Origin of the sequence: Leucobacter chromiireducens, assembly GCF_051993095.1 — a bacterium.
In the GTDB taxonomy this organism is placed as follows: Bacteria; Actinomycetota; Actinomycetes; order Actinomycetales; family Microbacteriaceae; genus Leucobacter; species Leucobacter chromiireducens.
This window is the reverse complement of record NZ_CP197024.1, coordinates 225,071-282,741: the sequence shown is the minus strand read 5'-3', so window position 1 is coordinate 282,741 and position 57,671 is coordinate 225,071. Positions and strand designations below refer to the sequence as shown.

Annotated in this window: 45 protein-coding genes, 2 tRNA genes and 1 riboswitch (2 of these 48 running past the window's edge); of the genes, 16 read left to right on the top strand and 31 right to left on the bottom strand. The window is 67.7% G+C overall.

The window, feature by feature from the left end; translation table 11 throughout:
* Both ACR81A_RS01290 and ACR81A_RS01285 read right to left on the bottom strand, forming a co-directional pair.
* Positions 1-433 carry the 5' end (the start) of an ABC transporter ATP-binding protein gene (locus ACR81A_RS01290; protein ID WP_440312334.1) on the bottom strand. Its footprint begins 1,385 nt before the window's first position, so the window shows 433 of its 1,818 coding nt (coding positions 1-433); its start codon is at positions 431-433; its stop codon lies beyond the left edge, outside the window.
* Positions 430-2,283: an ABC transporter ATP-binding protein gene (locus ACR81A_RS01285; RefSeq protein ID WP_202382437.1), complete on the bottom strand. Its 1,854-nt coding sequence runs from the start codon at positions 2,281-2,283 to the stop codon at positions 430-432. Before ACR81A_RS01285 ends, ACR81A_RS01290 begins: the two co-directional genes overlap by 4 nt.
* Before the next feature lie 272 nt (positions 2,284-2,555).
* Between ACR81A_RS01285 and ACR81A_RS01280 the strand changes: the two genes are divergently transcribed.
* The 3 genes from ACR81A_RS01280 (at position 2,556) to ACR81A_RS01270 (ending at position 5,952) form a co-directional block, all read left to right on the top strand.
* Entirely contained in the window at positions 2,556-3,788 is a 1,233-nt protein-coding gene (locus tag ACR81A_RS01280; protein WP_440312333.1) for a sensor histidine kinase, read from the top strand.
* Positions 3,785-4,456 carry a response regulator gene (locus tag ACR81A_RS01275; RefSeq protein WP_202382439.1) on the top strand — a complete coding sequence of 224 codons (672 nt, stop codon included), beginning with the start codon at positions 3,785-3,787 and terminating at the stop codon, positions 4,454-4,456. The genes ACR81A_RS01280 and ACR81A_RS01275 overlap by 4 nt, the downstream gene beginning before the upstream one ends.
* A 104-nt stretch (positions 4,457-4,560) precedes the next feature.
* Positions 4,561-5,952 (top strand): acyltransferase family protein, encoded by a 1,392-nt coding sequence (locus ACR81A_RS01270; protein WP_202382440.1) that lies wholly within the window; start codon positions 4,561-4,563, stop codon positions 5,950-5,952.
* 70 nt (positions 5,953-6,022) lie between these two features.
* On the opposite strand, the gene ACR81A_RS01265 is transcribed toward ACR81A_RS01270, so the two are convergent.
* From ACR81A_RS01265 to ACR81A_RS01255, 3 genes are read right to left on the bottom strand one after another with little or no spacing between them, the layout of a single operon-like run.
* Positions 6,023-6,979: a 1,4-dihydroxy-2-naphthoate polyprenyltransferase gene (locus tag ACR81A_RS01265; protein WP_440312332.1), complete on the bottom strand. Its 957-nt coding sequence runs from the start codon at positions 6,977-6,979 to the stop codon at positions 6,023-6,025.
* On the bottom strand, positions 6,976-8,196 hold the full coding sequence (locus ACR81A_RS01260) for an AMP-binding protein (protein WP_337248973.1): 1,221 nt from the start codon (positions 8,194-8,196) through the stop codon (positions 6,976-6,978). Before ACR81A_RS01260 ends, ACR81A_RS01265 begins: the two co-directional genes overlap by 4 nt.
* Positions 8,197-8,252: 56 nt before the next feature.
* Positions 8,253-9,008 (bottom strand): IclR family transcriptional regulator, encoded by a 756-nt coding sequence (locus ACR81A_RS01255; protein WP_202382442.1) that lies wholly within the window; start codon positions 9,006-9,008, stop codon positions 8,253-8,255.
* Between the two features lie 100 nt (positions 9,009-9,108).
* Between ACR81A_RS01255 and ACR81A_RS01250 the strand changes: the two genes are divergently transcribed.
* The gene (locus tag ACR81A_RS01250) at positions 9,109-11,352 is read left to right on the top strand and encodes a malate synthase G (RefSeq protein ID WP_440312331.1); all 2,244 of its coding nucleotides are present in this window, start codon (positions 9,109-9,111) and stop codon (positions 11,350-11,352) included.
* A 45-nt stretch (positions 11,353-11,397) separates the two neighbouring features.
* Here the strand turns inward: ACR81A_RS01250 and ACR81A_RS01245 are convergent, their stop codons facing one another.
* Together ACR81A_RS01245 and ACR81A_RS01240 are read right to left on the bottom strand one after the other, a co-directional pair.
* The gene (locus ACR81A_RS01245; RefSeq protein WP_440312330.1) at positions 11,398-12,312 is read right to left on the bottom strand and encodes a 1,4-dihydroxy-2-naphthoyl-CoA synthase; all 915 of its coding nucleotides are present in this window, start codon (positions 12,310-12,312) and stop codon (positions 11,398-11,400) included.
* A 43-nt stretch (positions 12,313-12,355) separates the two neighbouring features.
* Positions 12,356-13,087: a VIT1/CCC1 transporter family protein gene (locus tag ACR81A_RS01240; RefSeq protein ID WP_202382445.1), complete on the bottom strand. Its 732-nt coding sequence runs from the start codon at positions 13,085-13,087 to the stop codon at positions 12,356-12,358.
* Between the two features lie 91 nt (positions 13,088-13,178).
* On the opposite strand from ACR81A_RS01240, the gene ACR81A_RS01235 reads away from it, so the two are divergent.
* A complete protein-coding gene (locus ACR81A_RS01235) occupies positions 13,179-14,201 on the top strand; it encodes an o-succinylbenzoate synthase (RefSeq protein WP_440312329.1) in 1,023 nt (340 codons plus the stop codon).
* Here the strand turns inward: ACR81A_RS01235 and ACR81A_RS01230 are convergent.
* From ACR81A_RS01230 to ACR81A_RS01215, 4 genes are all read right to left on the bottom strand, one after another.
* Complete coding sequence (locus ACR81A_RS01230) at positions 14,198-15,400, bottom strand: cobalamin-independent methionine synthase II family protein (RefSeq protein ID WP_440312328.1); 1,203 nt, start codon at positions 15,398-15,400, stop codon at positions 14,198-14,200. The two genes, ACR81A_RS01235 and ACR81A_RS01230, sit on opposite strands and share 4 nt — an antisense overlap.
* 114 nt (positions 15,401-15,514) lie before the next feature.
* A complete protein-coding gene (locus ACR81A_RS01225; protein ID WP_440312327.1) occupies positions 15,515-17,281 on the bottom strand; it encodes an AMP-binding protein in 1,767 nt (588 codons plus the stop codon).
* Positions 17,282-17,286: 5 nt separating this feature from the next.
* A complete protein-coding gene (locus ACR81A_RS01220; RefSeq protein WP_440312326.1) occupies positions 17,287-20,382 on the bottom strand; it encodes a DUF2207 domain-containing protein in 3,096 nt (1,031 codons plus the stop codon).
* 48 nt (positions 20,383-20,430) lie between these two features.
* A complete protein-coding gene (locus ACR81A_RS01215) occupies positions 20,431-20,982 on the bottom strand; it encodes an adenine phosphoribosyltransferase (protein WP_440313118.1) in 552 nt (183 codons plus the stop codon).
* 180 nt (positions 20,983-21,162) lie between these two features.
* Between ACR81A_RS01215 and ACR81A_RS01210 the strand changes: the two genes are divergently transcribed.
* Both ACR81A_RS01210 and murJ read left to right on the top strand, forming a co-directional pair.
* Positions 21,163-21,239 (top strand) — tRNA-Arg (locus tag ACR81A_RS01210).
* Positions 21,240-21,419: 180 nt separating this feature from the next.
* A complete protein-coding gene (murJ, locus tag ACR81A_RS01205) occupies positions 21,420-23,039 on the top strand; it encodes a murein biosynthesis integral membrane protein MurJ (RefSeq protein ID WP_440312325.1) in 1,620 nt (539 codons plus the stop codon).
* A gap of 86 nt (positions 23,040-23,125) precedes the next feature.
* On the opposite strand, the gene ACR81A_RS01200 is transcribed toward murJ, so the two are convergent.
* A complete protein-coding gene (locus ACR81A_RS01200; RefSeq protein ID WP_440312324.1) occupies positions 23,126-23,491 on the bottom strand; it encodes a hypothetical protein in 366 nt (121 codons plus the stop codon).
* A gap of 30 nt (positions 23,492-23,521) precedes the next feature.
* On the opposite strand from ACR81A_RS01200, the gene ACR81A_RS01195 reads away from it, so the two are divergent.
* Positions 23,522-23,860 (top strand): hypothetical protein, encoded by a 339-nt coding sequence (locus tag ACR81A_RS01195; RefSeq protein WP_440312323.1) that lies wholly within the window; start codon positions 23,522-23,524, stop codon positions 23,858-23,860.
* A 5-nt stretch (positions 23,861-23,865) separates the two neighbouring features.
* On the opposite strand, the gene ACR81A_RS01190 is transcribed toward ACR81A_RS01195, so the two are convergent.
* Positions 23,866-24,303: a DoxX family protein gene (locus ACR81A_RS01190; RefSeq protein WP_440312322.1), complete on the bottom strand. Its 438-nt coding sequence runs from the start codon at positions 24,301-24,303 to the stop codon at positions 23,866-23,868.
* A gap of 135 nt (positions 24,304-24,438) precedes the next feature.
* On the opposite strand from ACR81A_RS01190, the gene ACR81A_RS01185 reads away from it, so the two are divergent.
* Complete coding sequence (locus ACR81A_RS01185) at positions 24,439-24,759, top strand: hypothetical protein (protein ID WP_440312321.1); 321 nt, start codon at positions 24,439-24,441, stop codon at positions 24,757-24,759.
* On the opposite strand, the gene ACR81A_RS01180 is transcribed toward ACR81A_RS01185, so the two are convergent.
* The 5 genes from ACR81A_RS01180 to ACR81A_RS01160 form a co-directional block, all read right to left on the bottom strand.
* Positions 24,756-26,186 (bottom strand): diguanylate cyclase domain-containing protein, encoded by a 1,431-nt coding sequence (locus tag ACR81A_RS01180; protein WP_440312320.1) that lies wholly within the window; start codon positions 26,184-26,186, stop codon positions 24,756-24,758. The genes ACR81A_RS01185 and ACR81A_RS01180 overlap by 4 nt on opposite strands.
* Entirely contained in the window at positions 26,183-27,007 is an 825-nt protein-coding gene (locus ACR81A_RS01175; protein ID WP_440312319.1) for an alpha/beta fold hydrolase, read from the bottom strand. The genes ACR81A_RS01180 and ACR81A_RS01175 overlap by 4 nt, the downstream gene beginning before the upstream one ends.
* A gap of 43 nt (positions 27,008-27,050) precedes the next feature.
* Positions 27,051-27,917 carry a hypothetical protein gene (locus ACR81A_RS01170; RefSeq protein WP_440312318.1) on the bottom strand — a complete coding sequence of 289 codons (867 nt, stop codon included), beginning with the start codon at positions 27,915-27,917 and terminating at the stop codon, positions 27,051-27,053.
* 242 nt (positions 27,918-28,159) lie between these two features.
* Entirely contained in the window at positions 28,160-28,987 is an 828-nt protein-coding gene (locus ACR81A_RS01165) for a DUF5819 family protein (RefSeq protein WP_440312317.1), read from the bottom strand.
* 103 nt (positions 28,988-29,090) lie between these two features.
* Entirely contained in the window at positions 29,091-32,891 is a 3,801-nt protein-coding gene (locus ACR81A_RS01160) for a choice-of-anchor G family protein (protein ID WP_440313117.1), read from the bottom strand.
* A 402-nt stretch (positions 32,892-33,293) separates the two neighbouring features.
* On the opposite strand from ACR81A_RS01160, the gene ACR81A_RS01155 reads away from it, so the two are divergent.
* Complete coding sequence (locus ACR81A_RS01155) at positions 33,294-35,726, top strand: helix-turn-helix transcriptional regulator (RefSeq protein WP_202382478.1); 2,433 nt, start codon at positions 33,294-33,296, stop codon at positions 35,724-35,726.
* Here ACR81A_RS01155 and ACR81A_RS01150 read toward each other — a convergent pair.
* The 5 genes from ACR81A_RS01150 to fepB are packed head-to-tail and all read right to left on the bottom strand — an operon-like array spanning position 35,723 to position 40,565.
* Positions 35,723-36,556, bottom strand: coding sequence for a siderophore-interacting protein (locus ACR81A_RS01150; protein WP_440312316.1), 834 nt, complete (start codon positions 36,554-36,556; stop codon positions 35,723-35,725). The genes ACR81A_RS01155 and ACR81A_RS01150 overlap by 4 nt on opposite strands.
* Entirely contained in the window at positions 36,553-37,491 is a 939-nt protein-coding gene (locus ACR81A_RS01145) for an ABC transporter ATP-binding protein (protein ID WP_202382480.1), read from the bottom strand. The genes ACR81A_RS01150 and ACR81A_RS01145 overlap by 4 nt, the downstream gene beginning before the upstream one ends.
* Positions 37,492-37,502: 11 nt before the next feature.
* Positions 37,503-38,564 carry a FecCD family ABC transporter permease gene (locus ACR81A_RS01140; protein ID WP_337248975.1) on the bottom strand — a complete coding sequence of 354 codons (1,062 nt, stop codon included), beginning with the start codon at positions 38,562-38,564 and terminating at the stop codon, positions 37,503-37,505.
* Positions 38,561-39,565: a FecCD family ABC transporter permease gene (locus ACR81A_RS01135; RefSeq protein ID WP_440312315.1), complete on the bottom strand. Its 1,005-nt coding sequence runs from the start codon at positions 39,563-39,565 to the stop codon at positions 38,561-38,563. Before ACR81A_RS01135 ends, ACR81A_RS01140 begins: the two co-directional genes overlap by 4 nt.
* A gap of 4 nt (positions 39,566-39,569) precedes the next feature.
* Positions 39,570-40,565, bottom strand: coding sequence for a Fe2+-enterobactin ABC transporter substrate-binding protein (fepB, locus tag ACR81A_RS01130; RefSeq protein WP_440312314.1), 996 nt, complete (start codon positions 40,563-40,565; stop codon positions 39,570-39,572).
* Positions 40,566-40,671: 106 nt separating this feature from the next.
* Between fepB and ACR81A_RS01125 the strand changes: the two genes are divergently transcribed.
* Positions 40,672-42,135: a helix-turn-helix domain-containing protein gene (locus ACR81A_RS01125; RefSeq protein ID WP_440312313.1), complete on the top strand. Its 1,464-nt coding sequence runs from the start codon at positions 40,672-40,674 to the stop codon at positions 42,133-42,135.
* Between the two features lie 87 nt (positions 42,136-42,222).
* A complete protein-coding gene (locus ACR81A_RS01120; protein WP_440312312.1) occupies positions 42,223-44,289 on the top strand; it encodes an MMPL family transporter in 2,067 nt (688 codons plus the stop codon).
* A 22-nt stretch (positions 44,290-44,311) separates the two neighbouring features.
* On the opposite strand, the gene ACR81A_RS01115 is transcribed toward ACR81A_RS01120, so the two are convergent.
* Both ACR81A_RS01115 and ACR81A_RS01110 read right to left on the bottom strand, forming a co-directional pair.
* Positions 44,312-45,016 (bottom strand): MgtC/SapB family protein, encoded by a 705-nt coding sequence (locus ACR81A_RS01115; protein ID WP_440312311.1) that lies wholly within the window; start codon positions 45,014-45,016, stop codon positions 44,312-44,314.
* A 189-nt stretch (positions 45,017-45,205) separates the two neighbouring features.
* Positions 45,206-45,373, bottom strand: a riboswitch (M-box (ykoK) riboswitch).
* A 45-nt stretch (positions 45,374-45,418) separates the two neighbouring features.
* Positions 45,419-46,903: a phytoene desaturase family protein gene (locus tag ACR81A_RS01110; protein ID WP_440312310.1), complete on the bottom strand. Its 1,485-nt coding sequence runs from the start codon at positions 46,901-46,903 to the stop codon at positions 45,419-45,421.
* A gap of 109 nt (positions 46,904-47,012) precedes the next feature.
* Between ACR81A_RS01110 and ACR81A_RS01105 the strand changes: the two genes are divergently transcribed.
* Positions 47,013-47,621 carry a TetR/AcrR family transcriptional regulator gene (locus tag ACR81A_RS01105; RefSeq protein WP_440312309.1) on the top strand — a complete coding sequence of 203 codons (609 nt, stop codon included), beginning with the start codon at positions 47,013-47,015 and terminating at the stop codon, positions 47,619-47,621.
* Between the two features lie 248 nt (positions 47,622-47,869).
* Here the strand turns inward: ACR81A_RS01105 and ACR81A_RS01100 are convergent, their stop codons facing one another.
* The 4 genes from ACR81A_RS01100 to ACR81A_RS01085 all read right to left on the bottom strand — a co-directional run bounded on the left by ACR81A_RS01100 (position 47,870) and on the right by ACR81A_RS01085 (position 52,899).
* Complete coding sequence (locus tag ACR81A_RS01100) at positions 47,870-48,514, bottom strand: TetR/AcrR family transcriptional regulator (RefSeq protein ID WP_440312308.1); 645 nt, start codon at positions 48,512-48,514, stop codon at positions 47,870-47,872.
* A 118-nt stretch (positions 48,515-48,632) separates the two neighbouring features.
* Positions 48,633-48,724, bottom strand: a tRNA-Ser gene (locus tag ACR81A_RS01095).
* Between the two features lie 96 nt (positions 48,725-48,820).
* Complete coding sequence (locus ACR81A_RS01090) at positions 48,821-50,119, bottom strand: LCP family glycopolymer transferase (protein WP_440312307.1); 1,299 nt, start codon at positions 50,117-50,119, stop codon at positions 48,821-48,823.
* Positions 50,120-50,220: 101 nt separating this feature from the next.
* Entirely contained in the window at positions 50,221-52,899 is a 2,679-nt protein-coding gene (locus ACR81A_RS01085; protein WP_440312306.1) for a LuxR C-terminal-related transcriptional regulator, read from the bottom strand.
* A 119-nt stretch (positions 52,900-53,018) separates the two neighbouring features.
* Here ACR81A_RS01085 and ACR81A_RS01080 point away from each other — a divergent pair, with 119 nt between their 5' ends.
* From ACR81A_RS01080 to trpS, 3 genes are all read left to right on the top strand, one after another.
* Complete coding sequence (locus ACR81A_RS01080) at positions 53,019-53,897, top strand: exodeoxyribonuclease III (protein WP_440312305.1); 879 nt, start codon at positions 53,019-53,021, stop codon at positions 53,895-53,897.
* 50 nt (positions 53,898-53,947) lie between these two features.
* Complete coding sequence (locus tag ACR81A_RS01075; protein WP_440312304.1) at positions 53,948-54,814, top strand: exodeoxyribonuclease III; 867 nt, start codon at positions 53,948-53,950, stop codon at positions 54,812-54,814.
* A gap of 74 nt (positions 54,815-54,888) precedes the next feature.
* Positions 54,889-55,896 carry a tryptophan--tRNA ligase gene (trpS, locus tag ACR81A_RS01070; protein ID WP_440312303.1) on the top strand — a complete coding sequence of 336 codons (1,008 nt, stop codon included), beginning with the start codon at positions 54,889-54,891 and terminating at the stop codon, positions 55,894-55,896.
* A gap of 52 nt (positions 55,897-55,948) precedes the next feature.
* On the opposite strand, the gene ACR81A_RS01065 is transcribed toward trpS, so the two are convergent.
* Both ACR81A_RS01065 and ACR81A_RS01060 read right to left on the bottom strand, forming a co-directional pair.
* Positions 55,949-56,842, bottom strand: coding sequence for a MurR/RpiR family transcriptional regulator (locus ACR81A_RS01065; protein ID WP_440312302.1), 894 nt, complete (start codon positions 56,840-56,842; stop codon positions 55,949-55,951).
* Between the two features lie 59 nt (positions 56,843-56,901).
* On the bottom strand, positions 56,902-57,671 hold the 3' portion of the coding sequence (locus ACR81A_RS01060; protein ID WP_440312301.1) for a M20 family metallopeptidase. 433 nt of this gene lie beyond the right edge of the window; only the last 770 of its 1,203 coding nucleotides appear in the window; its start codon lies beyond the right edge, outside the window — the gene reads right to left on this strand; its stop codon occupies positions 56,902-56,904.

Below are 57,671 nucleotides of genomic sequence, written 5' to 3'. Positions count from 1 at the left end.
TGCGACCCGAGGTGTATCCCTCGTGGAATTCGAGGCTGAGGCGCTGCGTGTGCCGGAAGATCCGGATCCGCAGCTCCATCATCACGGCCTGCGTGAGCCGCGCGATGAGCACGATGTACCAACCGACCAACAGGGAGCCGAGCGTCCCCGTCACGAGGAAGGCGAGCCCGATGCCGACCGCCGGCATCCAGTCGCCATCGTTCACCGCGCGCGGGAGTGCCTCGTCGATGCCGAAGGCGATGAGGGTGGGTCCCACGGCGCGCGCCGCCGTCGAGATGACAATGACGATCGCGGTGAGAGCGATCAGGCCCTTGAGCGGGCGCAGGATCGAGCCGAGCAGGCGGAGCGAGCGGCGGCGGATCGCGCGGCTCTCCTCGCGGGTGTACTGGTCGCGGTCTTCGCCGCTCGTGCCGTGCACGCTTGCGGGGCTCATGCGCGGTCCTCCTCTCGGGGCTCCGGGGTTGTGGCAATCAAGTGTCTGTAGTGGGCGCTCTCGCGCAAGAGCTCGGTGTGCGTGCCGATCGCGATGATCTTGCCGTCACGCAACACGGCAACCCGGTCGGCCATCGATACGGTCGAGGGGCGGTGCGCGACGATAAGCGCGGTGGTGCCCTCGAGCACGCGACGAAGCGCGGCCTCAACGAGGGCCTCCGTGTCGACATCGAGCGCCGAGAGCGGGTCGTCGAGCACGAGCACATCGGGGGCGGCGGCCACCACGCGGGCGAGCGCGAGGCGCTGCCGCTGACCACCGGAGAGCGAAAGCCCTTCCTCGCCCACCTCGGTGTCGAGCCCCTCCGGGAGCTCGTAGGCAAAGCCGGCCTGCGCGACCTCGAGCGCTTCGGTGAGCACCGCGTCAGCCTCGGGGCTGGCGGGGTCGAGGTCGTCTCGGCCGAGCAGCACATTCTCGCGCACGGAGGCGGAGAACAGGATCGGTTCTTCGAACGCGACCCCGATGCGGCGGCGCAGTTCTTCAAGCCGCAGTTCGCGCACATCGACCCCGTCGAGGGTCACCGCGCCGCCCGTCACGTCGAACAGGCGCGTCGGGAGCGTGGTCATGGTCGTCTTGCCCGAGCCCGTCGCGCCGACGAGTGCGAGGGTCTCCCCCGGGCGCAGCGCGAGGTCCACGCCGTCGAGCAGCGCGGGTTCCGATGCGGCGGCGTCCGGGTAGCGGAAGGTCACGTCGTGGAACACGAGTTCGCCGCGCGGCTCGGAGATGGTGCGGGGCGTCTCGGGATCCTGCACCGTGATCGGCGCGTCGAACACCTCGAAGATGCGATCGGTCGCCGTGCGCGTGTCGACGAGGAACGAGTAGAGGTACCCGAGCGACGACATCGGCCACTGGAGCGCAGCGGCCATCGCGAAGAACGCGACGAGCTCACCGACCGTGAGCAGGCCGTGCGCGGCAAGCCACACTCCCGTAATGAAGCAGGCGCCGAGCGCGAGAATCGGCACAAGTTCGTGCCAGAACCAAAGCGCGCCCACCTCTTTCGCCTTACGCATCTCTGTCTCGCGCAGCGTCTCCGCGCGGCTGCGGAACTGGCCGAGCGCGTGGCCGCCGCGGCCGAACGCCTTCAGCACGCGGATGCCGTGCACGCTCTCTTCGACCGCGGTCGCGAGGTCGCCCGCCTGGTCCTGGCTGCGCCGAGACAGCACACCGTAGCGCTGCTCGAAGCTGAACCCCACGATCCAGACCGGGATCGAGCAGATCACAAACACGGTGCCGAGCGCCCAGTGCCAGCGGAATAGCAGCGCCGCGCCGATCACAATGGTGAGCAGGTTGATGAGCAGCAGGATCAGGCCGAAGGCGAGCCACCGGCGAATGGTGCCGATGTCCTGCATCATGCGGCTGAGCAGCTGCCCCGACTGCCACCGGTCGTGGAACGCGACCGGGAGACGCTGCAGGCGATCGTAGAACGACTGGCGAATGCGGTACTCGATGCCCGTCGAGGGGGCGAGCACGAAGCGGCGACGCAGGAAGACCATCAGGGCTTCCAGCACGCCGAGGGCGAGCACGGCGAGCGTCGCCCACACGATTTGGCGGCGATCGCCGGTGGTGATGGGGCCGTCAACAGCCCACTGCAGCACGAGCGGAATGAGCAGGCTGGCAACTGCAGCGCCGAGCCCCACGAGCGCGCCGCCAATGAGGCGGGGCAGTGCGGGGCGCGCAAAGGGAAGGAGGCGCGCGAGGGCGCGAGCCGTCGACAGGCGAGGCGCCTGAACGGCTGCGTCGTCAGTGCCGGGGGTGGCGTCGTCTGCGGGCGACGCGGAAGCGTGAGAAGTCATGATCCCTGATCGAAGAGTGCGCGCGAGTGCGGCGCGAAAGAAGCTGGAAGCGGGAGGGGCGGCAGCGCGCGAAGCGGCGGGCCGCGGGAAACCTAATGTCCGGTCAGCAGGGTGCCCGGACGAGCGAGATCTGCTGCGGTGATGATTGACGCCATGATCTGCTCCTTTCCGGGTCTTCGGGGATACCGAGAATTACCCTATCCGGGTGAGCGCGCGCCGCGCAAGCACCAATTCTGTGTGGTTCGGCGTGGTGTGCGCAGTAGCCTGGGCGCATGACCGCCCGCCGATCCCCCTGGCTGTGGGGCGCCGCGACCCTGCTCGCGGTCGCGCTGCTTGCCGTCTCCGCCGCGCTCGGCGTCACCGTCTACGGCATGCCGGTGGTGGAGAGTCTCATGATTGCGGCCACGCAGTCGGCCGGGTTGCTCATCGCGCTACGCTTCCCCCGCTGGGGCCTCGCGGTGCTGACGATTGCGGTGATCTCGGGGCTCACGCTCGCGCAGCCCACCGCCACGGCGCCCTGGCCTGTGCAGGTCACCTCCCTCCTCGCGCTCCTCGCGACGTACGTACTCGTCGCGCTCCACGGGCGGTGGCTGGCCGCGGTCGCGAGCGCCGCGCTCATCGGTATCACGGCGAGCGGTGTCGCCTCGGGCGCGGGGAACACCGTCCCGGGTGGCCCGATGGTGGCGAACCTCATCGTGCTGCTCGCGCTCTCCACGATCACGATCGGGATCACGACGCTGGTGCGCGCCGTCCGCGCGGCACGGGGTGAGCTCGCCGAGGCGCGCGAAGTCTCCGAACTCGAACTCGCGCGCCGCCAGATCGCCGAGGAGCGCACGCGCATCGCCCGCGAGATGCACGACGTGGTGGCGCACGGCATGTCGGTGATCCAGGTGCAGGCGGCGAGCGCGCGCTACCGCTTCCCGGAGATCGACGAGGCGGTAGCCGACGAATTCGACGAGCTCGCGGCAACCGCCCGCACCGCGCTCGGCGAGATGCGCGCCCTGCTCGGCGTGCTGCGGGCCGACGACGGCGCCGAGCACGCGCCGCAGCCGGGCCTCGGCGACCTCCCCGAGCTCGTCGCCCGGTCGCGGGCGACGCTCACCGACCAGCTTCCCGGCCCCCTCGCCGCACGCATGGACCCCGTGTGCCAGCTCGCGGTCTACCGGGTGGTGCAGGAGTCGCTCGGCAACGCAGCCCGGCACGCCGCCGGAGCATCCGCCACGGTGTCGCTTGCCCCCGAGCCGCCGGCACCCGCAGTGCCCGCGGGCGTGCGGGTCATCGTGCAGAACGGAGCGCCGCCGGCCGACCGCACGGTGCGGGCCGCCCCCGACCCGAGTGGCCACGGCATCCGCGGCATGCGCGAGCGGGTCACCGCGCTCGGCGGTGCACTCTCCGCGGATCCCTCCCCCGGCGGCGGGTTCCAGGTCACCGCCCTGCTGCCCATCGTTCCGGGCACGCAGCTCACACTCCGCCATCCCGTTTCTCCCGAGGAGCCCTCCGCATGACCATCTCCGTTCTCATCGTCGACGACCAGGCGATGGTGCGCGCGGGCTTCGCCGCGATCCTCGATGCGCAGCCCGACCTCACCGTGGTGGGCCAGGCCGCAGACGGCGCCGAGGGGGTGGCGCTGTCGCACCGCCTCCGACCCGACGTCGTGCTGATGGACGTGCGCATGCCGGAGATGAACGGCCTCGAGGCAACGCGGGCACTCATGTCGCCGCCGGCGCGCGTCGACCATGTGCCGCGCGTCGTGATCCTCACCACCTTCGACATTGACGAGTACGTGCACGAAGCCCTGGGTGCGGGAGCGAGCGGCTTCCTCCTCAAGGACGCACCCCCAGCCGACCTGGTGAACGCCGTGCGGGTGGTCGCCGCGGGCGATGCGCTGCTCGCCCCGAGCGTCACCCGTCGCCTCCTGGAGCGCTTCGCCGAGCAGCGCCCGCCGCGCGACACGCACGCGCTCCGACTCGCCGAGCTCACCGAACGCGAGCGCGAAATCCTGGTGCTCATTGGCGCGGGGCGTTCGAACACCGAGATCGCCGGCGAGCTGTTCATCGCCGAGCAGACGGTGAAGTCGCATGTCACGCGGATCTTCACGAAGTTGGGGCTGCGCGATCGTGTGCAGGCGGTGATCCTCGCTTACGACGCGGGCCTCGTCGAACCGGATCGCTAGGCCGCACCCATACCCCGGTAGGGGGTCGAAAGCGCACCTCGGGGTGATGCCTGCGCGAGTTTCCTCGCGGGACTGTTCTTCCAGCACGTTGGAAGGACCCTCGCATGACCCTCGTATCGCCCGCGCCTCGTCGCGCGTCAGCCCCGCCCGCAGCGCCCCACGCTCCGCAGCCGGGCACCGCTCCCCTGACCGCCTCGCGCAGCGCGGCGCCCGGCCGCGATCGCGCGGTCGACCTGGTGCGCGCGGCCTGTCTCATCGCGGTCGTCGTGATGCACAGCCTCATGGTGGGCATCGGTATCCGGGATGGTGAGGTGGTGCTCGAGAACGCGCTCGAATCATGGAGTGGCTTCACGGTGTTCTCGTGGTTCACGCAGATGATGCCACTGTTCTTCATCATGGGCGGTTTCGCCTCCGCGACACACTTCCGTCGGGTGCGGGGTCGGGGCGTCGGAACCGCGCCGTACCTCGCGACCCGCATGCGCCGCCTCCTCCCCGTGCCACTCGCCGCCGCCGTGGCCGTCACCGCCACGCTCGCCGCATTGAGCGCCGCCGGTCTGTCCCCCGAACTCGTCGCCACCGCCGGTTGGCGCATCAGCCAGCCGCTGTGGTTCCTCGGGGTCTACGTGCTCTGCACGGCGTTCGTGCCGCTCGGGCTCCGCCTGCACGAACGCGCCCCCGTCGCCACACTTATTTCGATCGGGATCGGGATCGCGGCCGTCGACGCCGTCCGATTCCTCAGCGGGGTGGACGCGATTGGCTTCGCGAACCTGCTCTTCGTGTGGCTGTTCGTGCAGCAACTGGGGTTCTGGCTCGCGGACGGCCGGGTGCCTTCACTCCGCGTTGCCGGCTGGGCAGTTGTTGGGCTCGCCGCGCTCATGCTCACGGGGCTCAGCCCGGCGAACCTGTACGAGGCGCTCAACCCACCCACCGCCGCCCTCGCGCTCCTCGGGGTGGTGCAGCTGGCACTCTTCGCGCGTTTCCGCCCGGCGCTCGCGGCGTGGGCTGAGTCGCCACGCGTGCAGCGCTGCTCTGATGCACTGAACGGCGCCTCGATGACCGTGTACGCCTGGCACATGCCCGTGGTGGTGCTGCTCGCCGGGGCCACGCTTGCAGCCGGCTCACTCGGAGGCGCTGCCGCGCTGATCCCCGATCCGCTCTCCGCAGCATGGTGGCTCGGCCGCCCGGCGTGGCTGCTCGCCGCAGCGCTCGCGGTCGCCGCGGTGATGCCGCTCGTGCACCGCTGGGAGCGCCGCCCGTCTGCCGCACCGGTCAGCGCACAGCCGATCCGAGTGGCGGCCGCGGTGCTGTGCGGCGCGGGTGGCGTGCTCGTGGTGCTCGCCACCGGCGGCGCACTCTGGGCCTGGGCTGCCGGCGCGATCCTGCTCGCCCTGGGCACCCGTGCGGTGACGGCCCGGGCGGCGACCAGGCCCCCGGCTTCTCCCCGTCCCCCTGCCCACCCCCACTCGATCGGGGTCACTTCGGCAGGGTGTCGCTGAGCGCATCCGCACGACACCCTGCCGAAGTGACCCCGATTCAGGAGGAACGGGGGGGGAGGGGCGGGTCAGGTTAGAAGGCGAACGCCAGGCCGAGCAGCACGCCGTAGACGAGGCCCGCGAGGCTCGTGAGCTGCAGCACGAGGATGAGCTCCTTCGGCGTCTTCGCGGTGAGCACGATCAGGATGCACGGGGCGACGATGAGCAGCACCAGCCACACGAGCACCATGCCCGGGTGCGCGAAGCCGAACACCGCGGGCACCACAAACGGCAGCAGGAGGCAGACGACGAAGAGAATCCGCGAGGCGCGATCCCCCATGCGCACCGCGAGCGTCTTCTTGCCGGCAAGCTTGTCCGTAGGGATGTCGCGAACGTTGTTCACGATGAGCACCGCCACCGCGAAGAAGCCCACGCCGGCGCCCGCAAACCACGCCTCCTGCGTCTGAACGTCCGTCTGCAACCACACCGTGCCGACCGTGGCGACGAGGCCGAAGAAGATGAACACGACCACCTCGCCGAGGCCCGCGTAACCATACGGACGCTTGCCGCCTGTGTAAAACCACGCGGCGACAATGGCGACCGCGCCGAGCGCGAGGAACCACCAGCGACCGCTCAGCGCGACCGCGACGAGGCCGGCCACCGCGGCGAGGCCGAAGAAGGTGAGTGCCGTGACGAGTACGTGCTTCGGGTTGACGAGCCCGGAGCCGGTCAGCCGGGCGGGGCCCACGCGGAACTCATCGGTGCCGCGCACGCCATCTGAGTAGTCGTTCGCGTAGTTCACGCCGATCTGCAGGAACACGGCCACCGCGAGCGCGAGGAGCGTGAGCGGCCAGGAGAAGCCTTGCACCATGTGCGCGATACCGGCACCGGCCGCAACGGGCGCGACGGCCAACGGGAGCGTGCGCAGGCGCGCACCGCCCACCCAGTTGCGCCACGTGATGCGCGGCTCAGCTCCCGCAGCAACACGCTGCTCCGCCGCCGCGCGCACCGCCGGGTTGCCCGACTTCCGTCGATCCTTCGCCTGGTTCACGCCTGATCCTCCCCTGCTGCGCGCCGCGTCTCACGGAAGCTGTCGCGCACACGCCCAATCCACTCGCCGAGTGCGGCGAGATCCGGTTTTCCCCCCGCGAGCCGCGGGATCGAGTCTGTTTCGGTGACCCACTCGGGTACCGCGGCGACGCCCAATTGGGCGCGCACGGCCTCACGCACCGCGGCGAACTCCAGCCGCTCGGTCTCCCCGGCAAGCTCTACCACGAGGGTGACGCGCTCCCCCCACTCGGGGTGCGGTGCGGCGAACGCGACGGCAGAGGCCCAACCGGTGAGCTCGCGCACCACGCGCTCCACCTCGTCGAGCGACACGTTGATGCCGCCGGAAATGAGTACACGATCGAGGCGTCCAGTGACGGTCAGCATGCCGCCCAAGAGTTCCCCGGCGTCGCCGGTGCGATACCACCGGGCGGGCACGCCATCGCGCCCGACCTCGGTAATGAATTTCTCTGCAGTGAGCTGCGGATCCCCCAGGTAGCCGAGCGCGAGCGCCGAGCCCGCGAGCTGCACCTCGCCCGCGCGAATGCGCACCCGGGTGTCGCCGATCTCGACGCCGTCGTAGACGCAGCCGCCCGCGGTCTCCGTCATGCCGTAGCTGCGCTTCAGCGCGACGCCGAGCTCGTGGCAGCGCTGCCGCAGCGCCACGGATACCGCTTGCCCTCCGACGAGCACGGCGTCAAAGCGGCGCAGCGTCTCGGCCGCGGCCGGGTCTGCCGCCGCAAGGTCGAGCAGCCGCGTGAGCTGCACCGGCACCAGCGACACGTAGCGTCGCTCAGCGCTCATCGTGTCCGCGGCTGCGAGCAGCGCCGCGGGATCGAACGGGCCGTCGAAGAACACCGGGTCGATGCCGCTGCGCGCGCTGCGCACGAGCATCTGGATGCCCGAGATCAGGTGGCTCGGCAGGGCGACGAGCCACTGCCCCGGGCCGCCGAATCGCTCGTGCGTGGCGTCGGCGCTCGCGATGAGGGACGCCGCGGAGAGGGCAACCGCCTTCGGGATCCCACTAGAGCCAGAGGTGCGCACCACAAGCGCCGTGCCCTCGAGGAGTGGGGTGTCGAGCAGTTCAGCCACCACTGCGTCATCCGTCCCCGGAGGCACGGGGAACACGGGGGCGCCGCCCGCGAGCGCGTCCTGCAGGGCGGCCAGCAGCCAGGCGCGATCATCGGTTGGGATGGCGCGAAGTCCGGAGTGCGAAGTCACCCCTCCAGGGTACTCGCTGCACCGCGGCGCTCGCGCGCTCGACGGACGGTGGCGCCCTACGCGAGCTCGTTCGCAGCGCGCGTGAGCTCGGTCACCGCACGCTCCACAATCGCGTCGGTCATGCGCGCGTTCGGTCCGGAGATGGAAAGCGCTGCCGGGGGCACCGCACCGGGCACCGCAACCGCGATGCACCGCACCCCCACCTCCTGCTCTCCGTCGTCGATCGCGAAACCGCGACGGCGAGTCTCGCGCAGGTCGGCAAGCAGCGCCTCCTCGCTCGTGATACTCGTCGGCGTGTAGGCCGGCATGCCGGTGCGGGCGAGGATCTCGCGGACGCGCCGCTCGGGCAGGGTGGCGAGCATCGCCTTTCCCACGCCGCTCGCGTGCGGCAGCACACGTCGCCCCACTTCAGTGAACATGCGCATGCGGTGCCGAGAGGGCACCTGCGCAACATAGGCCACCAGGTCACCATCGAGCACCGCAAGGTTCGCGGTCTCCTGCGCGGCCTCCTCGAGCTGGATCAGTGCCCCGCGCGCCGACTCCGCGAGCGGCGGTGTGGCACGCTCGCCGAGGCCGATGAGCCGCGGGCCGAGCGCGTAGTCGCGCGTTTCGAGCTGACGCGCCACCCCGAGATCGAGCAGGGTGCGCAGCAACCGGTGCGCGGTGGGCACTGCGAGGCCCGTGCGCGCGGCGATCTCGGCGAGCGGGAGCGGGGTGTCGGCCGTCGCAAGCGCTTCGAGCAGGCTGAACGCGCGCGCAACCGACTGCACCTGTCCGCCGCCAGAGGCGGGGACCGAGGGTTCGGATCTCATGATTCCATCATACGGAGTGAATACTCCAAAACAGCAATCGGCCTCCTATCGTGGGCTGTGGCGCGAAGCAGCGCCCACCGCCCCCAGCATTGGAGCTCGCATGACCGCATACGCGTCCCGCGCCGACCTTTCTGTCGCCGAACCGATCCTCGCTTTCGCCGAGGAGAGCCTGTCGCGGCACCAGATCGACCCCGACACGTTTTGGGCGGGGGTGAGCGCGATCGTCCACGAACTCGCGCCACGCAACGCCGAGCTGCTGCGCACCCGCGATGAGCTGCAGGCCCGCATCGATGCGTTTCACCAAGCCCAGCCCGGCATCCCCGAGCCCGCCGCCTACCGCGCGTTCCTCACGGAGATCGGCTACCTTGCACCCGAGCCCGGCGAGGTGCGCGCGACAACCGCCAACGTCGCACCCGAGATCGCCAGCATGGCGGGCCCGCAGCTTGTCGTGCCGATCCTCAACGCACGCTTTGCGCTCAACGCGGTGAATGCACGCTGGGGCTCGCTCTACGACGCGCTCTACGGCACCGACGCCATCTCGCAGGAGGGCGAGCTCGCCCCCGGCGCGAGCTACAACCCTGCGCGCGGCGCCGCGGTAATCGCGCACGGCCGAGAGCTGCTCGACACGATTGCGCCGCTTGTCGTGCACTCCGGCAGCTCGCTCGCCTCCGATCCCGAGCGAGGCGACGCCCCCTCGCACGCCGCGGCAACGGCGTACTCGGTTGTCGACGGCGAACTCCGCGTGGCGCTCGACGAATCCACCACTGCGGTTCTCGCCGATCCCGCAACGTTTGTTGGCTACACGGGCGAGCCCGCGGCCCCGACCTCGATCATGCTCGTGCACCACGGCCTCCACGCCGAGATCGTCATCGACCGGACCGGGCAGATCGGCGCGGGCGACGCGGCGGGCGTGCAGGACATCGTGCTTGAGGCCGCCCTCACCACCATCATGGATCTCGAGGACTCCGTTGCCGCCGTCGACGCCGAGGACAAGGCGCTCGGGTACCGCAACTGGCGCGGCCTCATGGATGGCTCGCTCACCGAGGAGGTCGCGAAGGGTGGCAAGACCTTCACCCGCCGCATGAACCCCGACCGGGTCATCACGTCACCCCAGGGCGAGGAACTCACGCTGGCCGGCCGCTCCGTGCTGTTCGTGCGCAACGTCGGCCACCTTATGCTCGGCGATTCGATCCTCGACCAGACGGGCGCGTGGACTCCCGAGGGGATCATTGACGCGATCATGACGGCGCTCGGCTCGCTCGATGACCTGCGCGGCGCGCAGGCGAACTCGCGCACGGCGTCCATGTACATCGTGAAGCCCAAGATGCACGGCCCCGCCGAGGCCGCGTTCACGGCCGAGCTGTTCGCTCGCGTCGAGCAGCTGCTTGGCCTGCCCGCCCTCACGCTGAAGGTCGGAATCATGGACGAGGAGCGTCGCACCTCCGCGAACCTCGCCGCGACGATCGCTGCGGCGGCCGACCGCGTCGCCTTCATCAACACGGGCTTCCTCGACCGCACGGGCGACGAGATCCACACCTCCATGCACGCCGGGCCATTCCTCCCGAAGGCCGCCATCCGCACGGAGCCGTGGCTGCCGGCCTACGAAGCGCGGAACGTGACGATCGGTGTCGCTTGCGGGCTCGACGAGCACGCGCAGATCGGCAAGGGGATGTGGGCGATGCCCGACCTCATGGCCGCCATGCTCGAGCAGAAGATCGGGCACGTGCGCGCGGGGGCCTCGACCGCCTGGGTGCCCTCCCCCACCGCGGCAACGCTGCACGCCACCCATTACCACCGGGTGGACGCATTCGCGGCGCGCGCTGAGCTGGTTGCCGCCGCCGCCGCGGACCCCACGAACGCGGAGCGCGCGCTCGCAGACCTGCTCACCGTGCCGCTCGCGGAGCCCGGGGACCTCGACGCAGAGACCGTCGCAGCGGAGCTCGAGAACAGTTCGCAGTCGATCCTCGGCTACGTGGTGCGCTGGATCGACCAGGGCGTTGGCTGCTCGAAGGTGCCCGACATTCACGACATCGGGCTCATGGAAGATCGGGCCACCCTGCGCATCTCCGCCCAGTTGCTCGCCAACTGGTTGCTGCACGGCGTGATCAGTGAGGCTGAGATCGATGCGGCACTGACCCGCTGCGCGGCCGTCGTGGACCGCCAGAACGCCGCCGATCCGGCGTACGAGCAGCTGCTCGGCGCCGACGGCGAGACGCCCGGCATCGCATTCACGGCCGCACGCCGCCTCATCATCGAGGGCGGGGCACAGCCGAGTGGCTACACGGAGCCCCTGCTGCACGAGCTGCGCCGCGCGAAGAAGGCCGAGCAGGCCGCACTCGTGTAGTGCGCGTGGGTGGGCGGCCGGGCCGCCCACCCACGCTCCCGCGCCCTAGAAGTGGTACGGGAACGGGCTCCAGTCGGGCTCGCGCTTCTCGAGGAACGAGTCGCGCCCTTCGACGGCCTCATCGGTGCCGTAGGCGAGGCGCGTAGTCTCGCCGGCGAAGAGCTGCTGGCCCACGATCCCGTCGTCCACCGCGTTCATCGCGTACTTCAGCATGCGGATCGCGGTGGGCGACTTTCCGAGAATGGTGCGCGCCCACGCAATGCCCGTGCGCTCCAATTCCGCGTGCGGCACGACCTCGTTCACCGCACCGATCTCGCGCGCCCGCTCGGCGTCGTAGGTCTCCGCGAGGAAGAAGATCTCGCGCGCGAACTTCTGCCCGACCTGACGGGCAAAGTAGGCGCTGCCGTAGCCGGCGTCGAACGACCCCACATCGGCGTCCGTCTGCTTGAACTTCGCGTGCTCGCGGCTCGCGATCGTCAGGTCGCACACCACGTTGAGTGAGTGTCCGCCGCCCGCCGCCCACCCGGGCACCAGCGCGATGACCACCTTCGGCATGAACCGGATGAGGCGCTGCACCTCGAGAATGTGCAGGCGGCCTGCGCGTGCTCGCTCTTCGGGCCCAACCGCCGTCTCCGAGTCGGCGTACTTGTAGCCGTCGCGCCCGCGGATGCGCTGGTCGCCGCCGGAGCAGAACGCCCAGCCGCCGTCGCGCTCCGACGGCCCGTTGCCGGTAAGCAGCACGACGCCCACGCGCGGGTTCACCCGCACCCGATCGAGCGCATCGTAGAGCTCGTCGACGGTGTGCGGGCGGAACGCGTTGCGCACCTCCGGGCGGTCGAACGCGATGCGCGCGATCCGACCGTCAAGGCTCAGGTGCGCGGTGATGTCGGTGTAGCCGTCCGCGCCGGGGGCGAGCTCCCACTCGGCGGGGTCGAAGAGTTCGGAAACCTGCTGCGTCATGCCCCCAGCCTATTCCGCGCGGCACCGCATGGGCGGCCCGCCGCTACGAGACGGCGACGCCGAACAGCAAGCCAATCGCGTACGTTGCGATCATCGTCGCACCGCCCATCACGATGTTGCGCAGGATCGCGGGGCCCCGCGGCGCCTTCCCCAGCACCGCGCTGATCCATCCGGTGAGCAGCAGCCCGATCAGCACGGCGACCGCGGCGACCCACACCCGGGACTCGCCAACGGGCAGCAGGATGACCGCGAGCGGGATCAGGGCCCCCACGCTGAACGCAACGAACGAGGACACCGCGGCCACCCATGGGCTCGTGTACTCGTCGGGGTCGATCCCCAGCTCGACTTCGGCGTGCGCGGCAAGCGCGTCGTGCGCGGTCAGCTCTTCGGCGACCTGCTGCGCGAGCTCGGGCGAGAGCCCCCGCTGCTCGTACAGCCCCGCGAGCTCACGCAGTTCCTCCTCGGGCATTTCGGCGAGCTCGCGCTTCTCCTTCGCGATCATCGCCCGCTCGGTATCCCGCTGGGTACTCACGGACACGTACTCGCCCCCGGCCATCGAGAACGCGCCGGCGACGAGCGCCGCAAGCCCGGCCGTTGCGATCGCCAGCACGTTTCCCGGCGTCGCCCCTGCCACACCGATGACCACGCCCGCGGTCGACACGATGCCATCGTTCGCGCCGAGTACCCCGGCACGCAACCAGTTGAGCCGCTGCCCCAGGTTCTCGTGCGGTTCGTGCGGGTGCTGGCCCGGTGCGGTGACTGCCTTCTCGCTCATGCTCTGATTGTTGCCCTGAACCGGGCGACGCACAAGCGCCCCCGGGCGTCGGCTGCTCAGTGCGGCGGCCGGCCGCGGCTACCCTGGGGGCATGAGCGCCAATCAGATTGGGATCCCGCCCCTCGACGAGGTACTGAGCGCCGTCCGCGTGGTCGCGATCCCCACGCGCACGCGGTTCCGCGGGATCACCGTGCGCGAAGCGGCGATCTTCGCGGCACCGGAGGGGGCGAGCGAGTTCTCCCCGTTCACCGAGTACGGCGACGCGGAGGCAAGCGCGTGGCTCGCGGCGGCGCTCGACTTTGGGTGGCAGCCGCAGCCCAAGGCGCATCGCGAACGCATTGAGGTGAACGCGACGGTGCCCGCGGTGACGCCCGCCGAGGTGCCTGGCATCCTCGCGCGCTTCCCCGGCTGCCGCACCGCGAAGGTGAAGGTGGCCGAGCGCGGGCAGAGCCTCGCGGACGACATTGCGCGCGTGCGGGCGGTGCGCGCGGCGATGGGCCCGACGGCGCGCGTGCGCGTGGATGCGAACACGGGCTGGTCGGTTGCCGAGGCGGTGACCGCGTTGGCCGCGCTCGCCGAGTTCGGGCTCGACTATGCGGAGCAGCCCTGCGTGTCCGTCGGCGAGCTCGCCGAGGTGCGCACCCGGCTCGCCGCCGCGGGCGTGCCCGTGCGCATCGCCGCAGACGAGAGCGTGCGCAAGGCCGCCGACCCCCTCGCGGTGGCGCGGGCGGGCGCGGCAGACCTCATCATTGTGAAGGCGCAGCCCCTCGGCGGTGTCGCCCGCGCGCTGGAGATCGTTGCCGAGGCGGGCCTGCCCGTGGTGGTATCGAGTGCGCTCGACACCTCGGTCGGCATCGCGATGGGCACCCAGCTCGCCGCGGCGCTGCCCGACGGCATGCTCGCGGGCGCGTGCGGGCTCGGCACGGTCGCGCTGCTCGACGGGGATGTCACCCGGGCGTCACTCGTGCCGGAGGAGGGCTCGATTCCGGTCGGCCGCCCACCCCTCGATCCCGATCTGCTGGATCGCTATGCGGCAGCGCCCGAGCGCATCGCCTGGTGGCGGGAGCGCGTGGCGCGGTGCCACGCACTCCTCACCAACCCGCGCGAGCGTTAGACGCGCACGCGGCGGGCGCCCTCACCGAGCGCCTCAAGCTTCGCCCACGCGATCTGCGGGTGCACGCGGCCGCCCAGGCCGCAGTCCGTCGCGGCAATGACGCGCTCGGGGCCGACGATCTTCGCGAAGCGCTCAATGCGCTGCGCAACGAGGTCCGGGTGCTCAACGAGGTTGGTCGAGTGGCCGACGACACCGGGAACCAGGATCAGGTCGTCCGGGATCAGGTCCTTCTGCTCTTCCCAGACCGCCCATTCGTGCTCGTGGCGCGCGTTCGCGGCCTCGAAGGAGATCTGGCCGACCTTCGCGCCGAGCACCGTCTTCAGGATGTGCTTCAGCTCGATATCGGTGGTGTGCGGCCCGTGCCACGAGCCCCAGCACAGGTGCAGTCGGATCTGTTCCTTCGGCAGCCCCTCGATGGCCTGGTTGATCGCGTCGATGCGGATCTGCGTGAACGCGAGGTAGTCAGCCACGCTCGGCTCGGGGTTGATCTGATCCCAGTTCTCGGCGAGCGAGGGATCATCGAGCTGCAGGATCAGGCCGGCGTCGGTCACCGCGCGGTACTCCTCGCGCAGCGCCGCGGCCCAGGCGTCGATGTGCTCCTGCTCGCTGCCGTAGAACTCGTTCTCGATGCGTGCTGCCGAACCCGGCGCGATCGCGGTGAGGAAGCCACGCTCGCCGGGCTGGAGGGCTGCCGCGAGGTTGCGGGTGTCCGCTGCGATCGCCTCCTGCCCGGTGTAGGTGATGGGGCCCGTCGTCGCGGGGAACGCCGTGGCGTTCTTGCCCACACTGATGCCGCTCTCCGGATCCTGGTACGCCTCCGCGAACGCGGTCCAGTCGCGACGGTCGGGGAACGTGGTGAGACGCACGTTGCCCGGCTCGGAGCGCACGGGCTCCTGGCTGAAGATGTCCTTGCCCGTGAGCTCGAGGCCCGAGGTGCGCTGGAACGAGTACGTCCACCAGGCGCCGTAATCGACCGCGTTCGACATCGCCTTGCCAAACTCGCCGTCGCCCGGCTGCGTGATGCCCGCGGCACGCTGGCGCTCCACCACGTCACGCGTCGCCTCAGCGACAAGCGCCTCGAACTCGGGCGTCGACTGCAGCGTGAAGCCGTCCTCTGCGAAGGTTCGGGCGGCGTTCGCCGCGATCAGGGCTTCCGTGCGGGGAAGGCTGCCGGCGGTGGTCGTCTCAATGCGGGTCATGCCTTGACCGTAGTGAGCGCGATGCCGCGGCTCCCAGTCGAGTGACGTTCGATGACGACATGTGACGCCGCGTGACAGCCAGGGTCGCGCGGGCGCCTCATCCCCACCGGAAAACTACCCCTTCAGGCCGGGGAAATCCTCTTCGCGCCACTCACCCGCTGGGCGCTCGCCAGCGGCGTACGCGGCTTCCTCCCGCTCGCGCAGCTCGACCCGTCGGATCTTCCCGGAGGTCGTCTTCGGAAGTTCGAAGAACTCCACGCGCCGCACGCGCATGTACGGGGGCAGCGCCACGCGGGCGTGTGCGAGGATCTCCCGTGCCGTCTCATCCGACTCGGCGACGCCCGCGGCGAGCGCAACGTACGCCTTCGTGACGTTCAGCTTCGTCTCGTCGGGCGCACCAACGACCGCCGCCTCGGCAACATGCGCGTGCTCGAGCAGCGCGCTCTCCACTTCGAACGGCGACACCTTGAAGTCGCTCGATTTGAACACGTCGTCCGTGCGCCCCACGAAGGTGAGCACGCCGTCCTCGCCGCGCTGCGCGACGTCGCCCGTGTGGAACAGCCCGTTCGCGGTGGCACGCGCGGTTGCCGCGTCGTTGCCGAGGTACTCCGTCATGAGGTTGAGCGGCGCACGGCGTGGGGCGGCCCCGTCGCGATCCGGATCTGCCGCCTCAATGCGCAAGCAGATCTCGCCCTCCGTCGCCTCCTCACCTGTCACCGGGTCGATGAGCACGGCGTCGACACCCGGCAGCGGCAGCCCCATCGCGCCCGGCACGATCGGGTCGCCCGGCATGTTCGCGATGAGCGCGGTGGTTTCCGTCTGGCCGTAGCCGTCGCGAATCTCAAGCCCCCACCACTCCTTGATGCGGGCGATCACCTCAGGGTTCAGCGGTTCGCCCGCAGAGACGACCTCGCGCAGCGCGTGCGGCTTGCGCTCCAGCTTGTGCTGAATGAGCATGCGCCACACAGTGGGCGGCGCGCAGAACGTGTTCACGCCGACGCGATCCAGCTCTGAGACCAAGAACTCTGCGTCGAAACGCGCGTAGTTCGCAACAAAGATGGTGGCGCCCACGTGCCAGGGGCCAAAGAAGCTCGACCAGGCGTGCTTGCCCCAGCCAGGCGCGCTAATGACGAGGTGGGTGTCCCCCGGGCGCACCCCCAGCCACGACATCGTGGTGAGGTGCCCGAGCGGGTAGCTCGTGTGCGAGTGCACCACGATCTTCGGCAGGCTCGTCGTGCCCGAGGTGAAGTAGATAAGCGCGGGATCGGTGCTGCGCGTCGTCTTCGCGATCGCGCCGGCGCCCGCAGCGCGAGACTCCTCGTAGTGCAGCCACTCCCAGAGCCCGGCGCGCTGCTCCTTGGTGCCGTGTGCCAGACCAACCCCAACGCCACGGTAGGAGCCAGGCACCTCCGCGAACTTTACCGCGTCCTCTGGCGCAGCGAAGACCCAGCGCACACGCGCGCGCTCGACGCGGTCGACGAGCTCGTGCGAGCCGAGCACCACCGACGTCGGCAGGATCACCACGCCGATCTTCATCGCGGCAAGCATGATCTCCCACAGCTCAACCCGGTTGCCGAGCATGAGCATCGCCACATCGCCCGTGCGCGCGCCGATCGAGCGGAGCCAGCCCGCAACCTGGTCTGAGCGCCGCTTCAGCTCCGCGAAGGTGAGCTTCTGCTCGCTGCCGTCCTCTTCCGAAATCCACAGCGCGGTCGTGTCGTTGCCCTCGGCAATCACGTCGAACACGTCGTGCGCCCAGTTGAAGGCGTCTCCCACGTCAGGCCAGCTGAACTCAGCGCGTGCGCGAGCGGGGTCGCCCGCGCAGGCGAGCAGCTGGTCGCGTGCGGCGAAGAATGCGGCGGTGGCGTCGGTCTCGGTCATGGTGTCTATTCTCCACCCGCAGCGCCGAGTCGCCGTGCCAGCACGACACATTGGGCCACGACGGCGGCCCAGGTCACCCCCGCGAGCACAAACGCCCCGGTTCCCCGAGTATCGCTGCCCGCCATCGGCCCGATGACCCACCAGAACAGTACGCATTGCGCAACGAGCAGCACGGGGACGCCGATGAAACCCACCAGCTTCAAGCCCAGGCTGGGTGCTCGGCGGCGAAGTGCCGCTGCGGCAGTGATCCCGATCGCGACTCCGAGGACAACGCCAGTCAGCCACATCAGTCCAACGTACGGGCGCTCATACGCCGCGAGAGCCCGCTCCGCGGCTCCCTCTTCCACTCCGGGGAAGGTGCCGGCGGGAAAGTCGATGCGTGCCCCCAATTCAGTGAAGGCGCCCACCTCGAGCTCGTATTTCCCCAACTGTGCGTTCACATCAGCTTCGATCTCGAACGAGCCGCCCTCGCCCAGTACATCAACTGCGCGCGACTCCACCGCGTCCGCATCGAAGGTCACTACCAAAGCGCCGTCGCTGCGAGTGCGCTCCGTGCCGATCCGAAGCTCCCTCCGTTGCCCCGTGTCGTCGTACCAGGAAGACTCGCTCTGCCAGGGGAGCACGGAGTTGCCTACTGCCCCCGGAACTCGCGGGCGGTCAAGATCCAAATCGATCCAACCGCCCCCACGGAGCTCTGCAGCGAGGTCCGCAGCCACCGTGAGCTCGAGGCGGAGGGGACGCACGGGCGCAGAGCCGTCATACGGGCTACTCGGATTCGTGTAGTACTCGTCATCCCAGGTTTCGAGCCATGCAATCCATGGCACCTGCTGCAGATTCCCCGCACTGTGAGGGGCTGCAACCGCCGCGCTCCGCAGCGTGTAGCGCAGCTCAATCTCATGCCTGCCGGAGAGCGCCTGCGAGAACTGAGTCACCATGACGCGGCTCCGAGGCTGCTCAATCTCGCGCACCGTCATGGGGGTACCGTCGATCGTCACTGGGCCGAGGTCGAAGCCGAGATCCTGGCCGAGATACTGCGTCGGCCATTCCCGGGCGTACTGTGGCACGCGCGCGGAGTCTTCGGCAAATACGGCCGTGAGCCGCTCGGTGACTTCGAGTCGGGCTGTTCCGTCGACGCCTCGCGCGAGCTCAGCTCGCACGTCGAAGCCGGCAGTTTCCGTGTACAACGTGCCCGGAAGGTTACTGGCCTCTTCACTGTAGTGATCCGTCTTCTCGTAGGGCGGCGCCTGCGTCGCGACAACAACAATGGTGCCAGCGAGAACAGCAACCGCTGCAGCGAGCGCGAGTAGTGCGGAGAGTGAGACGAAGCGAGTGCCACGCCACCCGCTCGCGATCGATCGGTCTCGAGCCTCGTCGACGGCAAGCCTCTCCACGTGCTTTCCCGCGCGCCGGGAAGAGACGAAGAGGAGCGCGTACGGCAGCACCGGCTCAGAGAGCGGGCCGCGCTCCAGGAGCCGCGTCGCGCGCGCGAAAACGTGCACGCCCTTCAACTGTTGCACTGAGAGAGCGCCCATACGGGTGAGCGGTCGCGGACGATGCACCAGCGCAAGGGTCGTCACCGCGAGCACTGTCGAGACCAGCACGAATGCGGCCGGCCACCACACCACAGAAAGAATGACCTGTTGCGAAAGCTGCCGAAGCAGACCCCATTGCAGGAGCGTGATCGCCACGGGGGCGAACACAAAGAAGTCACGCACGTAGCTGTCGGGCACCCACCGGAGCCCACGCTCAACTACTTCATCGGTGCGGCGCCAGCGCAACGCTGCTGCCCAAGCCGCGGGAAAGTTCCCCCATCGGCCGGCCCGTCGGCCAGCGCGCGCAAGCCGTGCGAACTGACGCTCGTCACTCCTGGCGGGGCCAGGGTTGGCAGCAAGCTCAGACAGCAGCTCAGCATGCCCAGATTTTCCGAGCAGCGCAGTGGCCAGATCCGGGGTGAGCCCCTGCGGCGGTTCGCTCCGAGCCAGATACCAAGGCTCTCCGGCGCTATCTGCCCAGACCACCCGCCTGGCGGCGCTCGCGAAAAGCGCGAGGAGCGCGAGGGCGCCGAGTGGCAGCACAGGCCCGTAGCTCTGCCACCAGAACAACGTGGTCGTCTCCGGCTGGGCGAATGTCCCCGGTTCGAAGCTGGTGCGGATCAGAATGTCCGGGAACGGCGGCAGCCCCTGATCATTGCTGAAGTGATAGCGCACTGTGTCGCCCGACTCTGGCTCGGTTCCCGCCGCGTCGACCGCTGGCTCTTCCGGGGTCAGCCACTGCGTGGCACTCGCGAGCAGCCAGCCGACGTGCGCCTGGGGCGGCCGAATCAACGCAGCATCGAGCTCGACGGGGAGTGTGAGCTCAACGTCGATCCCCTTCGTCGCTTGCGGCCAGAGCTCACCGAAGACGGGCCAATTCCAGCTGTCCACAGGAGCGCCGGTGGCATCATCGATCGCGGAGGTCACCAGGTTATGGAGTCGATAGGAAACGACGATCTCGTGCTCGCCCGAGAAATCTGACTGATCTGGTCGCGTGATCTGCACCGTCGTGGTGGTGGTTCGGCGAGCAATCTGCGCCGCCACCTGAACCCCGTCGACCGTCACTTCATCAAGCTCGAACTCAGCGTCGTGTCCAGCGAACTCGGTCACAAGGACCCGGTTCACGCTGTGCTCCGGACCGTTTCGGAAATCCGCGGTGTAGCGTTCCGAAACGGCAGCGCTGAAGCGCCCTGTGGCGTCGCGGGAAACGTCGTACTCGACAATCACGTCGCGCGCGACCCAGTCGACCTGATCGACTTTCGCTGCTGCGATCACGTCGTCAAACTCAAGGGGTTTGTTGATGATCGGGCCGAGCAGCAGGAGGACTCCGACCCCCGCGATCAACGCCCAGAAGACCCGAAAGATGTTGCGCCAGGCCGCATTGCCACGCGCACGGAGCCGCGCCTCAACGGCGGTGAGTACAGCGGCGAGCCAGCGAAAGAGCGGCGTGTGCTCTGGAGCAGGATCGGGGATCCGGCCCGAGTTCAGGAGTTCCGGGTCACTGCCGGCGACATCGAAGAAATCGGCGCCGGGCAAGCCGCGTCGTGCCGCCCTCGCGTCTTTGCTCATCGCTATTCCCCTCCGTCGGTTCCTGCGCGGGGAGCCGAGCCCAGCAGCCTAGCTGTGGAAGACCGTGTGCAGCTTCGGGTCGTTCAGCGCGTCTCGTCCGCCCAGATCATCGATCTCGAACAGCACCGAGGTGCCGGCAACCTCGTACCCGAGCTCGCGCATCAGCGAGTGGGCCGCCACCAGCGTTCCACCGGTCGCGAGCACATCGTCAATGAGCAGCACGCGAGAGCCGCGCGGGAAGTCGGCGTGGGCCTCAACTACCGCGACGCCATATTCAAGCGAGTAGTCGACCTTTGCGGCCGGGCGTGGCAGCTTTCCCGCTTTGCGGATCGGCATCAGGCCGGCCCCACTGGCGTAGGCAGCGGCGCTTGCGAACAGGAAGCCGCGGGCCTCAAGCCCAGCCACCACATCGAAGGTTCCCGCGAACGGAGCGATGAGCGCGTCAACGGTCGCACGGAAGGCGGGGCCGTCTGCAAGAAGCGGAGTGATGTCGCGGAACACGATCCCGGCAGCCGGGTGGTCCGGCACTTCGAGGATCAGGGACTCGGCGCGGGCGAGCTGCGCGGCGCCGTCGTTCATCGACCGGGTGGCAGCGGGCATTGTGGTGTTCTCAGGCACACAGACCAGGGTACCGTGCCGGGTCGCGTTCCTCCGCCGCAGGACTAGACACTCTCCGGCGCCTAGATCGGCGGAATCACGCGGCACACGCCCGGGATGCACGCCCGAGTTTTCATATCTTGAAAGCCTCGTGTAATGTTTTACGAGTTGGGTCACCAACGTGCGCCCCTAGCTCAGCTGGATAGAGCATCTGACTACGGATCAGAAGGTCGGGGGTTCGAATCCCTCGGGGCGCGCCAATCACCTGAAACCCCCGTCGCGAATGCGGCGGGGGTTTTCTCGTTTCTGAATCGTCTGCGGCCGCTCCCGCCGCCTCACTGAACCTTCACGCTTTACGCATAGGTTCAGATATCGTTGAGATGCATGGCCCTCCCGACTTCTGCTCGCACTACGATCAACGCGCGGGCGAGCGTGAGCCCATGCTGAAGCAGATGGCCCAGAACCCGAGCGCGGGAATTGCTGCCGGAACACTGGCCTCGCGCCTCCTTGGAGTGGCACGCAACATGCTCCTGGTGACAGCCATTGGGTCGACGGGCGTCTGGGCCAATAGCTTCGCCACCGCGAACCAGATCCCAAACTCGATCTACACCCTGATCGCGACCGGCGCGATTTCCTCAGTGCTGGTCCCACAAATTGCGAAGGCAATGGCATCGCGGGAACACGGGCAGCGATACGTGAACCGGCTCTTAACGCTCACCCTCGTGCTGGCGACCGTGGCCTGCGTTCTCACCCTGCTCCTCACGCCAGCGCTGATCGCCCTCCTCGGCAGCAGTTGGGACAGTCCCGGGCAGGTTCAGCTCGCGACGATCCTGGCCTACTGGCTTGTCCCGCAGGTCGTCTTCTTCACGATGTACTCCGCACTCGGAGAGGTCCTCAACTCTCAGTCGGTGTTCATGCCGTATGCCTGGGCACCAGTACTCAGCAATCTCATCGCGCTCGGCGGGATTGTTCTCTTTATCGTGGTCATCGGCACGGACCCAGACGGGCAACGAACCGCAGACCAGTGGGGCACGACGGAACAGCTCCTGATCGCGGGCTCCGCGACCGCAGGGGTCCTGGCCCAAGTGATCGTGCTCATGGCGTTCCTCCGGCGGGCGTCGATCCGATTCCGACTCGATTTCCGTTTTCGAGGGGTTGGCCTTGGGGTAACCGCGAAGCTCGCCGGGTGGACTCTCCTTTCCGTCGTTGTTGCACAGCTCGTGCTGATGCTCACAGTCGGAGCCATGAACCGCGCTGGCACGCACGACGCGGGAATCGCGGCCTGGAACGTGACGAGCTTGATCGTCGTGCTCCCACACTCAGTTCTCATCATGTCCGCCGTTACGAGCAAGTTCCCGCGCATGAGCATGCACGCTATCGAGGGCAAAAGCGCCGAACTCGCTGGCGAGATTGCGCGCCTCCTCCGCCGGTCGGGGACGGTAATCTTCTTCTTCACCGCGGTGATGATTCCGCTTGCGGCTCCGGCCATTCGTGTCGTGATGTTCGAGGCCAGCCAAGAAACCGTAGCAACGGTCTCCCCCGTTCTCGCGGCCGGGGCCCTCGGCTGCGTGGCGTTCAGTGGCCTCTACATTCTCAACCGCGGCTTTTACGCGCTCAGCAACACTCGAACGCCGGCGATCGTTCAGATATCTGAGGCTGCACTTGCGGCGGTCGGAATCGCCTTCTCCTTTTTCGTCGACCCGGCCCATGTGGCCTGGGCAATCACACTCTGGCTGTCGCTCCTACTCTGGGTCGAGGCCGCGGTGACCTATGCGCTCCTCAAGAAGCGACTCCCTGAGCTTGCGGGGCAGAGTATCGTCTCGGACGCGATCCGAACCTTTGCGAGCGCGGCGGTGGCTGGTGGAGTGGGCTGGATCACCTACCAGGGACTCGGGGGCGGATCCCCGGATGGCTTCATCCTGAGTAGCCCCCTCGCGGCGCTGGCTGGGTGCGTGGTCGTTGCGGCAGCCACCCTCGCCTTGTACGTGCCCTGCCTCGTCCTCCTCGGCCATTCTGACTTCCGTGCGTGGCGCCGGGGACCGCGACCCCCACGCCAGTAGCACTGTCTCAGAAACGCCTGCCGGAGCATCACGGCCTCCTGGACTGTCCGAATCGGTACCCGATCGGGAAGAATGCGTAGCTCAGCTCAGAAAACAGTACGGCGCTTGAGCGCGCCTCGAATCACTCGCGCAAGGGAGGCGCACAACTTGCGGCAATCAGTAGCGTGGCCTCGAACAACAGTCCAGCTCAACTGCTCACGCAGCAACATCAGCATGAAACCGCTCGCCGGGCCGAGCACACACGCATCATTCGGATTGGGGCAGTCGTGACACTCGTCGACACTGAAACCTACGAGTGGTTTGCCGACTGGATTCGAAGCGATGCCGGACTTCTGCCAGCGAAATACCCTCGCCGGCTCCTCGTTCCCCGCCCGGGCGCGATACCGCACGACGATCCCGAGATTCCTTTCGTTGACCCGCACCACGCTGATAATCCCCTCAGCGAAGCGCATATGGTCGCGCTTGACGACACACTCAGGGGCATGTGCGGGGCCGATCAGCCGTGCACGTTTGCCCGCTACGGCGGATTCTTGAGCGACGAGGGTGAAAAACTCGCGTGCGATCGAGGGCTCGCGCCCCTGTCCGCACGATTGAGGTACTTTGTTGGCGCAGCCGCTCTCGGCGAGTGCCTGTTCCTCGACTCGGTCGACGATGAGCTCGGCATCTTCGATCAGTCATTTCTCTGGGCGAACGACCGATCCTGGTTCGTGAGCTCAATGCCCGACCTCGCGTTCGCCGTGATCGGCTGCGGTGACGGCCTCGCCGATCGCCTCCTCAGCAGCGCAGCCTTGGGCGCGCACGAGGCCAGGCAGGAGAGCTGAGAAGCTCAGCCCTCGGACGAGGCGGCGCGCTTCGCGAAAAGCGCGTCGATTGAGAGGCGGCCCGGGCCTGTCAGTGCGAGAGCGATCGCAGCAGCGCCGAGTACGGCCACAAACTCGAACCCGCCGTTGTCCACCCAGAGCCCCGCCGACGCATGCACCATCACGAGGGCACCCACCATGTCGAGCGCGAGCAGCACGGCGACCACCCGCGTCAGAGCTCCGGCCGCCAATAGGACACCGCCGACGAGTTCGATCACCGCGATCGCGGGCGCGACAACCGCCGCGGCGGGGACGCCCATCCCGGAGAACGCCTCCGTTGTGCCCGCGAGCGTGAACTCGAACACTTTCTGGAAACCGTGAGCGGCAAACACCCCGCCAGCAACGATGCGAAGTACGAGGAGCCCCCAGGCCGACCGGGTGATGGACAGTGCAGCAGTAGTCATGTTCCCACTTTCGTTTAGTTGATGCGACAACCTTTGCACTCGAGCCTAGAGACTCCGCGAACGCGCTTCCGGAGACTTCGCGGATTCTCAGCCACCCCCAGGGTTTTCCGCAGTTCAGCGCGTATCGTGCGGGCCATGAGCTCCGCAACGACGCGTCATCGAGTCCTCATAATCGGCATGTGGACCTTCCTCAGCGCCGCGTTCATCGGCTGGGTAGTGTCGCTCGCGCTCGAAGCGCCGTGGGCCCCATGGTTCACCTTTGCGCTGTGGGGCACGATCGGGATCGGGCTTGTGGTGCGTACGGTGCGAGGCGCCACTCGCACGCAGGAACCGCTCGATGCCTTTCGCGAAGTGAACCAGGCCCTGCTTGGTCAGACCCACACTCCGCTGCTCGACGATCCCAATCCGAAGAGCGCGGAGATCGGCTCCCCGTTCCCGGAGTCGGACCGCAACTAGGAGAGTGGCCAGCGACGCAGCACAACCGCGTCCTTGCCGCCGCGCTTCGCCGCGTACATCGCCGCGTCGGCGGCCGCGAGCAACTCGGCCGCCGACGGCAGGGCAGCCGCCTCGCCGTCGCCCCGGAGCACCGGATTCCAGTGGATCACGCCAACGCTGGTCGACAGCGGCCAGCCCGCGGCCGCACCCTCGAGCGGCACGCGGATTGCTTCGCGCACGCGCCCGGCTAGCTCAGTCGCGTCCGACTCGGACAGCCCCGTCGCCACAACCACAAACTCGTCGCCACCCAGCCGACCGACGGTGTCCGTGCGACGTGAGTTCGCACGCAACCGCTCCGCGACCGCCTTCAGGACCTCATCGCCGGCGCCATGCCCCGCGCCGTCATTGATGGCTTTGAAGCCGTCGAGGTCGAGGAACAACACCGCGCAGCTCTCCCCTGAACGCACGGAGCCTGCGAGCGCGCGCTCAAGTCGCTCACTGAACAGCACCCGGTTCGGCAGACCGGTGAGCCCATCATGCAATGCGCGGTGACGAAGTTGGTCCTGGAGCTGGAGATGCTCAAGCACGCGCTCCGCCTGCGTGGCAATGGAGCGCAGCGTCTCAAGCTCGTAGGCATCAAGCGCTCGAGGCCGTCGAAACCAGCATCGGATCTCACCAAACACCGGTCGCTCGTCAGAGATCTCGCGCACGATGGGGGTGACGACGATCGCCTCGACCCCGTCGCCCGAAAGCCGTTCCGCTGCCTCCGGGTCGCACGCCGCGAGCTCATCCGGGTCATGACACACGAGCTGCTCGGCGCGCTCCGGGAGCGAGCGCCAATCCGCCTCGGCGGGCGGCGCCGAGCCCCAGCTCCGCAGGCCCGATCCCGATCCGCTGTCCTCGTAATCCAGCAGCGTCACCCTGGTCCAGGCCGCGTTCGTGGCGCGCGCGGCGGCCGCAACGAGCGCCGCGCCGAGGTCGTCAAGCCCGTCTGCGACAGCGAGCGCACTCGTAGCGCCGTGGAGAACGGAGAGTCGCTCGTGTGCGAGTTCAGCCTCGTGGCGAGCGGTGACGAGCTCACGCTCGAACGCGATCCGGGCGCTCGCGTCGAACGCGGCGATGTGCACCACGCGGGTACCCGATGGCGAGCTGCGCAGATCCGCGTTGCACAGGGTGGGTCGGGCGGTGCCGTCACTTGCGCGAAGCTCAAGCACGATCTCCCGCGCGCGGCCGGTCTCGAACAGTTGCGGGAGCACGCGCGTCTCATACAGCAGACGGGCCGCGGGTGTAAGCCACTCAACGAGGTTGCGGCCGACTAGGCGCTCGGGGCTCCCCGAGCCGTCGATCCACCGCTGCAGCGCGTGATTGTGGGCGAGCACTTCCCCGTTCGTGTCGACGGCGAGCAGCGCCACCGGGCTCTCCCACAGGAGATCCTGATCGAGCGTCACAGTGCCGCCCGAATGCGACCCATCACCAGCTCGGGCTCCGTCAGGTGCACGAAGTGACCCGCTGACTCGAGCTGCACGAGCTCGCTCTGCGGGATACGATCACGCAGGTACTCGCCGATGTGGGGCGGGCAAATGATGTCGCCGGCCGACTGCAAGATAACGCTCGGCGTTGGAATCTCGCGCAGCCGATTCCGCACATCGCTGAAGAACACCACACGGGCAAAGTGTTTAGCTACGCGCTGCGGCGTCGCAGTGAAGAGCTCACGCACCTGCGCAGTGACTTCGGGACGGTCCTCTCGCGCGGTGACCGCAGGTGCGAGCGCCGCAGCCCAACTCGGCTGGTTTGCATCGATCGCATCGATAAGCCCGAGCACGTCCTCGCGCGAAAAACCCCCCTCGTATCCGTCATCGTTCACGTAACGAGGCGACGGCGAGACCATGATGAGCCGCGCAAAGAGGTCGGGGCGTTCGATCGACGCCATGGCCCCGATCATCCCGCTCGCCGAGTGCGCGACGAGGATCGCGTCGCGTGCCCCCACCGCGTCAAGCACCTCAATGAGGTCGGCCGCGTAGCCGTCGTAAGAGTCGTAGCGTTGTTCGTCGTAGGCGTTGAGATCTGAGGCGCCGGATCCGACGTAGTCGAACAGCACGACCCGGTAGTCGGTGGTGAAGTGTGCGGCGATACCGGCCCAGGTGGATTGGTTCGTGCCGTACCCGTGGGCGAACACCATGACCGGCGCCCCCTCAGGCCCCTGCACCGTGACCGCATTCCGCCTGATCACTTCTTCGGCAGACGCGTCAACGCGCTCCGATACATCCATGGTCGCCTCCCCTTGCGTGCCCACTTCTCTTCTCGAGAGTATGTCACGACAGGGAAGGTACTCCCTCTTTCTCCTGAGAAATCTGGTGTTCGTTCTCCCTAATTTCCAGCTGGCGTGAAGCCCGCCGACCACGATTCGAACTCGGCCACCGGTCTTTCACCCAGCCCGCCACTGACTCCCAAGTGCGATCTCTAATGAAGATCATGTCCCCAAGGATCATCATGAGCGAGAACCAGGGAAGCGCGAGCAGGATCCCAATCGACGCATGCATGCCAGTCACGAGCACCAGCCCGAGGATGCGGGTCCACCGGTTCACGAGGAGTAGCGGGAAGAAGAGTTGGCCGTACACGCTGAGCCACGATGCAATGAACACGGCGGGGGTCACCTGCCACGCGAGGTGGTTCAGCCAGGGGAAGAGCGTCAGCTCTTCAAGTTGCAAGGGGTAGTAGGCGGCCACGCCGGATACCCACGTGGTCCCCTGCAATTTCCAAAGCGCACTGGTCACGTAGATGATGCACAGTTGGTACGCAATCAGAATGAGCGCCAGATTGTTCGCCAGCACCGGCACCCAGCGTGGAAGCCGCCACCGCCCCCATCCCAGTTGCGGGTCTGGGGCGCCCCGACGTACACGGCGCCGCGCGTCAAGCGACCATCGGTACGACGTATCAGCGAGGAGCAGGAATAGGAGAAAGATACGGAAGGTTTGGTAGTGCCCGGTATTGAGAATGACAGGATTCGTCGAGGCAAAACCGAGCCAGAGCACCACGAAGAGCGGCGACACGACACGCATGCGCCAGCCGAGCGCGTAGGCTACGGCGACTGCGCCGAGAATCAGGATCTTGATAAGCAGCACGGCGTCGGAATCGTCGCGCGCAAACAGCTGCGGAATCGGCCAGATGTAGTCGTTCACTGACGAGTTCCTGAAAAGAGCCTCGCCCCATCGCGAGCCCGCCCCGAACGAATATGAGAAGTTCGGCAGATACATCGCGAGGATCACTACCGTCATCGAACCAAACCCGATTCGCATAAGCGCGAGGCCGTAGGTAGCGTGACGAGCTTCCGTGAGCCACTGGAGCAGCCTGCCCCACGTTCGCGTCAGGAGGTTCTCACGCGGGCTGATATTCCGTACAGCCTTGCGGCTCAGCTCAGCGCTCATCGTGTGGCCTCCATCTGAGGTTCTGCTTGCTCAGCCCAAGCCCGGAAGGTGCGCGCGAACGCGTCTCGATCCTGAGCGGGCCATTCCATCGGGGGTACCCACCCAAGATCGGTGTAGCGAGATGGTGGACGCTCGGCGTTCGGGTCTTTTCGGTCGGCCCAGCGCACCACGGGATCATAGACGGCGCGAACCTGCACCCCCCGGATTGTGCCGGAATCCCCCCACATCGCATACGCAACTTGCGTCGCGTATGAGGTCACGTAGTTGTCAGCACGGATGAACTCGTCAACCGCGGCTTGATTCGAGCCATCAGCCGCAACCATGGCATCGCGGAGTCCATAAAGCGCATCGCCATCAAGATGGTTCTCCGCAGCAACACTCTTGTGATCCTCGCTCAGTTTCGAGAACGCCCCCATCAATCGTTCAGCGCCCACGATCGATAGCTGCTTGCGGAGTGTCTTTCGATACGTTGCTGCGAGCTCGACGTGAGTTGCGTTGATCCACTCAGTTGCCTCTTTTGCGCCGCTCTCGTCTTCGACCCAGGCGCGCACCCACAGTTGTCGATCAGTGTCCGCTGGGTCTGGGGCGAAAATCTTGTAGTCCTGAACGAGATGGGGCTTGGCGTAGCGGTCGGCTGCTGCGCCCGGAAGCACGTTGTACTTGATGTCTGAGTTTGGCGTGTTCACAACCGCGGTGAAAAACATGTGAACGACGAGAAGTACGAGCGCTACTGCGGCAGTGATTTGCACGGCACGGGACGCTCGAAACCTGCCTGCCTGTGCGGTCGCATCGCTCGCACTGGGATCTAACCGGTGATCTGCCATTGATCGCTCCCCATTTAGCTTTCACTCGCTTGTGCTCAGCATAGAGATCGGTGGCCTCCGCGGCTACTACTTGCGGAGACCACCGATTCTCACTACCCGTTGACTACTCGGAGCGGCGAACGACACCCGCGCGGCGGCGGCTAGCGATCAGCAGCCCGGCTCCCGCCGCAAGGCTGAGGATCGTCAGCAGAACCAGCGGCGCCGTCTCTGCGCCGGTGACGGCTAGTCCGCCACCCGCCTTACCGCCGGGGACCTTACCGGGCGGCGTGACCGCTCCGGTCACCGTCACCGAGGCTTCAGCAGATCGGCCGCTCTCCTGGCCGACCGCGGAGAAGCTCGCAGTGCCCGCGGACCAGTTCGCCGGAACCTTCCAGGTAGTGGTGAACGCGCCATTGGCATCTGCAGTAACGGTTGTTGTTCCTCCCGTGGGCAACGTGATCACTACCTTTTCCCCGGCAAGGAAGCCAGAGCCGGTCAGTGTCACTGTGTCACCCGGTGCGACCGAGCCAGGCGTCGCAGTAAGGGACGCGGTCTTCCCCCCAGGCGGGTTCCCTCCGGGATCCGTGCCGGGATCAACCCCTGGATCAGAGCCCGGGTCAGTACCCGGATCGATACCCGGGTCAGCACCAGGATCGGTACCCGGGTCAGCACCAGGATCGGTACCCGGGTCAGCACCAGGATCGGTACCTGGGTCAGTACCGGGATCCGTGTCCGGGTCTACCCCAGTGTCCGTACCCGGATCAGTGCCAGGGTCAGTACCGGGTTCCGCACCGGGATCGGTGGCCGGGTCCGTTCCCGGATCAGTGCCGGGATCAACCTTCGGCTCGGTGCCGGGGTCCGTTCCCGGATCGCTACCAGGGTCTGCACCGGGATCAGTACCAGGATCGGTGCCCGGGTCAGTACCAGGATCAGTTCCTGTGTCCGTGCTCGGATCCGTTCCCGGATCGGTACCAGGGTCAGTACCAGGATCGGTACCGGGGTCCGTTCCAGGATCAGCACCAGGGTCCGTACCGGGATCCGTTCCAGGATCAGCGCCCGGGTCCGTACCGGGATCAGCACCAGGGTCCGTACCGGGATCCGTTCCAGGATCAGCGCCCGGGTCCGTACCGGGATCCGTTCCCGGATCGGCGCCTGGGTCCGTGCCCGGGTCAACACCGGTATCTGTGCTCGGGTCCGTGCCCGGATCGGTGCCTGGGTCAGTACCGGGATCCGTTCCCGGATCGGTACCGGGGTCGGTGCCAGGATCAGTACCAGGATCTACACCGGGGTCCGTGCTCGGATCAGTACCAGGGTCCGTACCCGGATCAGCACCGGGATCGGTACCGGGGTCGGTGCCAGGATCAGTACCAGGGTCTGTACCCGGATCAGCACCAGGATCCGTACCGGGATCCGTGCCCGGGTCAACACCGGTATCTGTGCTCGGGTCCGTTCCAGGATCCGTGCCCGGATCAGTCCCAGGGTCAGTACCGGGATCCGTTCCCGGATCGGTCCCCGGGTCGGTGCCAGGATCAGTACCGGGGTCTACACCGGTGTCCGTGCTCGGGTCCGTTCCCGGATCAGTACCGGGATCCGTTCCCGGGTCAGCACCAGGGTCCGTTCCAGGATCGGTCCCCGGGTCGGTGCCGGGATCGGTGCCCGGGTCCGTACCGGGATCTACCGCTGGGTCGGTGCCCGGGTCCGTTCCAGGATCAGTGCCCGGGTCCGTACCCGGATCGGTACCGGGGTCGGTGCCAGGATCAGTACCGGGGTCAGCACCAGGGTCCGTACCCGGATCAGCACCGGGGTCTGTACCCGGATCAGCACCAGGATCCGTACCCGGATCAGCACCGGGGTCTGTACCCGGATCAGCACCAGGATCCGTACCCGGATCAGCACCGGGGTCTGTACCCGGATCAGCACCAGGATCCGTACCGGGATCCGTGCCCGGGTCAACACCGGTATCTGTGCTCGGGTCCGTTCCAGGATCCGTGCCCGGATCAGTCCCAGGGTCAGTACCGGGATCCGTTCCCGGATCGGTACCGGGGTCGGTACCGGGGTCTACACCGGTGTCCGTGCTCGGGTCCGTTCCAGGATCAGTACCGGGATCCGTACCCGGATCAGCACCAGGGTCCGTTCCAGGATCGGTCCCCGGGTCGGTGCCTGGGTCCGTACCGGGATCGGTCCCCGGGTCAACACCAGGATCGGTCCCCGGGTCAACACCAGGATCGGTGCCCGGATCCGCGCCTGGGTCAGTACCAGGATCAACGCTCGGATCAGTGCCGGGGTCCGTACCGGGATCAGCGCCCGGATCGGTACCGGGGTCTACCGCGGGATCGGTGCCCGGCTCCGTGCCGGGGTCATCCGCGAGCGCCTTCACCGACGCAGACCCGAGCTGAAGTGCCACGGCACCATTTGTCGCGACATTCGGGAGCAGACTCACATTGAGCGCTCGAACGGTGAAACTCCCCGTTCCGAGGTCGCCCGGTGAAACCTGCTGGTTGATGGTAATGCTCGCGAGGCCGCGGAGCACTGGCCCGACACCATTGGTGAGAAGTCCGCTCACGATCGGTGAGAGCCAGTTGAAGAGGGTGGGCTGCAGGTTGCCAAGCAAAGTATCGACCGTGCCCTTGAGTGCGACACCGATCGGAGCGACCGCGCCGTTCAAAAGGTTGATGACAGGCTGCAACACCGTTCCGACTGGGATGCCCGCAACGTTGATATTGCTGGTGTCGATCACCGGGGCAGGCTTGCCGGGGATACCGATAAAGCCGCCGATCGACCCCGCAATCGTCACGGGAGCCTTCACAAGTCGCACCGTGCCGAGCCCGAGGTTGACCCCAACATCAGCTTCGATACTTACGTTGACGGCGACGTCATAGATACCCGACGAGATGATGCTCACCGTCTTCGAAAGCAACGAGTTCGGGCCCGCGCCCGTGAGCGCGTCTGTCACACCGTCGAGGATCGCGTTCACCGTGGCGCCGTCAAGCACCTCGGTGTTTGCCGGAAGCGTACTCAAACTGGCCGCACCCGTTCGGTCAACGACGAGGCTTCCCAGGTTCACGCTGATCGTGCCCGTGCTGAGGTCAACGAGCACACTACCGTCGGTGTTTGAGAGGGGTTCCGCGAGGAGAGTCGTTCGCACCGTGTCCAGCAGTGGCTGGGTGTCAATTGATGCCGAGTTGAGCTGAGCATCAACAAGTGGCAGCGCGCCGATGCCCTGCACGAGTGTGGAGAGCACCGTTTCGATGCCACCCCCGGCGCCCAGAAGACCCTGGAGCGGCTGCAAGATCGTTCCCAGCTGCGTGTTGAGCTGCGTCACCAGCCCCCCGACGAGAGGGCTGTGCAGATCAACGTTCAGATCGCTCAGCATGTACTCGCTGGTGGTGGCACCCGCCGTGCTGTTCGCGCGCGAGCCCAGTGCCCCAATCTCGACAGCAGCCTCATCGACCAACGTGTTCACGAGGCTCGGATCAATGATTTGCGTCAGCAAAGAGTTGGCGTCGAGCCGAGCAGTTCCATACTGACCGCTGCTCGCCGCGTCGATGTTGAGTGAGCCATCAGAATTGATGAGGCCAGATGACGCGACGCTCGTGGTGACGTTCGGCGATGAACTGTAGCTTGAAATGGCGCCGAGATTGCCCAACCGAAGAAGACCGGGGTCAGTGTCGCTTGGCTTGATCACGGGCAAGCTCACGGTTCCCACCTGCAAGCTCGCGAGCCCACCAAGAACCGAGAGGTTCAACGGGTCGGCGGCCGGCGACGGATTACCCGGATACTCGGACTGCGTCGTGGCTGCGCCCACAACGTCCAAGCCGAGCCCCTCTGCCCACAGCCAATGGCCGTGCGCTGCCGAATCCGCCGAAACTGTTGGCGTATTTGCATATGCTGCCGGAGCCGCAATGAGCCCCGATGCCGCGACCACGACAGCTGCGGTGCCGAGGGCAAGACCTCGAAACCGGCTCCCTGGCGGGATCGCCTTGTGTTGATGTTGTCTCAAGATCCCTCACCTTTGCTCAGATTGCAGGAAAAGCTGCCGGAATGCCCCCACCGTGATTGGCATCAGTGCAGCCTGTTCGGAGCCTATGACTCGAAGGTGGCCCCCGCCTATCGATCTCCGACCCCACGAGAGGTCAAAGCACATGACCTGAGATGTTTGCGTCAACTACTGAGATATAGGAACGAAATACCTGCTCAGAGGCAATAAATCTTGCAAGCAAAAAGAATCCCACTTCCCACCAGAAGCTTGTTGACAGTAGGATTCCGAGCAGTACAGTCGGCTCAGTGGGGCGGCCCGCGCGCGGGCTGTTGAAGGGTTGAACAGCGTATGGGGACAGAGACGCTCAGCACGCGCACGTCAGTGCTCACAGAGGCCATTGGGTTGCTCGAAAGCAACGCCAATGTGCTCCTCGCGGGCCCCAATGGCTCGGGCAAAAGCCACATGCTCGAGCAGGCAGCGCTCCGCTTGCACGAACGCGGTCGCTCTGTCGTCAGATTCGACTGCGCCGACCAACAATCACGACTGGCGCTGCTCCAGTGGCCCAGGCAGGGCGTACCCGCACACACTGTTCTTGCTCTCGACAACCTGGAGCAGGCCGATGCGAGCCTGCTCCACGCCCTCCTCGACCATGACGCAGCCGGGCACCGAGCGATCGGCACTCTGGAAACCGGCAACCAACACATCCCTTACCTCCGCGCGATGGAGGAGGTCATCCAATCTCGCGAGTCGGCGGCCGAAGTGTTCGCGGCGGTGCAGCAACTCACACTTCGCTCGCTCCCCGACGAAGATGTCGCCTGGCTCTTGCACGAGCTGAGCCCCATAATGTTGAGCTCGGCTACGGTACGCACAATCACAACGCTCGCCGCCGGGCGGCCAGCGTGGGCCCGCGATCTCCTTGTTCTAGCCCAACAAGATGCGCTGATCCATCTCCCCCGCCCCGCCATCACAGAGCGCCTTCCCCGGGAACTCAACCTCCCGGCACTTCGTGCAATCACTCGTTCGCTCGGCCCAGTGAGCGAGGAACTCGCGACTGCCGCGGTGATATCCGCCGAGATTGGCCCGACCGACGACGCGCTCCTCGAGGACCTCCTCGGGGCTCGTGTGGTTCGCGAGCTCAATGACAGTGGTGCGCTCACACGGGAACCGGGCAGCGAGAAGTTCTCGGTACCCCCGTTCGTTGCAGCGGCGATGCAGTCGGCAGCCTCTCCCGAAGCGGTTGCGGAGGCGCGTCGAGTCCTCGCACGATCATTGATCGCCCAAGATTCGCTCGGGCTCCCTCTCTCGAGCGCGGATACGCTGCGTTGCGCGCGGAGCATGGTGGTCTCATCGGATCACTCGTCCGCTGGGGAGAGCCGGTCAACTCAGGTGCAGATTCTCCACCGCGCCATCGCCCACAGCGTGGCAGTCGGTCAGGAGTCACAAGCGCGAGGCATGCTCCTTCGAGCCAGCTCGATCGATGCACCACTCTCCCCTGCCCAGCATGCTCAGGTTGTCGGTGCGCTCGTCGGAGCTCAAGCAGCGCTCAGCGTGCTCGATGCGGCAGAGGAACAACACGCTGTCGCACATGAGCGGATGTCAGGAGATGGACTCACCGCGTATCTCCGCGCCCACTTCACTACTCAAACCAGAGGAACGGCACCACGGGAGACACCGGCTGAGTATGTCACGGCGCTGTGGCACAGCACCGAGCCCATCGATGAGTCGCTCAGCCGCCTGCGCCATCTGGCGGACACCGCCTCACCAGAAATCGCCGAGCTCTCACTTGCTCTGATCGAGCTTGATGCGGTCTGGGCCGGCCGGCTCCCGCGGGGTACCTGGCTTGCGCAGGGAACTCCTATTCCCGCGCTTCCGAAACAGTCGCGGGGACCCGATGACGTAGTTTCGGGGACGCTGCTCCTTGCCCGAGGGCTCACCGCTTTGCTGGCTGGAGAGCTCGCCCTACGAGCGAATGAGCTTCGCACGGCATGTGTTGCGAGCGCCACCCCCGAAGCACACCTGCATTGGCTCCGCCACCTCACCGCGGCAGGAGAGGCGCTCGCATGCGGCCAGGGCGAACGCGCAGCGTTGGAGTGGCGGCTGCTTGAACAGGCCATTCCCCGCTTCACGGCAAGTCGCCTCCGCCACTATGTGCACGCGCTTGGCTCCGCCATCGTCGCGACAGGAAGCAGCGCGCACCCCTCGCTGAGGGCAGCGCAAAACCCGGTGACGCCCGAGCACTTCACTCGCTACCTCACCGGGGATCACACTGCGCTTCGCCATTCCGAGCCCCAGGTCGCCGTTGGCGCGGAAGCGCTTCCGGTGCTGCGCTTCGCCCGGGCCCATCTTGCGGCTGCCGCTGCACAAAACCCTGTCGAGCTCGTGCGCGCCTCACGGAGACTCGAACGGCTTCACCTCTGGGCTCCCGCGGCATTCGCGGCGTCTACTGCGCGCGCAATCTACCTCAGCCGCCGCACCGTCAGCGGTGTTCGCGAGTGCGACGCGCGACTCGAGGCACTTGATGCGCACCTTGCTCGGACGCTGCCCTGGTACCGCTCCGGCAGCCTCCCAACGGTGCGATTCGCACGTCTCACCCGCCGCGAGCACGAGGTTGCCCGGCTAGCCGCTCGAGGCCTCACCAATGCTGCGGTGGCCGCACGCCTGGGCTGCAGCACCCGGACCGTGGAGTCGCACCTCGCCCAAGCGAAAGCAAAGCTTGGAGCTGCCTCACGACAAGAACTCGCGGCCCGAATGGGACTCGAGGAAGCCCCAACCAGGATCTAGATCGCGAGGGCGAGATCGTCGAGCTCCGTGACGGTGCCGCCTGCAGCAAGGGCTTCCTCGTACGCCGCCAGCCGCTTCGCATCAATCTCGGAGTTCGTGGTGCCGCGCTTCCAGTACCCGAACACTGCGACGTCGTCTTTCGCAAGGCCGGCATCCGTGCGGAAGAACGAGCGGATCTGCCGCATCTCGTCGCGCTCGCCGGCTCCCCACACGACCACGCGCGCAGGATCCGATACCTCTCCAAGCTGCGTTGCAAAGCCCGCACCGGGCGCGATGCGGGTGAGCGTGAGTCCGGGCAGCTGCGGCAGCTCAGCGAAGGCCACCTCGTCATCGGTGGCGATCCAACCGCGACCCGAGGTCGCCGGATCCGCCTGCTGCAGGATCGCGTAGAGCGCGGGGATCGAGGTCGCATCGGCAAAGAGCACAACGTCGCGGTCCGCACGCTCCGGGATGGAGAAGTGGGGGCGCGGGCCACCAAACTCGACCGTGTCGCCGATGCTGAGGCTGTCGAGCCACTGCATCATCGGGCTCGCTGCGCCGTGGCGCACCACGTCCACCTCGACGGTGCTCGTCGCGGGGTCTGCGGCACGCACCGTGTACACGCGCGACGTCGCCCCGAAGCGCTCATCCAAGTAGAACCTGATCGCGACGTTCGGGCGCAGCCAAAGCGGCTCCTCGTTCAGCCCGGGAACCTCGAGCACCACGCGCGCAAGCTGCGGCGTGACGGTCTCGATGCCCCGCACAGTGGCGGTGTCGAGCTGCAGGCCGCGGTTGTGATCCGCGGACTGGATCGCGGCGGAACGGTGGAGGGGGCTGGTCGACTCGGTCATGCTGACTCCTTTGGTGCCGCTGGCGCGGCGTGAGTGGGGTGAGTGTTGGGCTGGGGTGCACCCGATTGGCTCCGGCGCGCAGCGCGCCGATCCCGGGGAACAATCAGTGGGCTGCCCGTTTCGGGGTCGGGGATCACCCGCGCATCGAGATCGAAGACGCTGCGCAAGAGCTCAGCGGTAATCACCCGATCCGGCGTGCCCTCTGCAACGATCGCGCCATCGCGCATCGCGACAATGTGGGTGGCGTAGCGGGCGGCGAGGTTGAGGTCGTGCAACACCGCAACCAGCGTGCGCCCCGCCTCGTGCAAGCGCGAACATAGGTCGAGCACATCGATCTGGTGGGCGATATCGAGGTACGTGGTCGGCTCGTCGAGCAACAGGATCGGCGTCTCCTGAGCGAGCGCCATCGCGATCCAGGCGCGCTGCCGTTGCCCGCCGCTGAGCTCCTCGACGAGGCGATCAGCGTGTTCGGCCATGCCCACCTCGGCGAGCGCCGCGCCCACCGCCGCCTCGTCGCCCGCACCCCACTGCCGCAGCAGACTCTGGTGCGGGTTGCGGCCCCGGGCAACGAGGTCAGCCACGGTGATCGCCGCTGGGGTGGCGGGCGACTGCGCGAGTGTGCCAATACTGCGCGCAATCGTCTTGGTCCGTATGCCAGCGAGATTCTGCCCATCGAGAGTGACGGCCCCCGCCGCGGGTCGAATCATGCGCGCGAGCGTGCGGAGCAGGGTCGATTTGCCGCAGCCGTTCGGTCCGATAATCACGGTGAAGCCGCCGCTGGGGACAGTGAGATCGAGGCCCGACACGATCTCGCGTGCGCCGTAGCGCACGTGGAGCGCGCGAGCAGCGAGCTCAGCGGGCGTGATCGCCTGATTGGGATCCGCGAGCGCGGGCGTTTCGGCGACGACCGGGGCGGGCGAAAGTGATGAGGTCATGAGGAGTCCAATCAAATGCGGCGAGCGAGCAGCCAAAGGAGGTAGACCCCGCCGAGGAGGCTCGTAACGAGGCCAACGGGGGTGCGCATGCCCACTTCGACGTGCTGGGCGAGCAGGTCGGCGCCGACAAGCAGGGCCGCCCCGACGAGACCGGCAAGTCCGGTGAGTACTCCCGGAACGGGCACGAGCCTGCGGGCGATCTGCCCTGCGGCGAAGGCGATGAACGCGATGGGGCCGGCCGCGGCGGTCGCGGCCGCGGCGATGACCACGGCGACGATCATCGCGATGAAGCGCACGCGCTCGGCAGGCACACCGACACCGTGCGCGCTGTCATCCCCCATCTCGAGGATGGCGAGCCCCCGGCCCAGCCCGAAGAGGACCGGCACCGCGATAGCCGCGACGATGGCGAGTGCGACAACGTGCGTCCAGCCGCGACCCGTGAGCGATCCCGCGCTCCAGAGCTGCGCGAGCAGCGCATCGTCGATGTCGGCGCGCGCAATCAGGAGCGAGGAAAGCGCGCTCACCACGGCACCCACACCGATGCCCACGAGCACCAACCGGAGGCCGCCCGATACGCCGTCACGGCGCGCGAGCGCGTAGACGAGCAGCGCGGTCACGAGGCCACCGATCACCGCAGCGCACGCGGTGGCGAGCATGCCGCCACCGAGCACCACGATCTGGAACACGGCGGCGGTGGCCGCGCCAGAGGTAAAGCCGATGATGTCGGGGGACCCCAGTGCGTTGCGCGACAGCGACTGGAATACCGCGCCGCTCATACCGAGGAGTGCCCCCACGAGCGCCGCGGTGAGGGCGCGCGGCAGTCGTCGGCCCAGCACTGAGCGGGTCACCGAGGGGCGCGCGTCGCCCGCGAGCACGGCCGGCAGATCGGCGAGGCCATGCTGGGCAGACCCCACGACGAGAGAAAGAAGGATGAGTCCCGCGATCACCACGATGATTGCGGCGCCGGTGATGATGACGCGCGGTCGAATGCGCACGGTAGCCGGGCCGATCCGCAGCACCGTGCCTGAGATTGGGATCGCGCCTCGCGTCTCGCGGGCAAGCACGCCGCTCACAGCGCAGCCACCCGACGCGAGCGGACGAGCGCGACAAAGAGCGGCCCGCCGAAGAGCGCTGCGGCGACGCCGGTTTGCACTTCCGCCGGGGCCGCGAGCGCGCGGCCGAGGGTGTCGGCCACGACGAGGAGCGCCGCCCCAACCACGAGCGACGCGGGAATGAGACGCCGGTGCTCGTTGCCCGCGCAGAAGCGCGCGATGTGCGCAGCGCCGAGCCCGATGAAACCGATCGGCCCCGCCGCGGCCGTCGCGGCACCGGCGAGGAGCACGACGGCGAGCGCCGCTCCCAGCCGCGCGCCGGCGACGGGGGTGCCAATCGCTGCGGCAACCTCGTCACCGAGCGCAATGGCGTTGAGCGGGCCGATCAGCGCGAGCGCGACGAGCAGGCCGGCAGCGAGGAACGGCAGCACCGCAAGCAGCACATCGAAGCCGCGCCCCTGCAGTGAACCTAGCGCCCAGTAACGGTAGCTGTTGAACGCGGTCTCGTTGCTCAGGATGACCATTTGTGTGAGCGCTCCAATCACGATGCTCACGGCGGTGCCCGCGAGCGCGATCCGCACCGGAGTGGCTGCGCTGCGGCGAGCGGTGCCGAGCATGGCGACGAGCACAGCGGTGAGGGCGGCGCCCAGGAAGGCGAACCAGATATAGCCGCTCACCTGGGTGATCCCGAACAACGAGATCGCGACCGCAACGAGGAGCGCGGCACCGGCATTGATGCCGAGGATGCCGGGGTCTGCGAGCGGATTGCGGGTCACGGACTGCATGAGCGCACCGGCGACGCCGAGCGCCGCGCCTACAACGATGCCGAGCACGATGCGCGGTAGGCGCGACTGCACCACCACGAGGTGCGCATCGTTGCTCGGGTCGTAAGCCGTGAGCGCCTGCACGACGGTGGCGGGATCGATCCGGAGCGAGCCGAGCCCGAGCCCCAGCACCGCGGTGACCGCCACCACGAGCGTGCTCCCGGCGATGAGCATCGCGGTGCGGGTGGGCTGGCTCACCGGGTTAGCCCGAGAAGGTGTCGACGAGCAGCTCGACCGTCAGCTTTGCGCTGTAGTAGTCGAGGCGGAACGACTGCGTGCCGAGAGAGAACACGCGCTTCGCTGCAACCGCGGGCTGGTTTGCGAGCAGCGGGTCGCTCGTGAAGTCGGCCACCGGGTCGCCGCCGCCCATCGCGACCGTGAGGATCGTCTCGGCGTTCGCGAGGCCCGCCGCGGAGTTCTCGCTCGTGAGGACGTCGACGCCGCGGCCGCTCTGTCCCTCGCTCGTGAACTCCTCGATCACCGGTGCGTACTCGAAGCCGAGGGCGGAGATCAGCTGCGCCTGCGGGCTGTCCTCGGTAAAGGCCCACGAGCCGTCGGCGCCCATGTAGACGAGCGCAGTGGTGGGCTGCTTCGGCAGTTCGATGAGCTTCGCCTGCTCGCTCACCCACGCGTCGTACTCCGCGATGCGGTCGGCGGCCTCGGTCTCAAGGCCGGTGATCTCACCGAGCTCGGTGGTGAGCTCCTGCCAGGTCATGCTGCTGTAGTCGAGCATGACGGTGGGCGCGATCTCGGAGAGCTGCTCGTACGCGTCGCCGGTCGCGTCGCCGCCGTTCGCCGAGCCGATGATGAGGTCCGGCTCGAGCGCGTCGACACCATCGATGTCGAGCGTCAGGTTCGTGTACGCCACCTCAACGCCGCGCTCCTTGGCGACATCCGCCCACTGGGTGAAGAAGCCCTGGTCGTCGGTCAGCGGGGTCACCGTCGCGGCGCCAGAGCCGACGAGCGGCGCGTCGATCGCGAGCAAGCTGCCGGTGATTGACGGCGAGGTTGACACGATGCGCAGCGGCGCCTCCGTCAGCTCAGTCTCACCGAGCTCGTGCGTCACGCTGCGGGGCCAGTCGCCGCTCGAAGCGGCCTCCCCACCCGATGCGGAGTCTGGCGCGGCACCGGTGCTGCATCCTGCAAGCAGGGCGACCGTCGCTGCGGCGATCATAAGGGCAAGGGGACGTCTGGCCACGCGGCCACCTCCGGGCTGAGTCGAGTTCACAGCGCGGGCGAACTCCCGCGCGCTATCCTCGAACTTAGTCAAGCCTTACTTCCATCTGTTGATTGAGAGTGACACCGTGTTACCAGCCCCGCCGCTCCCCGAGCCACTGCTGTACGCCGTGCTCCGCGGGACGGCCCGGGTGACAGTCGACGGCACAGAACACCAGCTTTCTGCGGGCACTGCCCTCTGGCTTCCTGCCGGGGTGCGGCCCCGCGTGGTTCCCGCTCCCGGCGCGATCGTGCTGCCGGTCCCCGCACTCCCCGGCGGCCCAGCGGAGCCCGCGACGACGCCCATCGCGCAGGCCCAGGTGCCCGGCCTGCTGCACGAGTTCGGTTGCGCACTCGGCCACCTCGCGGGCGCCGAGCGCGCAGCGGTCAGCGTCCAGGGCTCCGCCGCCCCACACCTCACGGCACCCCCCATGCCCCACTCGGATGAGCTGCGCGATCTCGCCGAACTGCTCACCGATGATCCGGATCGCGGCATCGCAGAAGCCGTCAGCGCGACGGTGGCCGGGTGGAGCGTCCGCACCGTGCAGCGTCGATTCACCGCAGAGACGGGGCTCACGCTGGGGGCCTGGCTGCGGCAGCGCCGAGTCGCGAGCGCGTCCGAACTCCTCTCCCGCGGCCATGACCTCGAGTGGGTCGCCCACCGCGTGGGCTATCGCACCGTCGCCGGTTTCATCCGGAGCTTCGCTGAGGTCGCCGGGGCGACCCCGGGGCAGTGGCGGCGGGCCGCCACCACCCCCACCAAGGCGGCCGCCACCCTGCACGTCCCCGCCTCGTGGGAGCGGCGCACGCACCGCACCTGGTCACGGGTCAATGGCGCGCACATCGCAGTGTGGGCCGCGGAAGGCGAGGCCCGCGTCACCGTCGGCGCTCGGGTGCTGCACCTCACGCCGGGCGAGGCCATCATCATCCCGGCGGGCACCCCGAACCACGTGCAGATCCCACCCGGCTCGCTGCTCCTCCCGATTGGGTACCGCAGCGGACGCACCGGAGCCGTGGGCGCCCCGCTCACCCCCGCGCAACTTGGGTGCCTCACCGAGCCCGCGGCGCTCGACACCGTCGAATCGATGCTCGCGGCCTACACGCGCGTTGGCACCTCCGGCGTGCCGAGCGAGCGCGGCTTCGACGCGGTGCTCGCGTCGTCGAAGCGTCAGGCTAGTTCTGCCGCCGACTCGGCGCTCGCGCACCTCGCGAGCCTGGTCTCCCGCGAGCCCGACATCACGCTCGCTGCGGCCGCGCGAGAGATTGGCCGCCCGGAGGCCGAGCTGCGTCGCGTCGTGCGCGAACGCACGGGAGAGCCTTTTGCGGTCTGGCTGCGCGCCGCACGCATGACGCGTGCGCGCAACCGCCTCGGCCACGGCGACTCCGCCTCCGAGGTCTCACGCGCAACGGGCTACTCGCACCTTCCCGCGTTCTCCCGCGCCTTCCGCGCGGTGCACGGCGCCGGGCCGGCCACGGTGGACGTGACCGATCTCCGCCCCGCGCAGGCCTCGTGGGGCCACACCGACTCGCCTGGCGCACGCGGCGCAGCGTAAACGCCCGTCGGCGTCATCCGAATGGATGACGCCGAGTTCACTCCCCCAGCCGATGCCGCCAGACGGTGAACACGGTGGGGTGGAAACATGGAAGATTCTCTCGCGCGCAGGCGCTTCTCTGACCGGCTTGTCTCGCGTGGCGGGGCGTGGATTTCACTCGGCGTGGTGCTCATCGTGATGGTGGGCCTGTTCGGCCTCTTTGGTTCGGCGAAGGCCCCCGCACGCAACGCGGCAGCACCCGTCGACTCAGAGAGCACCCGCGCTGCCGAACTGCTGCAGCAGTTCCCTGGGGCCGACACCCAGTCGGTGCTCATCGTCGCGACCCGAGCTGACGGTGAGGCGCTCACCCAAGCCCAGCTGACCGAGCTTGAGGCGTTCGCCCCCTCGCTCACGGGCGCGGCCGACGGCGCCGTAGATGGCCCCGTGAACGGCCCGCTCGTCAGCGATGACGGTGGTGCAGCATTGCTTGTCACCCCCATCACAGCGGGCGAAGACAATACGGCGAACGCGGCGACGATCGCTGCCCTCCGCGACGCGGTGGCCGCCGACGGGCCGAAGGACCTCACACTGCAGGTCACGGGCGGACCCGCGTTTGGCGCGGACATCGCGGGCGCCTTTGCCGGCGCGGACTTCACACTGCTGCTCGTCACGATCCTCATCGTCGCGATCCTGCTCATCATCACGTACCGCTCCCCCGTGCTGTGGCTCGTGCCGCTCATCGTGGTGGCGCTCGCCGACGGTCTCGCCGGGCGCATGACCGCTGCGGCCGGTGCTGCCTGGGATCTGCAGTTCGACGCGGGCATCATCAGTGTGCTCGTGTTCGGCGCGGGCACCAACTACGCGCTGCTGCTCATTTCCCGCTACCGCGAGGAGCTGCTCCTCACGGACGATCACCGCCGCGCGCTCAGCACGGCCTGGCGGAAGACCGCCCCAGCGATCCTCGCCTCGAACCTGACGGTGGTGGTCGCGCTCCTCACACTCGTGCTCGCCGTGATCCCGGGCACGCACGGCCTCGGCATCTCTTCCGCGATCGGCTTGCTCATTGCGCTCGGGGCGGTCCTGTTCGCGCTGCCTCCGGTGCTGGCGATCTGCGGCCGAAAGCTGTTCTGGCCGTTCATCCCGAAGCCGGGGGCGCAGGCCGCTCAGGGGCGCGCGTGGCGGGCCATCGCGGCGCGCGTGATGCGTCGACCTGCAGGGAGCCTCATCGCCGGGCTCGCGCTCCTCGCGATCATGGCTGCCGGGCTGTTCGGCACGAGCGTGGGGCTCGACCAGGCGGCGAAGTTCCGCGTTGAGTCAGAATCGGCCGCGGGTCTCGAGTCGCTGTCCGCGCACTTCCCGCCCGGCGAGGCGCAGCCCATCTGGGTTGTCGCGAAGAGCGCCGCCGCGCGCGAGGTCGTCACCGCAGCGCAGGATCTCCCCGGCGTCGTGCGGGCACACCCCGCCGGAGCGACCGACGACGGCGAGCTCACGAAGATCATGGTGACGAGCGAGTACACACCAAGCTCCCCCGAAAGCCTCGCCCAGATCGACGCGCTTCGTACTGCCGTGCACGCCGTGCCCGGCGCCGACGCGGTAGTGGGTGGCGCAGTGGCGACCGACGTCGACGCGCGGGTCGGCAACCAGCACGATCTGCTGCTCATCGCCCCGCTCGTGCTCGCGGTGAGCTTCCTCGTGCTGCTCGTGCTGCTTCGCTCGCTCGTCGCACCGGTGCTCCTGCTGCTCGTCAACCTCGCGAGCGCGGTCGCGGCAATCGGTGCGGGATCATGGCTCAGCCGTATCCTCTTCGGGCAGGAGGCGCTCGATCTCCAGGTGCCACTCCTCGCGTTCCTCTTCCTCGTGGCGCTCGGCATCGACTATACGATCTTCCTCGTGCACCGTGCCCGCACCGAGGCTGAGCAGCACGGTACGCGCGAGGGAATGGTCCACGCGATCGCGCACACCGGCGGGGTCATCACGAGTGCGGGCATCGTGCTCGCCGGGGTGTTCGCAGCACTCGGTGTGCTGCCGCTCGTGACGCTCGGTCAGCTCGGTCTCATCGTGGGAATCGGCGTGCTCGTTGACACGCTTGTCGTGCGCACCGTGGTGGTGCCGGCACTCTTCGGGATTGTGGGCGAGCGAATCTGGTGGCCCGGAAAGCTGCGCGCGCGGGCGTGATCCCGCCGAGGGCGGGGACGGGTTAGTCCTCGCCCTCCAGCTCGTGCGCGCGCCAGCGCACCGAGGTCACCTCGGGCACGGGCACGATGTCGGCGATCGCCGCCTCGAACGCCGCGTCACTCCGGTCGAGCGCTGTCAACCGCGCGGTGAGCTCCACCTCCCCCGTGCTGAGGTCGCTCGCTTCGAGTGAGTGCATGGTGAACTCCGGTCGCTGCAGGGCGGTCACCACCTTCGAGCGGATGGGTACCTCGGCGTCCGAGGCGGAGCGCACCACAAACACGTACTCGGTGGTCACCGCTTCACGGCCACCTTCGCGGCTTCGGCGGTCGAGCAGCCGCCCCACCGGGCGAAGCACAACATTCGACACCATCACCGCTGCGGCCCCGCCCACCGCAACGAGAATGAGCCCGCCACCGGCGAGCGCGCCCACCGCGGCCGACGCCCAGAGCGTCGCCGCGGTGTTGAGCCCGGTGACGGATACACCCTGCTTCATAATCACGCCGGCGCCGAGAAAACCGATCCCCGACACGATCTGCGCGGCAACCCGGGTGGGGTCGGCTCCGTCAAAACTAAAGGCGCCCATGATCACAAACAGTGCGGAGCCGAGGCTCACCAGAGCGTTGGTGCGCACGCCTGCGGTGCGCGAGCGGAGCTGGCGTTCGAATCCAATGGCGGCGCCGAGGGCGAGGCCGGAAAAAATACGCAGGGCAAGGTCGAGTGTCTCCATGGGAACCTCTTTTCAAGGGGGCAGAAATGGAGCCGATGTGTTCGGCTGGTCGCTCGCTCAGCCCCTCTTCGGGGAGCGATGCGTGTCACGGTGCGATCGCAAAGATCGCGGATGGTCGTCGTTCACGCCTCACCTCCTCCACGGAGCAGCGCTCGACAGGCCGAGCAGGCCGAAACCCAACGGTTTCGCGACACACCTCCACGTCAGAGCTTTGGCACTGTGCGACGTATCCGATGCCGGAATCCGCTTGGGATCACCCCTTAATCCGGGGAGACCTGTCCTCAGCCTGGGCGTCTCTCGACGTCGTGGGATGAGCGGACTGTGTTCGCGCAGGAGCCTCGCCGAACGAAGCGCTACAAGGCCGTATCTTAGCGCCTTCGCCTCCCAATGGGCTGGCGGCGCTCAGCTGGCGGCGCTGTCAGGCTTCGTGAGCCCCAGCTCAGGCTCGGGGAGCCCGAACTCGTGCCACAGCGCTGCGCGTGCCGCGTACCAACCGGAGAGCCCGTGCACGCCCGGGCCGGGGGGCGTCGCCGCCGAACAGAGGTAGAGCCCTGCGACGGGGGTGCGCCAGGGCTCGCGGCTGGCGACGGGGCGGGCGAGCAACTGCCGCATCGTAATCGCGCCAGCGCTGAAGTCCCCGCCAACGTAGTTGGTGTTGTAGGCCGACAGCTCGGCCGCGGTCGTGACGCGATGCGCGATCACGCGGTCGCGGAACCCCGGGGCGAATCGCTCAATCTGAGCCATCACTGCGGCAGCCACGTCACGGTCTGAGCCGTGGGGCACGTGCGTGTAGCTCCACACCGCGTTGACCCCGGCCGGGTTGCGCGCCGGGTCAAACTCGCTCGGCTGCGCAAGCAGCACGTACGGCCGCTCCGGGTGCCGCCCACGGGCCACCTCGCGCTCGGCTGCCGCGGTCTCGGCGCGTGTGCCTCCCAGATGCACAGTCGGCGCCGCGGCCACCCGAGGGTCGCTCCAGGGCACGGGGCCGTCGAGCACGAAGTCCACCTTGCTCGCACCATCGCCAAAGCAGAAGCGGCCAAGCGCCCGGCGGTACCCCGCGGGAAGCATCGACCCCGCGATGTGCAGCAGACCGCGCGCAGAGGTATCGAAGAGCTTGACTCGGAAGCCATCGAGCTCGCCCATGCGGCTGATCCGGTGCCCGGTCTCGATGCGGCCGCCGTGGGCGAGCAGGTCGGCCGCGAGGGCGTCAGTGATCGACCGCGAGCCCCCGATAGGCACCGGCCAGCCCCGAGCGTGTCCGAGCGCACCCAGCACGGACCCGACCGCTGCGGTCGCAAGGTTCGGCATGCGGCCGATGCTGTGAGCCGCGGCACCGGCAACGAGCGCGGGCGCAGCCGCCTCACGGAAGCGAAGATTCCACGCCGGGCTCCCCTGCTCCGCCGTGCGGAGCGCGGTCGCGAGCGCAGCAAATGGGTCGCGCGGAAAACGTAGCATGCTGCCCCCCAGCGCGAAGTCAACCACCCCGTCGAGCCGCCGCACGAGCGGGCGGTACAACCGTGCGTACGCGCTGCCGTCGCGGCCGAGCTCCGCCGCTGTACGATCGAGATCACGATACGCAATCGCCGCGCGCGTGCCTGCCGCCCCATCGAGCGGGTTTGCGTACGATGCCTCTGGCACGCAGAAGTCCACGCGACGCTCAAGCTCGAAGGCCCTGAAAAAGCCAGTGGCGAGGGCCATCGGGTGGATCGCAGAGCACACGTCATGGAGCACACCCGGCTGCACCACATGCTCCGTGCGCGTCCCTCCTCCGATCGTCTCCGCGGCCTCGAACACGGTGACGGGCACGCCAGCCCGGGCGAGCGTCACGGCTGCGGCCAGCCCGTTCGGCCCGGATCCCACGACGGCAGCCCCGCGACCCTCACTCATGGTGCGAGTCTAACCGTGTCATGCTCACAGCAATCACGGCACGCACTGACTAGAGTTACACAGCAACCAGTCATTCGACGCCACATCGCTCCGCAAGAAAGGCACCACCGTGGGTCGCCCGCAGAACCCCCGCCGTCGCGCCGAGCTCCTTGAGCAGCTCATTGCGCTGACCGCACGCATGCCACTGTCACACCTCACGTTTCGCAGCATCGCGAAAGAACTCGATGTGAGTACATACACCCTGAGCTACCACTTCGGCTCACGGCGCGACATCATTGATGCGGTGCTGGGTGAGGCAATGCGTTCACGCCTCGAGGTGATTGGCGGCATGTCATTCCAGGGGTTTTCACGCGAGGAGATGGCGTCCGGGCTGCGCACGGCGTTCCGCGCAACCCTCTCTGACGAGCACATGGGCTCGCTCCGGCTGCAGTTCGAGGGTGCGGCACTCGAGGGCCTCGACCCAGACGTGGGCCCCCATGTGAGCAAGACTTACGACGCATGGGTGCACGAGTTCTGCCTGTGGGTGCAAGCGCAGGGCGTAGCCCCGGAACGGGCTACGCTCCTTGCGCGCATCATGTCCGACTCGGTCACCGGCATGCAGTTCGCTCAGGTACTCCGAGGCAATCGCGAACAGACCGTTGCAGAGTTCGATCTCTTCGTCGAGGGCTATATGAAGCTCATCTCAACCGAGAACGCCCAGCGGTCTGTCGAACCGTAGCCGGAAGGTCGCCCCAGACAAGGGGGTGGGGTGGGGCGACCCTCCGTGCGGTGCGTCCGAGAGGGCACTGCGAGGAGCCCAAAAGCCCGTCCCATCCCGATCGCGTGTGCCACACTATCCCGACCCTTCAGGCTTTCGCAAACGATCGTTTTGAAATAACCAGATTCACAGGCTTTATTGCACGACTGTGCCCCAGAAGAACACGGCCCCCCTGGCAACATTGGGAAACTTCGTTTACATAACGGATGTTATTCACTGGGTGTGGTGCCTGGTCCCTCGTCTCGCTGAAACCAGCCAGGAAGCAGCGCCATCCCCTGCTCAAGGATTTCCTCAGCGCTTGCTTCGATCTCACCCTCAATCCACGCATTGAGCACGCCAAAAATCGCTCCCGCCACCCAGCGCGCAATGTACTCAGGCCTGGCCCCGTCCGGCAGTCCTGGTCGCGCAGCGACAAGCCCCTGCAGAATGCTCGCCAACGCGTGCATGCCGCCTTCTGCGACTTGCTCCGCGCCAGGCAATCGACGCACCGCGAGGAAGAGCGCACGGTGCGCGTGGTAGAGCTCAATCCACTCCAGAACACGCGCCCGCAGCACAGACTCCCACACCGCGCCTGGCGCATCTTGCCGGATCCCATCGTCGATGTAGGCCATCCGGTCGAGGAGCAAGGTCGTCGCGATCTCAGTCACGCTGTCAAAGTGCACATAGAACGCGCTCCGACTCACACCGGCACGCGCAGCAACACGCGCGGCGGTGAGAGATTCAGGGCTCTCGAGTGCAAGCTCTTCCGCAGCCTCGATCAGACGAGCGCGGGTGCGAACAGCTCGCGCATCACGTGACGCTCGCGCCGAGCTGCGTGTGCGTTCGCGGTACGACTCCCTCTGAGGCTCGGCCATCTCCCCGAGTATATTCTTTCCCTCTGAACACACCAGTCCGCCGAGTCACACGAACAGCACAGAAAGAACAAAAACCCCTGCCGGGCTTAGCCCAGCAGGGGTTTTGTGATGTTCGAACTGGCGGAGACGGGGGGATTTGAACCCCCGGTCGAGTTTAACCCCGACCCTTCATTAGCAGTGAAGTCCGTTCGGCCGCTCCGGCACGTCTCCATACGCGAACAACGTCAGCAATCCTACCCGACCGAGGCCACTCAGTGGAAATCGACTCCGCGGCGCGGCGCGATCGCCGCGGAGTGCAGATTCCGTCTAATAGACCGTGCGGCCCGCTGAGCAGGCCTCGTTGCTCGCTTGGATGCCCGTAATGCTGTCGGGGAGCTTGGTCGGCCCAGTGTCCTCCGGCGCAGCAGGGGTGTCCCCGGGGGTCTCGGGTGCCGGGTCTTCCGCAGCAGGATCCTCCGTCACGGGCGCCTCCGCACCAGTACCGTCAGCCGGGGCGTTCGGGTCGACCGCAGCCTGGGATCCACTCGCCTCGACCCCCTCACCCACGCCGGTCACGGCGAAGGGCTTGCCGCTCTTGATGATGTCAATCAGCAGCTCGGCATTCGCGGCGTCCGCCATGAGGCGCCCCTCTTGGTACGGGTGGTTCACCGTGGGGTACTGCACGAAGTTGATGCGATCAAGATCGATGTCCTTCACCGTGCCGGCAACCGCCTGCATGAACTCCACGCTGGCCATGTTGCTCGACAGCGTCATGTTCTCCACACCCGCCTTCGCAAGCGCGTACACCTTGACTGGGTCAGAGAGCGTCTCCGCGCTCTTCAGCTTGCGCACGAGCGAGGACATGAAAACCTGCTGGTTGCTGATGCGGCTCGTATCGCCGCCATCACCAACGCCGTGGCGGGTGCGGAGGAATTGCAGCGCATCCCATCCCACGAGCGAGTTCATGCCCGCGGGAAGATCGAGGTCTGCCTTCTCGTCCACGATGGGCTGCGTGAGGCACACGTCCACTCCACCCAGCGCGTTCGAGACTCCCACCACGCCATCGAAGGTAACGAGGGCCGCGTAAGGGATGTCCATCCCGGTGAGGTTCGAGATCGTGCGCGCGACACAGGGCAGACCGCCGTACATCATCGCGCTATTGAGCTGCTGCTCGCTCATCGGCGGATAGTAGTCGGGCTCGCCGTTCGGGCCGGGGCAACTGGGGAACGGAACCATGAGGTCACGCGGCAGGCTCATCACTGTGGCGTTCTGATGGTCTGCGGAGACATGGAGCAGCAGATTGACGTCGTTGAGCTCGCCCTCCTCGCCGTCGTTGTACTCCTGCCCCTCGCGGGTGTCCGAGCCAACGAGCAGAATGGTGAGCTCGCCGTCGACGCTCTGCGCGCCGGCCCCCACTCCACTGGCCTCATTGCCAAGGTCAACCGTGTTGAGGCTCTGCGTGAGCCCCCACACCGCATACGCGACCGTTGCGACGCCGGAGAGTCCTACCACCACCAGGGTGGTGAGCAGCACACGCAGCGCGTTTCCCCACGCGTTCGACCGACGCAGTTTGCCGTGACGCACGAATGCGGGCTGCGCGGCATCGCTCGCGGTGTTCTTGGCCATAAAGATTCCAGTCCCTCGGGGCGCCCGGGTCGAGCGCACAGCGGTAGGGGCCCAATTTACCGGACCCCTCTGGGTGAGCGCTTAGAGGCGCGGGATCAGGCTCACGCGTCCGTGCGCACGGCACTCGCGCGGTCGCGCGCCGCCCAGACGCGCAGCTCGTCCCGATTCTCGACACCGAGCTTGCCAAACACGTTCGACAGATGGGTCTCGACCGTGCGGGCGGAGATATGCAGACGCTCCGCGATGAAACGGCTACTGTGTCCGAGCGAGGCGAGCAGCGCCACCTCGCGTTCGCGCGATGTGAGCCCAGCGGCGGGCGGCAGCGGGAGCCACACGCCCAGCTCAGCGAGGAGACGCACTTCCGGCTCATCGGTCTCCGTGGCGGTCTCCCGCGTGCCGGCGGCAATGCGTTCGATGTGCGCGAGGTACGCCTCACCGAGCGGCGGGTCGATTGCCAGCGCAAGATCTCGAGCGCGCTCGAGCGCCTCAGGAGCGACCGCTCGCGACTCGTAGGCGACGACGTGCAGCGCCTGCATCTCGATGAGCTCAAGACTCTGCTCACGTGCCCAGTCGACCGTGCGTTCGGCCGCCGCGACGACGTCGCAATCTCGCAGCCACTGCCGCGCGCGAAGTTCAAGGATCCGGCGGTGTCCGCCAGCTGCCTCGCCGATGCCACGCGTGCCTTGCGCGCTTGCGCGCAGCGCTCGCGCGGCCTCGTCACGCTCACCCAGTACTGCGAGCGCGAAGCCGAACGCGGCCTGCACGAGCGTCGCGATGCCGTAACTGTCCTGCCGCTCGAGGCGATCGAGCAGCCGCTCCGCGCTCTGCGCGGCGTCAGCCCAGCGCCCCTCTTGCACGGCGATCAGCACGGCGCCCGCCTCAATGAGCCCGGAGTAGTGCGCCTCAGCGTGCGTATCCGCGGACGCTTCCGCGGCAAGCTCGTCGAGCACGCGCCGCGCGAGCTCGGCGCTGCCACCGACCCAGTGCCCCAGCAGCCAGCAAAACCCCTGCATGTCGACTACGTCTGGCCGCGCCCGTGGACCGAGGCGGCTGAGCCGTCGCGTGTGCTCGGCGTTGAGTGCCGCACGCCCGATTGCACCGCGCTGATCGAGGATCAGGCCACCCATGGCGCGCGCCGGGGAACGGATCCACTCCTTCTTCAGGTCCGCCGACACGTCGTCGTTCGGGCCTGCGAGCGCAGCGTCACGCAGTCTGCCGGTGTACGCAAGCGCGAGCACTCGGCTGCACCGCACCGCCTCGCGCGCCGCAGGCTCGTGCTCCCCGACCCCGCCCTCGAGTGCGTCAAGCTTCACGAGTGCCTCATCGACATCGCCCTCGTCGCGCAGATCCTGCTCAATGAGTGTCGTGGCGAGGCGCACGCGAAGCATCGGGGTCATTCCCTCCGTGCGCGCCCGGTCTGCCACCAACCGCCCAACGATGCCGAGCAGGGGCCGGAGGCTCCCCTCGTCGCCAATCAGTCGCGCCGTACGGCACGCACGCAGTGCGCCGGCGCCGGCCTGCATCGGGTCGGCATCGGGGTGCAGCGCCACCGCGCGCGCGACGTTCAGCACCAACCACGGATCACCGCCGCGGACCGTCTGCTCGAACGCCGCCCACAGCCAGGCGAACGGCAGGTGCTGCCCGCTCTCCACCCCGAACACGACGAGTCGCATCAGCCGCGTTGGGGTATAGATGGGGTCAACCCCGCCAAGCCCGTCAGAGAGCACTCGAAAGATCTGATCGTTGAGCTGGATCCGCCGCACCGGCGACATTCCCGTGCGCAGCATCGCGGCGACGAGTGGGTGTCCGGTGACGAGGGACAGCCCCTCTGGGTGCGGCCGCGACACGACAAGGCCGCGGTCGAAGAGCGCAGCGAGGAGCGTCGCGTCGATGCTGCGCAGCAGGCCAGTCTCGGTGACGGGCTCTGCGAGCGCGAGGAGCTCGAGCACCGCGATCTCCTCAACTGAACACGAGCTCAGGATCGCTTTCGCGTAGTCACCCGGCACTCGATCAACGTCGACGGTTGTCCAGGCGGCGCCTCGACTCCGCTTCAATACTCCGGCACTGTCGGCGGAGAGGGCGAGCACCGCGAGCGCGTAGCTGCTCCCCGCGGCGACCTCGAGCCAGCCGCGCAGCGTCTCCGCTTCGATGCGCTCAACCCCGAGCAGCGCGCACAGATAGCGCTCGGCTTCCTCACGGTCGAGCGGGGCGATGGAGATCTGCTGGCGCGGAGACCCCGATCCCAATCTTTCCAACGCGCTGCTCAGCTGTCTGGCCGTGACCACACCACGAACGCGCGGGTCGTGGAGCAGAAGTTCGAGGAGGCGAGTGTCGAGCGGTGAATACCGGTCCGCATTCGACGCGACCAGCACCGCTCGCTCCGTGCCAGGGTGCGCGAACACGCCAGAGAGCACACGTTCAGCGATCTCCGCGGCCTCGGTGCGCCCCTCAAGCGCAACACCAAAGTGCTGCGCAAAAACCGAGGTGTGCCCGCTCGCAGCGTGCGGTGGGTCCGGGAGTTCGATCGTGCGCATCGTGCCGGCCGCACGCTCCGCGATGACGCGGGCTGCTCCCTCGGCGAGCGACTGCCTGCCCGTGCCGGTCTCGCCGATCAGGAGCGCAACGGCCCCCTCGGGCTCGAGTGCAGAGACCACGCGCGCAAGCCGTTCGGGCACAGCAGCAGCGATACCCGCTCGCTGGCGATCCTGCAGCCCCGCAACTCGCGCTGTCCCCTCAGCCTCGTGCTCGGTGCTGCGTTTCGGTCTTCGTGCATCTCCCATGATCACTCCCCCACACGTCCATAATTGGACGCTGTACAAGCCATTCTCCGGCGAAGACCAGCCATTCCCAAATCTCTGAGTCACGCTTGAGGCAAAATCCCAGCAGATAGGCTGGCAGCATGCGCATCGCCACCTGGAACGTCAACTCGATCCGCACTCGATTCGGCCGTGTGGTCGACTGGCTCGTGCGCGAGGACATTGACGTGCTCGCCATGCAGGAAATCAAGTGCCGCCCCGACCAATTTCCGGTCGGGGCGTTCGAGCAGGCGGGCTATCACCTTGAGATCCACGGGCTCAACCAGTGGAACGGCGTCGCCTTCGCGAGCCGCCACGAGATGACCGACGTGGCCCGCGAGTTCACTGACATGCCCGGCTTCGGTGCCCCCATCAAGGGGCAGGAAGCAGTGCAGGGCACGGGGCCGAACGGACTGCCGCTCGAGGCGCGCGCCCTCGGAGTTACCGTCGGCGATCTGCGCCTCTGGAGCCTCTACGTGCCGAACGGGCGCGCGCTGGGCGATCCCCATCTCGACTACAAGCTCGCCTGGCTCGACGCGCTCCGAAAGGACACGGCGCAGTGGCTCAACGAGGATCCCGATCTGCCGCTCGCGCTCATGGGTGACTGGAACATCGCGCCGCTCGACAGCGACATGGGCGATCCGAGCTTCACGCTCGGAAAGTCCACGCACGTCTCCCCCGAGGAGCGGGCCGCGTTTGCTGCGTTCGCCCCTCACGTGGAGGATGTGGTGCGCCCCATCGCACCCGAGGGATACACCTTCTGGGACTACAAGGCCGGCCGCTTCCCGAAGAACGAGGGCATGCGCATCGACTTCATCATGGGCTCGCGGGCGTTTGCCGACGCGGTGACGGGCGCCTCGATCGACCGCGAGGAGCGGAAGGGCGATGCACCGAGCGACCATGTCCCGGTGGTGTGCGAGATCGATCCGTCACTGCTCGGCGGGACCTTTGAGGACGAGTACGACCGCCCGATGGTCTTCTAGCGCGCGTGCGGAGCGCCCACCGTGTCGGTGGGCCTGCGTAGACTAGACGCATGGTCGAAACCCTGCGCGTCGCGTCCGTTAACGTCAATGGCATCCGTGCCGCCTACCGCAAGGGCATGGGCGAGTGGCTCGCGAATCGCGATGTCGACGTGCTCGCCCTCCAGGAGGTGCGTGCGCAGGATGAGCATCTCGAGGAGTACCTCGGCAGCCAGGGGTGGCACTGGTTGCATGACCCGTGCGACATCAAGGGTCGCGCCGGCGTTGCAATCGCCAGCCGTGTGCCCGCGACCGCGCACCGAGTGGGTCTCGGTGCTGCGGATCAGCAGGAGGCGATCCAGTCGTCCGGCCGCTGGCTCGAGGCCGACTTTGACTTTGGGGGCACCCCGCTCACCGTCATCTCGAACTACACACACTCCGGCGAGGTCGATACGCCGCGGCAGGAGGCCAAGTGGGCCTTCCTCGACGCCATGGGCGTGCGCATGGACGAACTGGCCGCCGAGCGTGAGCTCGTCACGATCGTCGGCGACTTCAACGTTGGGCACCGCGAGTTCGACATCAAGAACTGGAAGGGCAACGTGAAGCGCGCCGGCTTCCTGCCCCGCGAGCGCGCATACTTCGACCGCTTCTTCGGCGAGCGCGGCGCGACCATCACGGGTGTCGACGGCTCCGAGGGCCCCGGCCACGGCTGGGCAGATGTGGGGCGTCGCTGGGCCGGCGAAGTCGATGGCCCGTACACCTGGTGGTCGAACCGCGGCCAGGCCTTCGACAACGACACAGGCTGGCGCATCGACTACCACGTCACCACCCCGCAGCTCGCCGAGCGCGTGGCCGACTACACGATTGACCGCGCCGCCTCGTACGCCGAGCGCTGGTCCGATCACGCCCCCGTCGTGGTCGACTACCGCATCGGCGCGTAGCGCACCGCGCGGCGTCTGCACACGGCCCCGCTCCCCACAATTTTGCCCCTCGACTTTCAGGGAACCAGGAACTCATGAACGCCACGCCCAAGCCCGTCCTTTTCTCCGGCATGCAGCCTTCCAGCGACTCGCTGCACCTCGGCAACTACATCGGCGCGCTCAGCCAGTGGACGCAGATGCAGGAGGATTTCGATGCCTTCTTCTGCGTCGTGAACCTCCACGCTATTACCGTGCCACAGGATCCCGCCGAGCTTGCCGCACGCACCCGCCGTACCGCCGCCCAGTACATCGCCGCGGGCATCGATCCCGCGAAGTCGACGCTCTTCGTGCAGTCGCACGTGCCCGCGCACGCCGAGCTCGCGTGGGTGCTGAACACGCTCACCGGCTTCGGTGAGGCGAGCCGCATGACGCAGTTCAAGGACAAGTCACAGCGGTTTGGCGCCGACACGGCATCCGTGGGCCTCTTCACTTATCCGATCCTGATGGCCGCGGACATCCTGCTGTATCAGGCGGCATCGGTGCCCGTTGGGGAGGATCAGCGCCAGCACGTCGAACTGACGCGTGATCTCGCAAACCGATTCAACCACCGCTTCGGCGAGACGTTCGTGGTGCCCGAGGCGCAGATCCAGAAGGAAACTGCGAAGATCTACGATCTGCAGGAGCCCACCGCGAAGATGTCGAAGTCCGCGGAGACCGAGGCCGGCCTCATCAAGGTGCTCGACCCCGCGAACGTCACGAAGAAGAAGATCATGCGCGCGATCACTGACGCGGATGGCGAGATTCGCTTTGACCGCGAGGCGAAGCCGGGCGTCTCGAACCTGCTGACCATCTACTCGGTGCTGAGCGGCGAGTCGATCTCCGCGCTCGAGGCGGAGTACGCGGGCCGCGGCTATGGCGATCTGAAGAAGGGGCTCGTCGACGTGGTCGAGGCGGGTCTCGGCCCCGTGCGTGAGCGCACCGAGGAGCTGCTGGCCGATCCGGCCGAGCTCGATCGCTTGCTCGCTGGCGCTGCCGAGCGCGCGAACGAGGTTGCGAACCGCACCCTCGCCTCGGTGTACGAGCGCATCGGCCTGCTCCGCTAGCCGGCAACAGTGTGGTGTCCGGGCCATTCTCGCCCGGACACCGCAGTCAGCTCTACAGCAGATCGAGTTCCTGCGCGGTGCGCTCGATCCCCTCCATGCGCTCGCGCGCGGGAGCCCCAATTTTGGTGAGCGTCGCCTCGAAGAGCGCCTCGATGAGCGCCATCACCGGCACCACCGAGTCGAACGGGCCACGCTCCGAGGCCATGCTGGTCAACACCGTGTCCGCGTCGCTCGCACACGGCGACACCCACTTGTCCGTGATGAGCACCACGGTGGCCTTGTGGGCCTTCGCATGCTGCACCAGGTGACGCGTCTCGCTCTCGTAGCGGCGGAAGTCGAACGCGATGAGCACGTCCTTCGCGTCGAAACCGACCACGGCTGCAGCCCGCACGCTCGCCATTTGGGGCACCATCTGTACGGCGCCCCGCAATTGCTGCAGACTTGCCGCAAGGTACTCGGCGAGGAACATGCTGTAGCGGCCGCCGACGAGCCAAATGCGGTGCTTGGGATCAGCGAGCGCACTCACCGTCGTCGTGAAATCGTGCTCCGAGAGCCCGCCGAATGTGGCCCGGAGATTCTCGACCGCGGGCTCGGCGAGCGCGGCCAGGTCGTCCGGGTGCGGCGGCCGCTGGTCAGCGTTCGTCCGCGCGTACAGTGACGCGGGCGACGCACTGCGCTGTTCAAGCTCTTCACGCAGGGCCCGCTGAAAGTCGGGGAAACCGGCGTAGCCCAGCTTCGTGGTGAACCGCACCACGGTCGCACCGCTGACCCCTGCGATGTCCGCGAGGCCAGCCACGCTCTCAAACCCAGCGGCGGGATACCCCGCAAGCAGCGCGCGAGCCACTTTCCGCTCGCCCGGGGTGCATTCACCGAGCCGGTCACGGATGCGGGCGGCGGGCGAATCGCTTTCAGCCGCGCCGGGCAGCGGCTTGGATTCGTCTGCCATCCACCGCACTTCCCTCCGCGATCCTGCCTGTCTGGGAAACCCTATCGAGCCGAGCGAGTTCAAACAATCTCCGGGTTGGCGCCAATTTCGGCAATGAGCGTGGCGAGGAGGGCGACTCGCTGGGGGACTGAAGACAGGTCGAGCCACTCGGACTCCGAGTGGTCTCCACCCCCAACCGGGCCGAGCCCATCAAGCGTCGGCACCCCACGTGCGGCGATGCGGTTCGCGTCCGACACCCCGCCGGTGCGCGCGAGTCCAGGGGCGAAGCCGAGCGTCCCTGCGATAGCAACCGCGCGTTCTGCGAGCGCGAGCACAGCCGCGCTCGCCTCCATGGGCGGGCAGTGGTCAATGCTCACGATCTCCGCGCTCGTCCCCGAGGTCTGTGTGGCCGCAACACGCGCACGAATCTGTGCCAGCGTTGCGTCGAGGTCGGCGGCGACGGTCGCGCGGACCTCCACGTGCAGCGAGGCGTGATCCGGCACGATGTTGAGCCGGTCGCCGGCACGGAGCACGCCGACGTTTACGGTGACCCCCGCCTGCGGGTCGGCGAGCCCCTGGAGGAACAGCGTCAGGTGAGCCGCTTCAACGCCGGCGTGCGCACCGCGCTCCGGTTCGATGCCCGAGTGCGCTGCCTTTCCCCGGACCACGACCTCAAGATCAGCCACGCCCTTCCGGGCGACAACAAGATCTCCGTTCTCGCGCGCGCACTCCATGCATAGCGCGGCATCGGCGCCCTCGCTCGCCACCCGCAGCACCCCGGCCCCAAACGGTGAGCCGATCTCCTCGTCAGGCGTAAACACCAGCACGAGTTCACCGTAGCTCTCTTCTT

Coding starts and splice junctions, on each gene's coding strand:
- ACR81A_RS01280 (WP_440312333.1), top strand. CDS start 2,556: ATGACCGCCCGCCGATCCCCCTGGCTGTGGGGCGCCGCGACCCTGCTC.
- ACR81A_RS01200 (WP_440312324.1), bottom strand. CDS start 23,491: ATGCGCTTCGCTGAGGGGATTATCAGCGTGGTGCGGGTCAACGAAAGG.
- ACR81A_RS01230 (WP_440312328.1), bottom strand. CDS start 15,400: ATGACCCGCATTGAGACGACCACCGCCGGCAGCCTTCCCCGCACGGAA.
- ACR81A_RS01285 (WP_202382437.1), bottom strand. CDS start 2,283: ATGACTTCTCACGCTTCCGCGTCGCCCGCAGACGACGCCACCCCCGGC.
- ACR81A_RS01145 (WP_202382480.1), bottom strand. CDS start 37,491: ATGACCTCATCACTTTCGCCCGCCCCGGTCGTCGCCGAAACGCCCGCG.
- ACR81A_RS01155 (WP_202382478.1), top strand. CDS start 33,294: ATGGGGACAGAGACGCTCAGCACGCGCACGTCAGTGCTCACAGAGGCC.
- ACR81A_RS01270 (WP_202382440.1), top strand. CDS start 4,561: ATGACCCTCGTATCGCCCGCGCCTCGTCGCGCGTCAGCCCCGCCCGCA.
- ACR81A_RS01090 (WP_440312307.1), bottom strand. CDS start 50,119: ATGGCCAAGAACACCGCGAGCGATGCCGCGCAGCCCGCATTCGTGCGT.
- ACR81A_RS01085 (WP_440312306.1), bottom strand. CDS start 52,899: ATGGGAGATGCACGAAGACCGAAACGCAGCACCGAGCACGAGGCTGAG.
- ACR81A_RS01235 (WP_440312329.1), top strand. CDS start 13,179: ATGAGCGCCAATCAGATTGGGATCCCGCCCCTCGACGAGGTACTGAGC.
- ACR81A_RS01215 (WP_440313118.1), bottom strand. CDS start 20,982: ATGCCCGCTGCCACCCGGTCGATGAACGACGGCGCCGCGCAGCTCGCC.
- ACR81A_RS01075 (WP_440312304.1), top strand. CDS start 53,948: ATGGTCGAAACCCTGCGCGTCGCGTCCGTTAACGTCAATGGCATCCGT.
- ACR81A_RS01150 (WP_440312316.1), bottom strand. CDS start 36,556: ATGACCGAGTCGACCAGCCCCCTCCACCGTTCCGCCGCGATCCAGTCC.
- ACR81A_RS01110 (WP_440312310.1), bottom strand. CDS start 46,903: ATGAGTGAGGGTCGCGGGGCTGCCGTCGTGGGATCCGGGCCGAACGGG.
- ACR81A_RS01245 (WP_440312330.1), bottom strand. CDS start 12,312: ATGACGCAGCAGGTTTCCGAACTCTTCGACCCCGCCGAGTGGGAGCTC.
- ACR81A_RS01250 (WP_440312331.1), top strand. CDS start 9,109: ATGACCGCATACGCGTCCCGCGCCGACCTTTCTGTCGCCGAACCGATC.
- ACR81A_RS01190 (WP_440312322.1), bottom strand. CDS start 24,303: ATGACTACTGCTGCACTGTCCATCACCCGGTCGGCCTGGGGGCTCCTC.
- ACR81A_RS01195 (WP_440312323.1), top strand. CDS start 23,522: ATGTGCGGGGCCGATCAGCCGTGCACGTTTGCCCGCTACGGCGGATTC.
- trpS (WP_440312303.1), top strand. CDS start 54,889: ATGAACGCCACGCCCAAGCCCGTCCTTTTCTCCGGCATGCAGCCTTCC.
- ACR81A_RS01240 (WP_202382445.1), bottom strand. CDS start 13,087: ATGAGCGAGAAGGCAGTCACCGCACCGGGCCAGCACCCGCACGAACCG.
- ACR81A_RS01220 (WP_440312326.1), bottom strand. CDS start 20,382: ATGAGCAAAGACGCGAGGGCGGCACGACGCGGCTTGCCCGGCGCCGAT.
- murJ (WP_440312325.1), top strand. CDS start 21,420: ATGCTGAAGCAGATGGCCCAGAACCCGAGCGCGGGAATTGCTGCCGGA.
- ACR81A_RS01185 (WP_440312321.1), top strand. CDS start 24,439: ATGAGCTCCGCAACGACGCGTCATCGAGTCCTCATAATCGGCATGTGG.
- ACR81A_RS01255 (WP_202382442.1), bottom strand. CDS start 9,008: ATGAGATCCGAACCCTCGGTCCCCGCCTCTGGCGGCGGACAGGTGCAG.
- ACR81A_RS01080 (WP_440312305.1), top strand. CDS start 53,019: ATGCGCATCGCCACCTGGAACGTCAACTCGATCCGCACTCGATTCGGC.
- ACR81A_RS01225 (WP_440312327.1), bottom strand. CDS start 17,281: ATGACCGAGACCGACGCCACCGCCGCATTCTTCGCCGCACGCGACCAG.
- ACR81A_RS01065 (WP_440312302.1), bottom strand. CDS start 56,842: ATGGCAGACGAATCCAAGCCGCTGCCCGGCGCGGCTGAAAGCGATTCG.
- ACR81A_RS01275 (WP_202382439.1), top strand. CDS start 3,785: ATGACCATCTCCGTTCTCATCGTCGACGACCAGGCGATGGTGCGCGCG.
- ACR81A_RS01175 (WP_440312319.1), bottom strand. CDS start 27,007: ATGGATGTATCGGAGCGCGTTGACGCGTCTGCCGAAGAAGTGATCAGG.
- ACR81A_RS01100 (WP_440312308.1), bottom strand. CDS start 48,514: ATGGCCGAGCCTCAGAGGGAGTCGTACCGCGAACGCACACGCAGCTCG.
- ACR81A_RS01115 (WP_440312311.1), bottom strand. CDS start 45,016: ATGGAGACACTCGACCTTGCCCTGCGTATTTTTTCCGGCCTCGCCCTC.
- ACR81A_RS01165 (WP_440312317.1), bottom strand. CDS start 28,987: ATGGCAGATCACCGGTTAGATCCCAGTGCGAGCGATGCGACCGCACAG.
- ACR81A_RS01120 (WP_440312312.1), top strand. CDS start 42,223: ATGGAAGATTCTCTCGCGCGCAGGCGCTTCTCTGACCGGCTTGTCTCG.